This window comes from Sneathiella litorea, assembly GCF_009882915.1.
Lineage (GTDB): Bacteria > Pseudomonadota > Alphaproteobacteria > Sneathiellales > Sneathiellaceae > Sneathiella > Sneathiella litorea.
The window spans coordinates 528,840-586,510 of sequence record NZ_WTUW01000002.1; the positions used below are offsets into that span (position 1 = coordinate 528,840).

The following is a 57,671-nucleotide window of genomic DNA, read 5'->3' on the forward strand; positions in this document are numbered from 1 at the left end:
CGATAAGCAACATATTGGTGATCATCGCATTAGGAAAGCAACGATCATTATGGAACGCGAAATGTTTTCACCAGGTACAGTTGCTTCTGTCGCAGAACGATTGGGTCTCAGCGAACGACAAATGGAGCGGCTATTCCAAAAAACATTATCAATGACGCCGAAAGCATATTGGACTGCGATACGTATCAAATATGGCAAATGGTGTCTACTCAACACACAAAAAACGATCACTGAAATTGCACTTTTGACTGGATTTGCGGATTGCGCCCATTTCATAAAGCAATTTCGTAAAGTTTATGGTGAAACGCCTGGACATATGCGACGTTTACATGCGCAAAAAAGTGACTTAGCGCTGACCCGCCTAGAGTCAAATTCAGATAGATTTTAGCCACCGATGCTTTAAAATAAAAATTGCGCCAATAGGGAGGCAATCTCCTAACTGGTAATTTTCCTACTCAATCAACCCATATATTAAAGTCTTCTTAGAGCTTTAGTTCGTCATTTTTTCTTATTTAGGAATAAAGTTCCGAGGGTAGCCAAAGAGCGATATTAGGAAGAAATGTTATTAAAATTGCCGCTAGACACATAAGTAAGAAAAAAGGGAATGCACTTTTTGCAATTGTGAGAATATCAATTCCACTCATCCCATGAATGATAAAAAGGTTAAAACCGACCGGCGGAGTCATTTGCCCAAGCTCCACCATTATCACCAAAAATATCCCAAACCAAAGTGGATCAATGCCGGCCGCTAAGATCAATGGTAATGTAATCGGTAAGGTCATTACTGTGATTGAAATGCCATCAAGTAAAAGCCCCAACAACATATAGAAAAGAGAGAGAACAAAAATCAATCCAAGAGGGCTTAGATCTAAACTACCAATAAAGGTCGCAACATCTTGCGGGATATGAAGGAAACCCATTGTTGTAGACAAGAAACCCGCTGCTGCCAGTAATGTACAAATCATACAAGCCGTTGATACCGCTCCATACAAGGATTCTTTAATAAGGGAAAAAGATAGCTCCCCTCTAATAGTTATGAGAAAAAGCGCACCGGCAACCCCAATTGCAGCTGATTCCGAGGGGGTGGCATATCCGCTATAAATGGTTCCTAACACTAACACGATTAAAGCAAAAATCGGACCTAAATCCCAAATACCCGACAATAAGGTGGCTCCATCAGCCTCGGCGATAGGGGCTAGGTTTTTATCAACCGCGGAACAAACTGAAATATAGGCACTATAAAGTAATGCAATAAGAAGACCGGGAAAAATACCTGCCGCAAACAATTTAATGATAGAGACTTCAGCCAACAACCCATAAATAATCATAATGATCGAAGGGGGAATTAGCAGCCCAAGTGTGCCGGCTCCAGCAAGTGAACCAACAGCTAAGCGCTTGTCATATCCACGTTTATCAAGTTCACCTAGCATTATTTTGCCAATTGTCGCAGTGGTCGCGGCACTTGAACCTGAGACGGCCGCAAACATTGCACTTCCAACAACATTGGTATGAAGAAGCCCGCCTGGAAGGTGTCGCAAAAAAGGTATTAATCCTCTAAACAATTGATCAATCAATGACGACTTATAAACAATTTCTCCCATCCATAAGAATAACGGAATCGCCGACAATTCCCATGAACTAGATGCCCGAATCATAATGCGTGACATGGTGACGCCTATTCGGTGTAAATCAAAATCTAAGAAAATAGCCAAGCTAACGACACATACGCATAAAATCGAAATGAAAATGGTTGTGCCCGAAGCTAGAAAAGCGATTAAGATTAATAAAACTATAAAAGAAGCTGAGCCTGCATCCATGATACTAATACTCCTTCACTATGAGGAGGGAGATATTAATCCAGAGGGATTCAAAGACACGCAAAAGAAAGACAAAAACGCCAATTAAAAGTAAGCCTTCGGGAATAAACTGGGGAACTTCAGCCACAGATGAAGACACTGTACCGCGATAAAAATGATTAATAACGCTTCGCCCAATATAGTAAAATAAAATAGATCCAATAACGCTACAGGCGAGATTAGAGAATAGTTCAAAAAACAAACGGTTTCTTTTGGAAAAGTTGTCTTTTAGGATCGTAACTTCGATTAATGCTCTTTTATGAAAAGTTTCCCCTAGCGCAAGAAAAGCAAGAGAAGCAACAGCATATCCAACGAATTCATCAAGTACAAATGTTGAAGTATCAAAGGAATTGCGAAGAATAATTTCTAAAATAATATGTAAAAACATCCCGCATAACATAATGACAGCAAGGCTATTCGCTAATTTCGAGATGGAGTCTATTATCTTATGGGCATACATAATTTCATATTTTTCGCAATAAATTGGATACCAAGGTGATAATTCCCCTCTGGTATCCTAATTTTTATTAGTATGAACGACCTACTTTGTCACTATAGGCCTTAATGATCATTTCACCTCTTGGTCCAGCTGTTTCTTTCCAGTCACTAATGACTTTAGTTGCAGCTTTTGCTAAGTGCGCTTGAAGCTCAGGAGATATCTCTTCAACGATCGTAACGTTATTTTCCTTTAGAGTTTTATAGTTACCTTGCACTCGCTCCAACAAAGCAGCCCAGTTGCGTTCATCCGCTTGTTTTGCAGCTGCTAAAATTGCATCTTGTTTTTCTTTGCTCATATTATCAAAGGCGTCACCATTTATATGCACAAAATTCAGAGGCATTGCATAGTTGACCTCCGTGAAGTGACTTAAGTGCTCCCAGAATTTCGCATTCACGCCACCTTCAGCTGATGTCAAAACACCTTGTATTCCATTTGTTGCAAGTTGTGGCACCACATCAGCCCAAGAAAGTTGTATCGGTGAAGCTTCTGCCTCGATCAATGTGCGTGTACCATTTGCATCATAAGTACGCATCTTGAGGCCTTTAATTGCGTCGACCGTATCGACCGGATTTTTGGCCCAAAGTCCGGACGCGGGCCAAGGGGAGGCATACAACAAGCGTTGGCCATTTTTCTTGAAGAATTCTTCATATGCAGGGAGTGAAATTGTGTAGAGAGTACGAGCTTCCTCAGCATTTGCAGCTAAAAACGGCAGCGAACTCAAAAGAAAAATAGAGTCAGAACCCGCAAGAACGCCTCCAATTGTATCGGCAATAGGAACAGCACCATCACCAACTGCATCAAGATTATCTTTTGATTTAAAACCAAGACTGCCACCTAAATGCAAAGTGATTTCTACAGCGCCATTTGAGAGTTCCTTTACCTTATTTGCAAAGAACGTGTCGCCTTGACCGTGAATTGAATGCGCTTCATATTCATTTGTCATGTCGAGCTTCGTAACTGCTAAGGCTGGGGTTGCAAATACGCCAAAAGCTAATGCAACTGCTAAAACTGATCTTAAAGCCATTATAAAACCTCACCTATTTAATTTAATAAAGAAAGATGTTGAAACGCACTTATTACGCAGCCTCCATCTTGTTTCGGATTGATGATGTGGCAACAGTATCAATGGATAAGCGACTATCCTCTTCAACGATCACAACACCATAGTCTTTTTCCGCCCCAGAAATCGTGACTTTACTAAGCAAAATGTCATTTAAAACTTCTTGTTCTTCACGTTCATTTGCAGGGCCGTACCCACCTCCACTCGCCATGACATGGCTAAAAATGTCACCCTTGCGAAGTTGAATAGGTTCACTAAGTAGAACAGGAAGAACCCGTTCACCCTTAGAATTTTTGATAATATTCATGGAAGGCGCGCCGTTTGCACCACCGAATAGTCCATGAGGAGGGAAATCGCGCTTATCTGAACGTATATTCAAGGTCGCGACATCAGATAGAATTCTATACTCCCGTTTAATAGATAGCCCACCGCGCTTTTTACCGGCCCCACCGGAATTGTCTACAAACCCATATTCTTCGATACGAATAGGATATGCTGCCTCAATCATCTCAATGGGAATATTCGATTGGTTAGCTCCAATGTGTGGCACACCTTCTTGACCGTCACTGCCTTGACTTGCCCCCCAAACACCCATAGCAGTCTCACAGAAAATGAATGTTTTTCCGTTCTCCATGCCGGAAATTGTAGGTAATGTTGATCCGCCAGATCCGTCTGCAGTTACTCGATCTGGCACAGCCTTGGAGAGAGCTCCCATCAGGCAGTCAATCATACGATAACCAGTGATGCCCCGGGCGCCGGTGGCACCAGGAAGCACAGGGTTCAGAACTGATCCTAAAGGTGCCCGCACATCAATGACTTCGGTAAAACCATGACAGTTTGGAATGTCTGATTTCATTACAGAGCGAAGCGCTGCATAAGCACAGGCTTTGGTAAACGGAAAGGTGGAGTTCACCCCACCCGCGACTTGTCGGGAAGATCCTTCCCAGTCAACGATAATGCTCTTATCTTCAACCGTTAGTTTTGCTTGGAAAATAATCGGTTCCGGGTTGTCACCGATGCCGTCAATATGATCGGTAAACTCATATATGCCATTCGGAATTTCAGAAATTTCTTCCTGAGCCAAACGTTTGGCATATGCATTAATATCATCAATTGCCGTATCAATCACTTCTGGTCCATAGCGTTCATAAAGTTTCTGCAACCCTTTTGCGCCCGTGGTACAAGCGGCCATTTGTGCTTGGAGGTCCCCAAAAACTAGGTCAGGGGTCCGTACATTGATCGCTATCATTTTCCAAAGTGTTTCGTTTCGCACACCTTTATCAACTAATTTGAGAACAGGAATACGCAGACCCTCTTGCCACACCTCAGTCGCACCCAATGCATTCGAACCTGCAACGATGCCCCCCACATCAGAATGGTGCGCAAGTGTAGTTGACCATGCTTTTAGCTGGTCCTCATGAAATACAGGCTTCACCACATAGATATCAGGCAGATGTTGTCCCGCTGCTTCATAGGGGTCATTCATGATGTAATAATCATTTTCATGAATTTCGTTCCCGAGGACATGAATCATATTCGTTAACGCATCATGGAAGCTGCCAAGATGCATAGGTGTACACACACCTTGGGCAATAGCCCTGCCCTGCGCATCACATAACGCAGTTGAGAAATCAAGGGAGTCACGAACAATTTGTGAATACGCAGTACGGATAATTGTTAATGTGATCTCTTCTGCAACCGTGTCGAACGCGTTACGTAAAACTTCTAATAAAAAGGGATTTGTTTTCTGCTGATGTTCCATATGTCTTCACTCGTCAGTAATCAAGATTGATGACAAGATTATCAAGTTGGTCTCGATGAACGCTGGCGTCTGGTGGTACAATTGTCGTGCCTTCATATTCTTCGATAATCACTGGGCCTTTCCATTCAGTTCCCTGAATTTCAGAACGGTTTACGATAGGTGTCTTCATCAGACCAAATTCATCACCATAATAAACCATACGAGAGGATAATGGCGTGTAGCTGCCTTCCTGGCGTAGTCGTTGCGGAGAACGATCGACAGGATCAGTTGCACGGACTTTTAGCGAGACAATTTCTACATTATTGCCTTCATCAAATTTGTGACCAAAGCGACGTTCGTGCTCCTCATCAAAACCAATGCGAAGCTGTGCAGAAGCCTCTTCGTCAAAAAAGTCCTTTTTTAAAGGAACTGTAAGTTCGAAAGCTTGACCGACGTAGCGCATCTCGGCTTCAAGTTTATAAGCTGGAGTGTTTTCTTTAAGGTCAATCAGGGCATCTGCATCTTTTTTCAGCTTGTCAAACAAGGTATTCGCATTGTTCAGATCAAAAGAGGAAAGTTTAGCTGGAAAAGCGCCTGCAACAGTGACAGAACGCTTTGCAACCATCAAACCAACGGCGCTAAATACACCTGCGGCGAGAGGTACAATCACTTGCTTAACTTCAAGGCTTCTTGCAATACCTGCGCCATGGACGCCGCCGTTTCCACCAAAGGCGAAAATAGAAAAATCTCGTGGATCACGACCACGGTATGTGGTAACAGCCTTAATTGCACGTACCATGGTCGCATTGGCGACTTGGTGAACACCATAAGCCGCTTGATAGACATCCAGATTCAATGGTTTTGCAATTTTCTCTTCAATCGTTTTATAAGAAAGAGTGGCATCAATAGGTACACTCCCCCCTGCAAGAGCTTCTTGGCTCAAGAAACCGGTTACGACATTTGCATCTGTAACAGTTGGTTCTAAACCACCCGTACCATAACAAACTGGACCTGGGACTGAACCAGCGCTATCCGGGCCAACTTTAATGGAGCCCGCACGATCAATACGTATAATAGACCCTCCTCCGGCACCTACTTCAGAGATATCGATAACTGGAAGCTTAAGTGCATAACCAGCTCCCCCAGTAATTGAGCCCGCAGAACTCATTGAAGCACCAACTTCATAGTTCTCTGCGTAAATCAATTCGCCATCTTCGATGAGGGATCCTTTTGCCGTCGTTCCTCCCATATCAAAAGTAATTGCGCTTTTAATTCCAAGTTTTTCAGCAATATAAGCGGAGCCAACAACACCGGCAGCAGGACCACATTCGATAATCTGTGCTGGCTTCACCATCACAGATTTAGCACTAACCGTCCCTCCTGAAGATTGCATCATCATCATGGTTGCAGGGCAACCTGATGTGCGTAAATCCTTTTCCATTTCTTCAAGATACTTGTGAACTGGAGGGCCGACATAAGCATTGATTACAGTCGTGCTCGTTCTTTCGTACTCACGAATTTGAGGTAGGATATCGACAGAAAGTGAGATGAATAAATCTGGTGCCAATTCCCGCAAGATTTTACCAACACGTTTCTCATGATCAGAGTTCACATATGAATGAAGAAAGCAGACAGCGACCGCAGTAACATCCAGTTTTTTTATGTGTTTTACAATTTCACGAACTTCATTCTCATCAAGCTCTGTTATCACCTGACCCTTGCTATCCAGTCTCTCTGTCACTTCGAAACGTAAATTTCTGGGCGAAAGTGGCTGAGGCTTTACATAAAGCGGATCATATAACTTTGGAACACGGATACGTCTTAGCTCCAAAACATCGCGAAAACCTCTAGTCGTTATTAAAGCTGTTTTAGCACCCTTTCCCTCAAGAATGGCATTTGTTGCAATGGTACACCCATGCACCATCTCACTCATTTCTGAAATTGCTAATGATTGTTTCTTTGCAAGCAAATGAATTCCATTGACCACACCGCGACCATAATTCTCGGGTGTCGAGGGCACTTTACTTGTATGAAGCGTTCCATCCTTGTCAATATAAACAATGTCGGTAAATGTACCGCCAATGTCAGACCCAACAATCCAGTTCATAATAAATGCTGCCTCTAAACTCAATTTTGTTACGAGTTAGAGGCTAGCAAACGAAACTTGATTAAATCCAACTGAAATATTCTATGTAATTTAATAAATAATTTTTATAGAGTCTTGTTTTGGCATGTCTTTTAAATAAGACATGGATAGATCCCTGACCATTTCAGCAACACCCATATCCGGGCTCATGGGGTAGCTGACGGAAAATTTGAGTTCAGGTAATTCAAAACCTGTATCAAGCTTTATGAGGGAACCATTTTTTAACTGTTGTTCAATAACAACTTGGGGCACAGCTCCAGCCCCCAAACCCATTTCAACAAGCATTACAATGGTTTGCAAAGAGTTGACTGGATTTAAGCGAATTGAAGAATTAGCATTTACTTTAAGATATGGGCTCAATTCTTGATATGGTCTTGTCAGTCGCTCAAACGTAAAGAAATCAATCTCCCCCAAATCATCTTTTGTTAAGAGCCGCCCATGCAAACCCAACTCAGGCGCCGCAACAATAACCATTGGGCAAACACATAATGGTAAACTTGCAATGTCAGCATGGGCAATTGGCCCAATCATAAAGGCCAAATCAATTTCGCGCGAAATCAAATCTTCCCTTAAGCGATAAGATGGTCCGACATGTAGTTCGAAAACTGCGTTGGGATATCTTTTTCGCAAGATAGAAAAGAAACCGGGCAACCAAGAAATTGCCATAGTATCAGAAGCGCCGATACGTATAATACCCGTTAGTTCATCCTGTCCTCTGGTCATCTTAAGGACACTGGCCTGAAGCTCAAGGAACTTCTCTGCATAAGATAAAAATAAACGACCTTGAGGCGTTAGAACCACACGATGGCCCGAGCGATTAAATAGTGATGTTCGCAAATAATTTTCAAGGGCAACAATCCGCGCAGATATGGTGGGTTGAGTCGCATTCAACCGCTCAGCAGCTTGGCGATAAGTACCGAGCGTTGCCACCATATAAAAGCTTTGAATTTGATCAAAGGTCATAGCGTTTTTTAGCACTGCATCAGAGTGGTTTTGAAAGCACATTCATTAGAGGGGTCGACTCACCGCCTCGCAAATTGTCTACTGCCTCAATGATGTGCTCAATTTGTTCATTTGTTACCATCTTTTTCGCAAGGAGCCGAAATTTATCTCGCAAGTGACTTCGCTTTGTTGTCCCTCCCGCATCTCCCCAAGCTTCAACCACGGTTTTTTCATACACTCCGTCTGCTGTGATGACCTTTACTTTGGATGGCGTGCGTAACGGAAGATAACCATCCATCTCGACACTATGTGAAATTGTAATACGAGACGCCAAATCAATTGTTTCTTTATCACCTAAGCATGATTTATCCATAGGTGATAATGCTTCAACGCCCCGAGTAACTGAAACGGCAAGGCTATACGGAAGGCTATATTGCGCACCTTCGAGAGTATGAGGATCAGAGCTGTTATTCAAAGCAGCGGCTTGTTGAAATGTTTCAACTTCAATCCGCTCTATATCTGGCCCGCTTAGATTGTGTTCTGACACAATCATGCACAGTGCTTCTATTGAGGAGTGCGTCCAGCGACAGGTCGAAAATTGCTTAAAATAAACGCCAAGAATATCTTTCTCACCACCAAGCTTTTGTGTTGCAATTTTGGCATCAAAACGATTATCTAAGTCCAGCGCATCACGACTTCCGGTAAAGCCAACCTCCGCCAATTCACATGCTGAAATTCCGGCCACAACTGACCAGGGAATAGACTCCTTAACATTCGATCCCATTTCTTGGCTTTGGGTCAAATCGGTCAATCGAGGGCCGTGATAGGCGGCTACTGCCAAAGCATGAATAGTTTGATCCAAAGTCAGATTTTTCAGCTTTGCAGCTGTGATTGCTGCTCCAAAAACAGTCCAGTTACCTGTATGATAAGACTTCCTCATCTCAGCTTCACCTAAACGAACTGAAATTTCATAACCAGCAACAATGGCTTCATAAAGCTCCTTTGTACCAGCACCGACCTCATCAGCTATAGCTAGAGCCGTCGGAACCACGGCTGCGCCCGGGTGTCCCATTGCAAGCCGATGACCATCATCGATATCCAGAATTGAGACAGCGGCCGCATTAGAAAAGGCTGCCCCTGTTGAATTTAGAGATAAAGGAGTAAACCAAACCGGGCATTTACCGTTTTTATATTGCTTACTCGCTACTAACCTTGAATAGGAAGAACCCGACCCATTCAATCCTGCGATAGCACAGCCTATTGAATCTAAAATACAATCCTCAACGCGATCAAGAACTTCCTCTGAAAGGTCCTCATAACTTAAGGATATTGCCCAAGTAGCAAGCTTGCTAGCAGTGTATGTTTTATAAGGCATTCGTCTTGAACCCAAATTATGACCAATTTTCGACTATCATCATTGAGATATGAACTCGGGTCCAGTTAATTCTATTTTACAAGTTTGATAAATATTTTTTATTAATTTATGAATTGAATTGTGTGCTGTCAGACTAATGCGACCTCGTCTCCGTATGACGCAGAACAGCACAAACGCTCCGCTATTATACCGCACTAAGTTGCTGCCACTCGACAAGTGCGGTGGTTCTTTGAAGCTTGAAGGTTTCTCTGTTGTTTAGGTGGCGCTCATGGTTGAAGTGGTTATGGACTGATGAATGGATTGAGACAAATTTCTGCAAACTTCGCCGGCGCCTGAATTTTAGCATCGCCTGCTCTCGTCGCCGGAACGGGAGATGGGAGTTCTCACAGCCATTGTTTTTCCAACGGCCTGTTTCTTGCGATGCTTCATTTCCAACTACCCTCATCGCAGCACGATATGAACGTAATCTATCCGTTACAATCACTTGAGGTTGACCGTAGCGTTTCATTATTTTCTTCAGGAAAACCATTGCTGCCTTGCGGTCGCGTCGCTTGGAAACAAAGGCTTCCAGAACCTCACCCTCGTGGTCAACGGCATGCCATAAATAGTGTGTTTCTCCATTTATCTTCACAAAAACTTCGTCCAGGTGCCATCGCCAGTTGGAGTGATTCCGGGAAGAAGGATGAAGTCGTTTCTTTCGGATCTCGCGCGCAAACAGGGGGCCAAAATTTGTTCCACCAATAGCGGACTGTTTTTATGGCAGATATCGATGCCGCGTTCATGAAGAAGGTCTTCAACATTGCGAAGCGAAAGGGGAAACCTGACGTACATCATCACGGCAAGGCGGATGACCTCAGGAGAGGTTTTGAAATAGCGAAATGGATTATGCTCTGTCATTCAGAGTAAGAATCGATTGATTGAGGGACAAGCTATTTTCTTCTGACAATGCCCCTTATTTTTTGATATTCGCTAATTCTGCCGCCCTGTTGCGAAGGCGGCCAACAATGCCTTCCGGGAAATAGTAAACACTCACTACGAAAAGAATCCCCAACCAGAAAACCCATCGATCAGGATGTATGACTACGGAAACCACTGGTACCTCTGCTATCATGGGGGCTATGTAAGCAATCGCACCCTGCAAGTATGTCTCGGCAAACACAAAAACCCCGGCGCCAATTATTGCACCATACAGTGTCCCCATTCCGCCAATTACGACGATCAGCAAAACATCCAACATTACCTGCAAATCAAGTGTGACTTCCGGCCCAACAAATCTCAGCCATAGCGCATTCAAGGCACCTGCGACACAGGCAAGAACCGCAGCAATGCAACTTACAACAACTCGGTGACGGAGAACATTAAAACCAAGCGCCTCGGCCCTGAGTTCATTCTCACGGATGGCCTGCAACACCCGCCCAAATGGAGAGTTTACAATTCGCAGCATTAGAAGGAAGAGAAGGCCGCAAATTAGAAGTATTGCGTAATAGCTCAGCGTCGTTCCGTTAATCGGGACACCAAAGACATCTCTAGGGATTATTACAAAGGCCGGCTTCAGAACACGTGGTATCTGAAAAATCAAGCCATCATGCCCCCCTGTAATGGTGTAGAACTGGTTCACCAGAACAGCGAACGCATTTGCAACAGCGAGAGTGATCATCGCGAAAAAGATCGTTTTAGTTCGCATACTAAAGAGGCCGACCGCAACCGCAATCACAAATGAAAGAAAAGCCCCCGCCAGAAAACCAATCGCAATGGCTTCCCAGGAGGCTCCCATGGACTTCAAGGCAATGCCTGTACCATAGGCCCCGATTCCAAAATACATGGTATGGGCAAAAGAAATCATTCCTGTGTACCCGAGCAACAGATCAAATGATCCCACGAGAACCACAAAAATTGCGATTTTTACAAACACACTCATTATTGTCAGACCGCCAATTGCAACAGGGGCAGCCAGCATCGCCATTAAAAGGAGTATTAGTGTGAATGCAACAATGCGACTCCTCGGCAAATCTTCTGAAAGTAGAGAACTAATCATAGCAATACCAATTACCGTTTCGTCAGGGGAAATAATCCGCGAGGCCGCCAACTGATAACGGCCACAAGCAATATGATCGTAGAAGTCATCGCCATCTCCGGAACCAGAAATGCGACATAGTTGGCGACGACAGACACAAGAATTGCACTTATGAAGCACCCAGTAATCGACCCCAATCCACCCATAATAATGACAATAAAGGCCAAGATCATTAGTTCACCACCAATATCCGCCGTCAATGTTCCACGATAGAAAACCCACATCACGCCGCCAAACCCTGCGAGTCCGGAGCCCACTACAAACAAGCCCACAAAAAGCCTGCGAATGCGATAACCCAACGCTTGGATCATTTCGGCATCTTCAACACCCGCCCGTATTAGCAGGCCTATCCGCGTATGGGATAAGGAAAAATACATCGCCAGAAACAGCACTGACCCAAATACAACGACAAGCAATCTGTATTTTTCGACAACGGCATCACCCATGACAAACGCACCGCGCAAAGAGGTCGGCAATTGAATAAGTTGTTCCTGCGATCCCCATATCATCATGACAACCTGTTCGATCACGATCATGCCGCCCATAGTGATCAGTATTTGCTTTAGGTGATCCCCGTAAACCCGCCGAACAATTATCCGCTCGAATATCCAGCCGAGAAAACCCGCACCTACGGCGGCAACGATGACAACTGCTATCAGCGCGAGAACGTTCAACACCAAGTTGTCGGCGACTGTCAACCCGGTCATCATTGTCAGCACAGCGTAGGCGAGATATGCGCCAACAGTAACGAACGCACCATGACCAAAATTTAGAACATCCATAAGACCAAAAACGAGCGTCAGTCCTGAAGCGACGATAAATACCATCATCCCCATAGCCAAACCCGCCAGCGTTAAGGTCAACCAGATACTCGGCGAGCCGACAAAGACCAGCGCTATCAGTGCAGCGGCAATCACTATCACAATCGGGAGCCAGTCTCGCTTCAACAGACTTGTTGTAGAGCCGATGGAAATAACTGTTTCTGAGGTACCTTGTTTATTCATTGAGTGCGAGTCCCAGATATTGTTGCTGTAGGTCCGGGTTGCTGGAGAGCGTTTCCATAGCACCTCGATGAACCACTTGTCCGTCGTCTATCACGACAACATCATCACCAAGCGCTGCTGCAAACGCAAAATTCTGCTCAACTAAGAGAATAGTGGTCTGCATGCGTTTCAACTCGAGAAATGCATCGATCATGTCCTCAATGATTGCCGGGGCGATACCCTTGGTTGGTTCGTCAATGAGAAGTAAATCACTTGGTTCGATGATCGCGCGCGCGATTGCAAGCATTTGCTTTTGACCCCCAGACAGATTTCCTGCTGCGAGATTCCAGAATTTTTTTATCGGGGGGAACAGGCCAAATATCCATTCAAGGCGGTCCGTATCGAACTTTCCACGCCGAGCTGCAAGGATCATATTTTCGCGAACGGTAAGGTCGCCGAAAATGCCCATATTCTCCGGGACGTAGGCGACGCCCGCCCGAGCTATTTCAGAGGTTGTCTGGTCCTGAATTTCCTGCCCGCGTAATTTCACGGTTCCAGATTTAGCCTGCCATAATCCGATGATTGTCCGCAGCGTCGTTGTTTTCCCCGCTCCATTGCGGCCTACGATCACAGTGAACCCATTCTCGGCCACGTCAAATGTAATGCCCTGAAGAATGTGATACTGCTCAATATAGGTATGGACGTTTTCCAGCTGCAGAATTGGCTGCGTCATTTGGCGGTTCCTACTCTATCCTGCCTTGCCCGACCGAGATACGCTTCACGAACAATATCTGATGCCATAACCGTTGTCGGATCCCCATCTGCCACAACTTCACCGTTGTTCAAAACGACAATGCGATCAGCGAGTGAACGGATAACGTCGAGTTTATGTTCCACCAGCAGTATCGTTTTATTTCCCTCAGACTTTACGCGTTTTATTAAATCAAGAACGATTGGCACTTCATCAACACTCATTCCAGCAGTTGGTTCATCAAACATATAAACACGAGGCTCAAGAGCCATCAGTATGGCAACCTCCAGCTTACGCTGGTTTCCATGGCTTAAGGTTGAGGCATTCGCCTTTGCATACTGTTCAAGCCCAGCAAGTTCCAAAAAGTGATCTGCTTTCACGATTAAGTCTTTGTGGCTGCTCCAGAGTGTTAAAAAGCTATCCCGGGTCTTAGCCATAGACTGAACTGCCAGGCGGATATTCTCCTGGACACTTAGCTCCGGGAACAGGTTAGTCAGTTGAAACGCGCGTCCGATGCCGCATTGTGCCCGGCGTGCCACCGGGTATTGGGTAATTTCCTCACCGTTAAGAAAGACTTGTCCGGACGTAGATTTAAGCTGACCCGAAATAAGATTGAAATAAGTTGTTTTACCCGCACCATTCGGCCCAACAATGGCCGTCAATGTCCCTTCTTCGAAACAACAGGAAACATCGCTTACCGCTAAATGCCCACCAAAACTGACCGAAAGACCTTTGGTCTCAATTACTGGGTAATGGTCAGCAATGTTAGGTGCGGAATCCATAAAAGCCATCCTTTGTAACGACGAATGCTAACAACTAATCACAAAAAAAATTGCGCGCCGGAACATATAAGCACCCCAGCGCGCCGCTCACTATCTTTCATTACGGATAGGAATATCGAACTCTTCAGGCTCAATCTTGCGAACCAGTTGTGGCACCGCCCATGCAACACCTTCTTCATTAGCAAGCTTCACATGATACATTGGCATCATCGCCTGATGATCCTCAGCACGGAATGTTCTGGGACCGCGAACTGATGGGAATTCCATCCCCTCCATCGCAGCAATCAAATCCTCTGTTTCCGTCGAGTTCGCTTTCTTCAAGGCCGTCACGACAGCAGATGCGGCGGCAAAACCCTCCACAGTGAAGAAATCCGGTGGTGTACCGAACTGCTTTTTATGCTCGGCGACAAACCAGTCATTGATTTCATTTTTCGGCAGTCCGTAATAATAAAATGCTCCGCCTTCCATTCCCGGCACGACCTTAAACGTTTCCAGCGCCGGTAGCGTCAAGATAATTGACGTTGGCTCCAGATTATAGCGTTCCGGGCCCCAATTCATGATTTTGCCCATATAGTTTGGCAGAAATCCAAAATATGCGAAAAGAATTTTCCGGCCTTTCGCATTCTCCATTTTCTGGGCAATCCGCTCCAGAGCTGGCGTAAGATCAGCTGCATTTACTTCAACGAATTCTTCTGCCGCAACGGTTGCGCCATACTTTTTGACAGCTTCCTTCAAAGCGGCCGCACCATCCCGCACGAAGGCATAATCTTCACCGATAATGCCTATCGACGTGTTTTCATCGAGACGCATCGCAACTGCCTGGGCCTGCATATCAAAGGAGTTGTTTCGAGAAGATTTAAAAATAAAACGGTTCCAGTCCTCACCGGTGATGGAATCGGCGACAGCGGGTGCAACGAGGAGGATTTTTTCATAGTCCTGAGCCACTGGTAACATCGATTTCGTGATACCGGATGATGTTGAACCTACCACAAGAACAGAACCATCTTCATAAGCTTCTGCCAACAACGCTCTCGCCCGATCCGGCTTGATCGTTGTATCTTTTCGTATAACCTCGATATCACGGCCGAGAACTTTTCCCGTGCCTTCCGTTGCCCACTGAATACCCAAATCAAATCCACGATAGACCTGATTGGCATAAGATTCCAACACGGCACTACCAGTGACATCCTGAATGACGGTAATTTTGATGGAATCCTCTGCATATGCCTGCATCGTGGACCCGAACAGCATGATTGCTGCTGCTAGAATACGCTTCATCTACACCTCCTCCGATTTCTGCGATTGCCGCAGTTGACTGTTGACTGCAATGATAACATAATGATAAACATGACATCAGTTTTTGTTTTTTACAACTGTTAATTTTTCTAACAAAATTAATTTGTGGAAAAGTTATTCAGGTGGAGGTTCTTCATGCGACATTCATGTAATAACAACCACCTAACTCGCCTTTGGAATATTTCGTAAATAAAGCCGTTGCGTCTATTTAGTATAGATAAAAACTCAATGGACGCGCCACCATCAACGTTCTCTGGAAGTGGAATACAACAAAATGATCAGCGAAACAGATTACATTAATGCGGATGCCATTGGCCTCGGTGAACTTGTCAAAAACAAGGAAGTGACGCCTTCCGAACTGCTGGATGTTGCCCTTCGCCGTCTCGAACGCATCAATCCGGAAATTAACGCTGTCATTAACTTGTTTGAAGATTTAGCCCGCGATCAAATTGCCAATGGTGTTGGCGATGGACCATTTGAGGGCGTGCCATTTCTGCTGAAAGATCTTCGTGCATCATACAAAGGGACAGAAAATACGGCCGGCAACGCATTCATGGCCACTACGCCAGACTTCGACAGCGAAGTAACACTCCGATACAAAAAGGCCGGATTGGTCATGTTCGGGAAAACAAATGTCCCCGAAATGGGCCTCGCTGCGGATACTTATAATACGCTTTTCGGCGCCACATCGAACCCATGGTCTCCGAAACATACATCGGGTGGTTCCAGCGGTGGGTCGGCCGCTGCTGTTGCCGCGCGTATAGTTCCCGCTGCACATGGAAGTGATGGCATGGGATCCATTCGGATTCCTTCCTCCTGCTGCGGAGTGGTTGGGCTAAAACCGTCTAAAGGACGCGTAACCTATGGGCCGGATGTTGGCGATGAGTTAATAGGAATGAGTACGCAGCATGTCTGCACGCTGTCAGTTCGGGACAGCGCTGCCATGCTCGACGCTACAACAATGCCGGATTATGGTGATCCGTATTGGGCTCCCCCGGCGCCAGCCAGTTATCTCGAATTGACGAAGCGCGATCCCAAGCCATTGAGAATAGCACTTTGCATTCGTCCTCCCATCGACACGGATGTACACCCTGAATGCATCGCAGCGACAACCCAGGCCGCAAAATTATGCGAGTCGATGGGCCACATAGTTGAAGAGGCTGACCTTGGCATTCATTGGGAAGAAGATGGATTAGCATACGCAACTACCGTAATTCTTGGTGTTGGAATGTATGCGAATGTAAAATCCAAAGCCAAGCTTAAAGGCCTGCCGGATGTTCGTGAATCTGACTTCCTGCCTGCAATCTGGTCCTTTCTGGAGGCGGGCCGTGATGCGACTGGTGCCGATTTCTATCTCGCGTCACGAAAAACGCACGAGATTGGACGACGGCTTGCTTCGTTTCATGAAAAATACGATGTTATTTTATCGCCAACGCTGTCTCAGCCGCCCTTACCTCGCTCATCCTTCGATTACACAACGGGCGAAGGATATACAGACCATGTCTGGGATTTTTCAGCATATACCCCGCTTTATAATGTGACAGGGCAACCGGCAATAACATTGCCACTTCACTGGACAAGCGAAGGTCTTCCTGTAGGGGTTCAGTTTGCCGCACGATTTGGCGGCGAAGATATTCTCTTACAACTTGCCGGACAGATTGAACGTGCTCAACCTTGGCGAGGTCGCCTCCCAGTTCTTGCCAAAGCTTTGTAGCGCAAGATTTAAATCTGTCTTGTGATTAAGAGAAGATCCCCTATGCCTCTTTATCGAAAGATAAAAGTAGGCATAGGGGTAATTTATTATCCCTTACTTATCCAGCTTTCCCTCGACACGCGTCATTGCTTCTGGATCTAGGAAGCATTCGACAGTGGCGTTGGTTTCAAGGGCCATCGCCTCATTTATGGGGAGCTGGAAGCTCAGGTTCAGAACCTTTTTTACACTCTCCCGCGCAATTTTGGGAAGGGCCGCAATTTTGACGGCAAGTTCACGAGCTGCCTTTTCTAGATCGGCATCCGGGACAACGCGGCAGACGAGCCCCATGTCGAGCGCCTGCTGCGCCGTAATATGCTCTCCCAGCAAAATGAGCTCCTTTGCCTTTTGAAGCCCGACCTGGTTTGGCAATATCGAACTCACGCCCCCTGTAACGAACAGCCCAAGGTTAATTTCCGGAAAGAAGCATTTACAGCTTTCAGACATAATTGCCATGTCGCAGTTGATCACCCATTCCAGACCTCCACCGACGGCCCAACCATGTATCGCGCCAATGACAATTTTCTCGCCGTTCATTATCAAGTCGGTAATCACCTGAATATCTTCGATAAATCGGCGTGTCTCGTGTTCACCTGCCCGTTGTTGGCCAAACTCCTTTAAGTCATCACCAGCACAGAAGGCCCGGCCCTCGCCTCGTATCAAGATAACGCCAACCTTCGGGTCGGACTGCGCCGCCTTAAGCGCGTCGGCAAAACCATGAAGAAGATCGGGATTTATCGCGTTGAGGCGTTCCGGCCGATTAAGTCGAATGTCGGCCACGCCGCCCTCGACATGAAGTTTCACGGCGTTATTCATGCCAAATCCTCTCTTACTACTCGTTTTGTTTTCCCCGATGTCCGGGGAAGCCCGCCTGGATCAACCAGTGTCACCGATGCGGTCACACCAAGCTTCTCCTTAATCTGCCGTTCAACCTCGGCTGCCAGCTCTTCTCCGGATACCGCCTTGGAGGCCAGTTCCACTTCCAGGGGGAGCTGTGAAAAAGGTCCCGAGCCATTCAGGCGAATGCGGTATTCTCCCGATAGCCGGTTGTTTCCATTGATGACGGCGGCAACCATGGTCGGAAAGACATTGATGCCGCGAACGACAACCATATCGTCACTCCGTCCGATCACCCGAAAGCGGAAACCGGTGCGACCGCATTTGCAGGGATCGGTCGCAGTTATCTTCAACACATCCCCCGTCCTGAAACGAACCAGTGGCTGACAATCTCTTTCAAGGTGCGTAAGGACAAGTTCGCCACTTGCTCCAGCCTCGATTGGAATCACATCCGCTGTATCGGGATCAATTAGTTCAGGAAAAAGAACATCCCCACCAAGAAAATGCAGATCCGTGTCATGCTCACATTGGCTGGCAAAATTACAAAAGACATCCGATACGCCATAATTCGCGTTGCGAGGTTCCATTCCCCAGACCTCTTTCAGCCGACGACGTAAATCAGGGCTATCCAAACCGGCCTCACCGCCAAACAATCCAAGCTTCAACCCCAAATCACGCGGCGTTATATCGGGAAAATGTTCTGCAATCACCTGCTCCAAGACAGCCGGATAGGACGGCGTGCAGGAAATGGCTGTTATTTTGAGGTCAAGGATCGTCTGAATAAGGAGTTTGGTGCTACCGACACCAAACGGCACAACGAGGGCGCCCGTCTGCTCGAGTGTCATATGATCCGTGACCCCCCCCATCCACATCTGATAATTCAGGCAGTGAACGACGCGATGTCCGGGGCCGAGCCCCGCCGCACGTTGACTGCGCCCGCCGACAACCGCTGTGACATGGCTGTCCCGCGCAGACAGAGCCAGGTTCATCGCCTGCCCCGTTGTGCCGGATGTTCTGTGTAAGCGATTGACGTTTTCACCCGGAGCTGCAAGGTAGTCTCCAAAGGGAGGATGATTTGCCTGAGCGATCCGCAACATTCCCTTATCGCATAGTGGAAGCGCCGCAATGTCTTTTAAGGAACGAGGCGGTGGTCTCCCTTCCCATAGCTGCTGAAAAAAGGCAGAGTTTTTTGACACATACTCACTCTGCCTCTCCCACGCTTTCTGCCGAAGGGCCGAAAGCTCATCCAATTTGACAAATTCTGCGCCCTCAACTAACGCCATAATTTATTCCTTTTTGACCAAATCATTTGCTTGAAAATCAATTCAAACCAATCGCTAGGATTCTGATTGATATTGACATTTACAAAATATGACATCATATTTATTTATATTGCAAGCATCGCCATTTTTGCAAGTGCTGTTTCTTTCCGCGGTTCATTTTCCACAACAAAAGATATATACAGAAGGCGATGCATCAGGGAGCAACGAGAATATGCAACAATATATTCCCTTCAACAGGGTTTTGGAAATACAAACCAAGGACGACGGCTTAAAAAAAGGGGAGCGTACTAAGCTCAAGCTGATGATTGCCACAGCCAAGTTGCTTCAAGATACATTTTTCCACGATTTGCGTATAGTCGACATATGCAAGGAATCAGGCGTTTCTCAAGGGACCTTTTACCTCTATTTCGAAGATAAAATGGATATTGCCACCACGACGCTTTCGAAGTTCGTCCACCATATATATCAGGCTCTTAAAGAAGCGGGTAAAAACCGCAATAGTTTGTCCGAATCTGCATATTTTACGACACTGGCCTATGTGAAACAGTTCCATCTCAACAAAGGGCTATTGCGTTGCCTAATGCAAATGACGGAAGAGTCGACGAAGTTTGAGGAAATTTATCAAACTCTGAATGGAAATTGGAACAAGCGAACCGCAGAAGCTATTGCCCGTCGCACAGGAAAGAAGCTTTCAGAAAATCCAGAAGGCTTATTGGTTGTCTATGCTGCTGGCGGGATGGTTGATGAATATCTTGCCAGCCTCTATGTCCGAAGAGATCCAGTTCTCGTTGCACATTCCGGCACTCCAGAAGACGTCGCCGAACTGTTATCAAAACTCTGGCTGAGAGCTGTCTTTGGATCGAAGTTAGGCACAGAAATTCAACCCGCTGCTGCCAGTTCCTCCACATAGCGGAGAATTTGTTTCTTCGAAATCTGATTAGCGAACAACAAACCAAATTTACTCCACCAATAGCGAACCGTTTCGTGGCAAACATCTATGCCGCGCACAAGAGGTAAATCTTCGACAATACGAAGCGAGGTGCTGTCAGACGAATGCGACCACATCTCTGTTTGGCGTAAAATGGCGATAAGGTGCCCCCTACTATGCCGCACTAAGTTGCTGCCACTCGACCAGGGCGGCATCTCTCTGAAGCTTGACTTCTTCTCGGCTGGTCAGGAGGCGTTCATGGTTGAAATGGTTATGGACTGATGAGTGAATAGAAACGAATTTCTGTAAACTTCGCAGGCGCCTGAATTTCTGCATAGCCTGCTCTCTTCGCCGGAACGGGAGATGGGAGTTCTCACAGCGATTGTTTTTCCAACGGCCTGTTTCTTGTGATGACTCATTTCCAATCAAGTTCATTGCGGCACGATACGAACGTAATCTGTCTGTGACAATGACACGAGGTTTCCCATACCGTTTCATGATTTTCTTCAGGAAAACCATTGCTGTCTTGCAGTCGCGTCGCTTGGATACAAAGGCTTCCAGAACCTCACCCTCGTGGTCAACGGCACGCCACAGATAATATGTCTCGCCATTGATCTTCACAAATACTTCGTCCCGTTGGCATTTCCAGCTGGAATGATTCCGGGAAGAAGGATGAAGTCGTTTCTTACGGATCTCGCGCGCAAACAGGGGACCAAATCTATTCCACCAATAGCGGACTGTTTCATGGCAGATATCGATACCGCGTTCATGAAGAAGGTCTTCAACATTGCGAAGCGAAAGGGGAAATCGAACATACATCATCACCGCCAGGCGGATGATCTCAGGCGATATCTTGAAATACCGGAATGGATTATGATTTTTCATTCAAGGAGAGTAGAAAATGACAATTAGGACGACAAGTTAAGTTGTGTATCAGGATTGTTTACAAATATGAAGCTCGGACAATTGGTGATTTTTTTAGTTCTTCTGACGTGCCCGAAAAAGTTATTTTGCCAATATCCAGAACATATCCGGATTCAGCCGCATCAAGCGCCATGGCGGCGTTCTGCTCAACCAGAAGAACAGTTGTTCCGTCACCGGTAATTTGCTTTAAAATCCGGAATATCTCCTCAACAAATTTTGGCGCAAGACCCAGCGATGGCTCATCAAGCAACAAGACAGATGGCTTCGACATTAATGCCCTGGCAATTGCAAGCATTTGCTGCTCACCGCCCGAAAGAGCTCGGGCAGGTTGTTCAAGGCGAGATTTAAGGCTTGGAAAAATTTCCAGAAGATACTGCTGCTCTGCACCGATATCCAATGAATTTCGGCGTAGGTAGGCCCCCATTCGAAGGTTATCAGCAACACTCATCCCTAGAAACAATTCACGCTGTTCGGGAACTAGAGCTATACCACATTTCAAAGCTTGATCCGGAGTGGTGTTTTCAATTTTCCCACCATTCCATTCTATTACACCACTAGATGTAGGCACCAATCCAACAATGCTATTTAGCAAGGTAGATTTGCCCGCGCCATTTGCACCTAAAACCGTCACCACAGATCCGGTTGGCACATTTATATTTACATCACGGAGAACTTCTTTGCCGTCATACCCGGCATGGAGATTACGTACTGTAAGCATCTGCTGCCTTTTCTCCCAGATAGGCCTTGATTACTTCTGCTGATTCTCGAATTTCCTTCGGAGCCCCATCAGCGATTTTGTGGCCAAAATTTAGAACACTGATCCTGTCGGAAATTGCCATTACCAACGCCATAACATGATCAATAATCAATATCGTCAAACCCTGGTTGGTTTTGAGTTCCCGGAGTATGGCTATCAAATCCTCTACCTCCGCGGCTCTTAGCCCTGCGGCGGGCTCATCTAGCAATAGAAGCTTCGGGCGCGTGGCTAGTGCTCTTGCGATTTCCAAACGACGTTGCTTGCCAAATGGTAAAATCCCTGCAGAACTTGTTTCATCATCCCCCAAACCAACTAGTTTGAGAAGTTCCCTTGCGGCTTCATCAGCTTCGGCGTCAGATTTTTTCCATTGCTTCGTATGCAGGGCGCTGTTGATAACCCCGCAGGCATGGAACCGATCCAGTCCCACTTTCACATTTTCAAGTGCGGTCATTTCTTTGAATAGTTCAGTATTCTGAAAGGTCCTCGCAACTCCCTTGGCGTTGATTTCGTGACCTGCCAAGCCACTTAACCGCTCGCCTTCAAACGACACATCACCCTTCGTTGCGGAATAAATACCTGATATCACGTTGAGTAATGTACTTTTGCCGGCACCGTTGGGTCCGATCACAGCATGTATAGTACCCGGAGTTACTTCCAGTGACACATCACTGAGAGCAATGATGCCTCCGAATTGAACTGTTACATTGTTTACCCCTAATATGTTAGCTTCCAACGGACTCTCTCCTGCTTTTGAAAACAATCTTTTTCAAGTTTTCAATATCAATCAAGCTTGCCAATCCCTTTGGCCGAAGCACGATAAAGCCCAACAACATAATCCCGAATACCAGCCCCAGATAGGTTTGGAACGTCTGGAGAAACTCCGGGAGAAACACAAATACAGTTGTGCCGATTATTGCTCCGAAAGGAGACAAAAGTCCGCCAACAACGGCAATTGCCAAATAGTAAACCGTTTGCGTAATACCAAACTGTGCAGGATCAAGATAAGTAACCAAAATAGCAAGCAAACCGCCACCTATAGCGCCAAGAAAAGCGCTGGCTGCAAATGCAGAAGCCTTGTAAACAAGGATATTTACGCCCATGGCTTCTGCGGCAATTTCACTCTGGCGAATAGCTGCGAAAACACGCCCGGTTCGCGAATTATTCAAATTTATTACGACTATGAAAAGCAGAGCAGTAATCGGAACAATTAAATAATATAACTCAGCACCGGTTGAAAGTGACTTGCCGAACAACTCGAAAGACGGGACAGGCATACCTGCTGCCCCTCCCGTGACCGCATCCGCATGGACGAGAGCCAGCTGAACTATCGCAGTAAATGCCATTGTTGTCAGCGCGAGGTAGTGCCCTTCAACGCGTAAAGTCATCAGGCCAAGCAAGAAACCAACTGTTGCCACCAGTACGGCAACCAAAGGAATCCCAAGCCATAGTGGTACACCCCAATTTGTCGCCAGTATTGCTGCTCCGTACCCGCCCAATGCGACAAATGCTGATTGCCCTAATGAGATTTGCCCTGCAATACCGGTAACTATTACCAAGCCCAAGACGATGAGCGATGTAACCGCAATCAAACAAAATTGATATAGGTTATAATCAGCAAATAGTTTCGGAATTAGGAAAAACATTGCAATACCCAGTACCGAAAATATTATTCGTAAACGCATCTGATTACACCTTCTTCACCGAGAGTATTCCGAGCAACCCCTGAGGTCGAACCAGAACAACTAGGATTAATATTCCGTAGCTAATCATGTCTTTTAGAGCGCTGGATATATAGGCCCCGACAAGTGTTTCGATTACACCCAGCAGAATACCTCCGACGACGGCGCCGGTTAGGCTGTTAAATCCTCCCAGAATTGCCGCCACAAACCCTTTGATGCCGATCAGGCCCATTTCAGGAGATAAAGTTAGTACCGGCGCAACCAGAATCCCGGCAACTGTCGCAATGACCGAAGCGAGCATCCAAATCGAAGAGAAAACGCCCGAAACACTGACCCCGACTAGGCTTGCCCCAGTGCGGTTATCACAGGCCGCAATTATTGACTTACCGCGAAACGTCCTCTCAAATAAAAAGAAAAGTAGACAAAGGAGCGCAAGCGAAACACCAACAATCGCCAAGTTGGCGGGGACGAGTAAAATACCACCTAAATCAAATGAAGATGACGTCAAGAGGAACGGAAACGACCAGGCGTTTGGTCCCATATAAGCCCTCAGGAACTCTCTCATCACAGTTCCAAGTGCTAATGTTGCTATGATCTGGACAAGCAGCGGGGCATTTCGCAACGGTCGCATCAAGCCGTTATAAATTGCCCAACCAAGGAAAGCAGAAGCAAACAACGCGACAATTACCGCTGGCCAAAACGGCAGACCCGTTAGGAACTGAATGATAAGCACGAGGTATGCGCCGAAAGTTACCTGATCTCCATAGCCAAAATGCACGACACCTGTGCCTTTATGGATCAGTACGAAACCTAGCGCTACCAACGCATAAACGGCCCCTGCCGTAACTGAACTAGCTAATAATTGTCCGAGCATGTTAGTCTCTTAGGACTGCAAGTGCCTTAATTTCGATCAGAGCATCAGGCCGCACCAGACCTTTTACAACCACGCCTGTTGCTGCTGGCCAAGGAGGACCATTAAATATTTCTCTACGAAGGTCCGCAGTCTTGTTGTATTCTTCCAAAGACAAAACATAATCTGTTGTCTCAACAATATTTTCGATGCTCCCTCCAACCTGATTAAGGACCATTTCAAATTTTTTGAAGATTTGGCGTGTCTGCGCAACTATATCACCGGGACCAACTATTTTACCTTTTTCATCAGTCGCGGTCGTCCCGGACAGGAACACCATATTTCCTACTTTTACCCCTTGAGAGAACGTAAAAGCAGCAGGCCAGTTATCGGCACAAATTGGTTCATAAACTACCATTTATTTTTCTCCTGACATTGTTTGCCGAAGGGCAAATCTTTGAATTTTTCCAGTTTCTGTTTTTGGTAAGCTTTCAACGTATTCAATTTCTCTTGGGTATTGATGTTTGCCAACATTGTCCCTGACAAGCTGGACCAGCTTTTCATCTAATTCCGCACTACCACTAAAGCCAGGCTTTAGAACAACATAGGCCTTTACAATTTCGCCCCGCATCTGATCGGGCTTTCCGACCACCGCTGCTTCAGCAACGGCCGGATGTTTGAGCAACACGCTTTCGATCTCAAACGGACCAATCCTGTACCCAGAACTCTTAATGATGTCATCCGATCGCCCCTCAAACCAGAAGTAGCCGTCGTCGTCTTGATAGGCCAGATCTCCGGTCACTATCCAGCCGCGCTTCTTCAATCTGGAAGATGCTTCTGGATCGCGCCAGTAGCTCGTCCAGTAACGGCAATCCGGGTTAAACTTTTTTGCGAGCAATCCGACTTCGCCGCTCGGCAATTCAGCGCCATCCTTGTCAATAATGGCCATTTCATAACCTGGAGAGGGTAATCCCATGGAGCCCGGGCGGACGTCCATATCAATGGAATTATGATTACCAATTGGAAGTGCCAATTCAGTTGCGCCAAAGTGATCCATTGGCGTAACGCCCAATATTCTTTGAAAAGACTCGATAACCTTAGCATTCAATGGCTCGCCACAGCTCGAGATAGACCGTATTGTGTGAAGAGAATCACGTATATTCTGTTCTTCTAGGGTCAGGATTGTACGCAACAAAGTTGGTGTCGTGGCCACATTAGTAATTTTAAAACGCTCTACGACAGACATGAACATTTCTGCAGTCGGGTTTTGCTCGATCGTCACAACTGTCCTGCCTGCGGCAATGGCACCTAAATAGCATACGAAGCCATATCCCCATCCTGGGTCGCCAGTAGGCCAGAATACATCTCCTTCAGCTAAATCAAGCCCATAGTTAATATATGGATAGATAGCTGAAAGAAAATTGACAGCAATTACACCGCCCTTTGGCTGGCCTGTTGATCCTGATGTATAGATAATAGCTGCAGGATCTTCTCGGTTTCTGGTAACGTTCCTAAATTCTATACTCTGCTCTGAAACCGCTTCGTGATAATCAAGAACTGAAACTGGGAGTGGCTCATTACTATCTGTGACCACAATTAGTTTGCAGGAAATCGAAGACGGCAATTGATCCATAAAATTGCCGTGAGTAACAAGAACGGTAGCATCGGAATGAGATAGCCTAAATTCTACTGCCTCCTGCCCGAACCCTGTAAACACAGGGACATAAACAGCCCCCGCTTTGAGTGTGCCGATGATGGCAATTACAACCTCAATGCCTCTTGGCATAAAGCCTGCCACTCGATCTCCGGGATTAACACCCAACTTAAAAAGTAAATTTGCAAATTGATTGCTGGCTTTAGAAAGCTCACTAAAACTCAAACGATCAATTGAACCATCCTTTTTTATCGAGATCAGCGCCGCTGTGTCTTTATCTTCATGCCTGTCAATTATTGACAATCCTAAAGATACTTCACCCGCATCATCCCAGCCCAACGACTGACGAACTTGCCCCCAGTTAAAATCTTCTACGGCTTTATTGTAACTACTATATTTCATTATTGTTCACTATTATTTTTCTGACGTAGAATTTTTAAGTAAGTAGCAATGATGACCCTTAGCGACGACTTCATCATGCTGATTGATCTGTCGGATATTTAAACGGACAAACGCGGTTTCCCCATCACTTTTCTCAGTCACCTCGGCCACCTCAAAAATGCTTTTAAGAGTATCTCCAACAAACACGGGTTTTAGAAATTTTGAGCTCTGCTCCAGAAAAGCAACCATTGAATCCTCTAGCCTTTGGGACATGGGAGTAGCTCCTAGCGCTGACATCGATACGATCAACAATCCATGCGCGAGGCGTCTCCCATAACGAGAGGTAGCCGCATATTCATCATTATAATGAATAGGATGGTTATCCCCCGTTAAGTGAGCGAAGCCTTTAAACTTATCGTCTCCAATTTCGGTTGGGCATCCTTCAAAGGATTGCCCAACCACAAGATTATTGGCGAAAAGTTGACTTTCTTTGAAATTAGACATTGGCCAATCAACTTAGTCTGCCGACACGGTGACTGGTAGCAATATACGGGAAAGATCCGACTGGATTTCAATAATCCTTGCGGCTTCATTTCCTTCTCTATCTCCGGGACCAAAAGTCGTCGGAAGGATCATGTCGGATTCAAAGTTTTTAATTGTTTCCAAAGCTGCAATGAAGCCAGGCTGAGTCAAATCCTTACCGGCTCTCCGCAAGCCTTCGACGAACACTTGGGCGCCACCATATGCAAGCACATCCCCCAGATCCGGGCGACCTTGGCGAGCTAAGTCAGGGAAGCGAGCTTCAAAGATCTTCCGGAAATTTACAGCTGCAGGATCTTCACTTTCCGGCAAAACCTTCAACGTTACAATATTCTGCGCACCTGCCGCAGCTTCTCCGACAATTTCCGGATACTTGCGTCCACTTGCTGAATTTGACCCCATAATCGTAGCGCCCAAACCTAGCTGTTTAGCCTGCCGGGAGATTATTGCAGACGGATTTGGATAACCATAAATAACTAATACATCGGGGTTTTCCTGGATAATTCTGGAAAGCTGAGCAGTAAAGTCCGAGTCGGACAGATTAAACTGCTCATCACTTACCAAACTGCCGTTTCTCTCGCTCAAACGGTTAATGACCGCCTCACCGCCGCGTTTGCCATATTCATCAGATTGACGGATCAATGCTACCTTCTTGGCTCCCAACTCATCCAGCACATAGTCAGCAATTGCGCGGCCTTGTTGGTGATCATTCATTGGACCGGTCCTGAAAACATTTTCAATTGGAGGCTCGGTTACAGCTGGAGTTGAGAATACGGAAACAAAGGTCGGGGTCCCTTTTGCCTTGAAAGTAGGTATCAACGCCTGACCGATAGCACTTGAAGCTGGCCCGAAAACCGCAAAGACATTCTCTTTCTCTACAAGCCGCTTATAGGCAGCAATCCCTTTCGGCGGAGATGACTCATCATCCAGAGACACCCATTCAATCTTGCGGCCGTTTATACCACCAGCTTCATTGACTTCTTCAAATGCCAGCGTAGCCCCTGCTAGGTTACCGGTACCAAAGATAGCCAGAGGTCCTGTCAGACTTCCCAACACGCCAATTTTTAGGGTGTCGTCGGAAACTCCTGGCGCTTCGGCAACCGCCGTCCCGGCAGTTGACACGAGCAAAGCACACATTATCGCAGAAGCGAGAAGCTTGGCGCGCTTAATTCCTAGCTTTTTATAACGAAACTCAGAAACCATCCCTTTTCTCCTATTTCTCGATTATCGATATTTTATCTTGATTATCGAAAACTATGTATCTAGGTATGCCTCTTGTCAACCTATTAATGTATCTGTTACCTAGCTAAAAAATGAAGGAGACCACCTTTGGCCAAAGATCGTGCAGAGTTACCGTTAGAGCGGTATTTTAGTATTATTGAGAATATTGCGATTTCCGGATCAGAAATGAATACGTCTGCAATTGCGAAAATCTGCGATTATCCAGTTGGCACCACTCACAGACTGATACAAAATCTTCTCGAAACACAACTGCTTGAAAAGTCGGATAGTGGAGGTAAAAATTACCAGTTGGGGCAAAGGCTGTTACGGCTTTTGCATGCCGGATCGAATTCCGTGAAAATTGCGATAGCTGTGCAGCCCATTTTGGACGGCCTCGCGAACGAGCTGAATGATACCTGCTATCTAGCGCGCCTTGTCGGTCATAAGGTTGTATCTGTTGCCATGGCACATCCGATAGATGATGTTAGAGGTCACATAGTGCCGGGCAGAACACTTGCCCCTAATGTCGCTGCCTCAGCTAAAGCAATTCTCGCATTCCAATCAGAAGAGATAGTGGGTAAAGCTCTTACCGGCCCCCTTGAAAAGATCGCATCCGAAACAAAGACGGACCGTGAGGAAATCAAGCGTGAGTATTCCATCATTCGCGAGAGAAAATACGCAACTTGCTGGAACGAAATGGAAAATGGTTTGGGGGCGGTAGCGGTCCCTATTCCATTACCTATAGTCGGAACAATTTACAGTATTGGCGCCGCTGGCTTTATCGATCATTTAAAGAAAACTTCGGAAATAAAAATTGTGGAAGTCCTGAATTCAAAAGTACCACAGCTTGCCAAAGCCTTAACCGACATTGGTGTCAACAATGGAAGCTTTAATAGTTTCTAAGTTGCTGCCATTCGGCCAGTGCGGAACTTCATTGAAGTTTGAATGTTGGTCGGTTGTTTAGGTAGCGCTCATGATTGAAGTGATTATGGATTGAAGAGTAGATTGAGACGATTTTCTGCAAACTTCGCAGGCGCCTGAATTGTAGCATCGCCTGCACCCTTCGTCGAAATGGCAGGTGGGAGTTTTCACAACGATTGTTCTTCCAACGCCCAGTTACCTGGATATCTTTGTTTCCAATCAAAGTCATAGCGGCACGNGACGGTACGCCACAGGTAATGTGTTTCGTCAATGATTTTGACAAAGACTTCATCGAGATGCCATTTCCAGTTTGAATAATTTTGAGACGGATGGATCCTCATCTTACGGATTTCACTTGCGAACAACGGACCGAACCGGTTCCACCAATAGCGTACAGTCTCATGGCAAATGTCGATGCCGCGTTCATGAAGAAGGTCTTCGACATTTCGTAAAGAAAGCGGAAATCGTACATACATCATCACCGCAAGCCGGATGATTTCAGGTGAGGTTTTAAAATAGCGGAACGGGTTCTTGTTTTTCATGTTCGGAAGCTAGTCTACGACCATATGGCCATCAAACTTTTTTCTTCTGACAATACCATACAGTACAATACCCACCGTAATACTGACAATCGTAATTTTGCAAAGAATTCAGACTAACCTTGACTGAAATCAATGTTGCAATGCAAAAATCGTTGTTCTTCTTAAGGGTGATATTTAGCCTGATGATATTATCTATCAGAAGAGAGTTGTTATGAAATCGAAGGCCACTGATAAAGTAGTTAAAAGCCCGGTCAGATCGATTGACACGCCAACAAATCTGAACAAAGCCCCTCCCCCAGTTTCCGCCACAGCCTTTTCCCCTGCGACAAAACCTGCCGTGAATATCGGACCAGGCTTTTTCGAGCGGGATTCTTACATGTCGACGGCTCTTCCGGAAATTCTTGATCGCTCCGTCCATGCACTCACGGCGCACTTCACCCTAGGATTATCTCCGAGTTCATTGGCAAGCGCCTATTCCGATTGGGCACTACATTTGGCGAGCGCGCCTGGAAAGCAATTCCAGTTGATTGAAAAGGCGGCCACGAAAGCCGTACGGCTCGCGACATATTCTACCCATTGCGGTATCAGTCACGGAGATACTGCCCACTGCATCAATCCATTACCACAGGACAAACGGTTCACCGGAGCTGCTTGGCAGCAATGGCCTTACAATCTGATGTATCAATCCTTTTTGATGAACCAGCAATGGTGGCATAATGCAACGACAGGAATCCGCGGGGTAACCAAACAGCATGAGAGAGTGGTAGAATTTGCAGCGCGGCAAATGTTGGATATATTTTCTCCATCGAACTTTCTCGCTACCAATCCAGAGCTATTGCAGAAAACCATGAAGGAGAGCGGGCAAAACCTGGTTCGCGGCGCTCAAAATTTTGTTGAAGACTGGGAACGGTCAGTTAGTGGGAAAAAGCCCTCGGGGACAGAAGATTATAAAATCGGTGAAACGCTTGCGGTGACCCCGGGAAAGGTTATCTACAGTAACCAGTTAATAGAATTAATACAGTATTTTCCAACGACGGACAAAGTCCATCCGGAACCGATATTCATCGTTCCTGCCTGGATAATGAAATATTATATTCTTGATCTATCGTCTAAGAATTCATTTGTAAAATATTTAACTGAAATGGGTTTTACCGTTTTTATTATATCTTGGAAGAACCCTGGCCCGGAAGAACGAGACCTAGGCATGGACGACTATCGCACCTTGGGTATCACGAGTGCGCTTGATGCCATTGGAGCGATAACAGGCGCACCGCGGGTTCACGCAATCGGGTATTGCTTGGGCGGAACGCTGCTCTCCATTTCCGCCGCGGCCTTGGCGCGAGAGGGAAATGAGCGATACACAACCCTCACCTTTCTAGCTTCACAAGTTGACTTCAAGGAAGCAGGGGAACTGATGCTTTTTATCAATGAAAGCGAGGTCACGTTCCTCGAAGATATGATGTGGGAACAGGGGTATCTGGATACCAAGCAAATGGCTGGAGCATTTCAGCTTTTACGATCAAATGATCTGATTTGGTCGCGACTGATCCATGATTATCTGATGGGCGAACGACCGGCAATAAATGATCTTATGGCATGGAATGCCGATGCTACGCGCATGCCCTATAAAATGCACTCCGAGTATCTCCGACATTTATTCCTGAATAACGATCTGGCCGAGGGGCGTTACGTCGTAGATGGTCTACCAGTTACTGTATCCGATATTCGGGTGCCGATTTTCGCCGTCGGAACAGAATGGGATCATGTCGCGCCCTGGCGGTCAGTCTATAAGTACAATCTTCTCACTGATACGGATGTCACCTTTCTGCTAACCAGTGGCGGACATAACGCGGGAATTGTGTCCGAACCGGGCCGTGACAACCGCCACTACCGTCAGGCAACACGAAAAGCCGATGATAGTTATCGTGACCCAGATACCTGGCTGAACGAGACTGATGTGCAGTCTGGTTCCTGGTGGCCGTCCCTTGTGGAATGGCTAACAGAGCATTCTGGTGATTTGACCTCCCCTCCTCCTATGGGATCAAACGAATTGCCGTACAAGCCGCTCGCCAATGCACCCGGCACCTATGTATTACAAGAGTGAATCTTCACATGATACCTGATGAGCCTCATCGTCATGAACCCTGTTCCCTCTATGAGGATCTCATCAACGCCACCGCCGACCTGGCGCCAATCCGCATGGCTGTTGTTCATCCCTGTGATGTCCTTTCCTTAAGCGGTGCGTTGGAAGCAGAACGTAAAAAATTGATTGTCCCATTGCTCATCGGTCCGGCGGCAAAAATCAGAGCGGCTTCGATTGAGGCCGACGAAAGTATTGAAGGGATTGAAATCATCGATGTACCACATAGCCATGCCGCGGCACAGAAGGCCGTGGCATTAGTTCGCAGCGGTTTTGCCGATGCCCTGATGAAAGGCAAACTCCATACGGACGAACTGCTGGATGCGGTTATTGATCACAACCTGGGCCTAAGAACCGAGCGCCGCATTAGCCATATCTTCGCTATGGATGTTCCGCTTTATCCCAAACCACTGTTAATCACTGATGCAGCGATCAACATTTACCCGGACCTCAATGACAAACGGGATATAGTCCAGAACGCTATCGATCTTGCCCATGCCCTTGGTATCAATTTGCCAAAAGTGGCTATCCTGTCGGCAGTGGAAACCGTTAATCCTAAAATCAAATCTACTCTGGATGCCGCCGCGCTTTGTAAAATGGCGGACCGGGATCAGATAACCGGCGGCATGCTGGATGGGCCATTGGCCTTCGATAACGCCATTTCCAAATCAGCGGCGGAGGCAAAAGGAATTCGTTCCGAAGTTGCAGGAGATCCAGATATTCTAGTCGTCCCCGACCTTGAAGCAGGCAACATGGTTGCCAAGCAACTTACATATCTGGCTGGGGCGGAATCTGCGGGAATTGCTCTTGGTGCCCGTGTTCCTATCGTACTCACGAGTCGCGCTGACGGCATTCAGTCGCGGTTGACCTCCTGCGCTCTTGCTTTGCTTTATTTTCATCATCGGCGGATGCTTACAGTATGACCGATTTGATTTTGATCCTTAATGCCGGATCATCTAGCATAAAATTCGCCCTATACCCTTTGTCTCAAAGTGCATCAACGCCGATAATTAGCGGGAAAATTGCGGGCATAAAGAGAGCGCCTGTCTTTCAAGCGCGCGGCTCAACCGGCTGTGCCATCTCTCCGGGAGTTTTGGCAATCCTGAGCATTGAAGAAGACCAGACAGCTCTGACACGCCGTCTGCTATGCTGGATAAAAGAGCAAACCAAGGAACATACCATTGTTGCTGTCGGGCATCGAGTTGTGCATGGTGGACAGCAGTTTGGCGGGCCTGTTTTACTCAATGAGAAAATCATTGGTGAGTTGGAAAAACTACAATCGCTTGCCCCACTTCATCAACCCTATAATCTGTCTGTTATCGCTCTCGTTTCAAGCCTAATGCCGGATGTGCCGCAAACTGCCTGTTTCGATACTAGTTTCCATCGGACGCAACCACGCCTTGCTCAGCTTTTTCCAATCCCCCGCCACTTTACAGACGAAGGCATAATTCGATATGGATTTCATGGCCTCTCCTATGATTATATCGCCAGTGTTCTCCCGGATTATTTGAAAGGCAAATCTAAAGACCGGGTAATTGTAGCCCATCTCGGAAATGGTGCTAGCATGTGCGCCATGAAGAACCGGCGAAGTGTCGCCACAAGTATGGGATTTACAGCGCTTGACGGCCTGATGATGGGTAGTCGTCCAGGGTCGTTGGATGCGGGCGTTATATTGCATCTGATCCAGGAACAGAACATGAAACCGGCAGATATACAGGATCTGCTCTATATTAATTCCGGACTACTCGGTGTTTCAGGCATCAGCAATAATATGCAAACCTTGCTGGAAAGTCCGCACCCCCATGCCCAGGAAGCCATTGACTTATTCTGTTATCGCGCGGCGGCCGAACTTGGCGCTTTACTCCCCGCACTGGGCGGACTCGATGCAATTATCTTTACGGCAGGCATTGGCGAGAAAGCGCCATTGGTGCGAAAACAAATTTGTCACCATCTGACATGGTTAAACCTGCGTCTGGAAGAGAAAGCAAATGCTGCAAGCGCCACAGTCATCAGCGCTCCAAACTCGGCTATCGATGTCTTGGTGATTCCAACGAATGAAGAAGAGGTGATCGCGGCGGCGACATATCGATTGGTGGCTGAGAAAACTATCTAGTAAAGCCCCATGTCATCACTTGGATAATGATTGTCTCTATAGAACCAAGCGGCAAACACAACTACTGAATTGAATAATCAAAATATCGACAATAAAACACTTTGATCTTGCTCAATCTGTCAGAATTATTTCTGCGGAAATCTCTTTGACCACGATCAATGCATATCCAACGCCAACTTAGTATAAAAGTATTCAGAAATTTGCATACGAGGCGAAGTTAATTTCCTGCGTCATGAAGGGTCTAGTATGAAATGAAATTGAGAACCATCCTGACGATTGGTGGCTTCGTCGTTGCCGTTACGGTCGGGGGTTATTACTGGTGGCAACAGCAGCAAAACAACCTACCCGATGGATTTGTCCGCGCTAATGGACGGATCGAGGCAGAGAGAGTCGACGTTGCTCTTAAGTTTGGGGGACGGATTGCTGAAGTTTTGGCAGACGAAGGGCAAATGGTTGCGCCCGGTGATGTGGTCGCTCAAATTGATTCCACCGAATTGGAAGCAGAAATCCGTGCCGCCGAAGCGGCAACTCGCCAGGCCGAACAGGAATTAGCGCAGGCAAAGGCTCTAGTCGCTCAGCGTGAGGGCGAAGTAACCCTTGCGCAAGCTGAGTTAAAGCGCACAGAGGTCCTTAAATCGCGCGGATATGCAACCGGACAGACATTGGATCAGCGACGTTCACAAGAGATCACCGCAATTGCGGCACTAAACACCGCGCATGCACAAATTGCCTCAGCCCAGGCAGCAATAGAAGCGTCGGAGGCAAAAGTCGCGGCCCTGAAGGCAAATCTCGCTGACTATACTTTAACCGCCCCTAGAAACGGTCGTGTGCAATATCGCTTGGCCCAGCCAGGAGAGGTTCTTGCGGCGGGCGGAAAAGTAATCACCCTCCTTGATCTTACAGATGTTTATATGGATGTCTACCTGCCCACTGATGACGCGGGCCGGCTCCGCTTTGGGGCAGAAGCTCGACTGATCCTTGATGCCGCACCACAATATGTGATTCCGGCCTCTGTTAAGTTTGTCGCGTCGGAGGCGCAGTTTACTCCCAAATATGTAGAGACTGAGAGCGAACGCGCGAAGTTGACATTTCGAGTCAAATTGCAAGTGCCGTCGGAAGTTCTCATGAAGTATCAAGAGGTTGTGAAAACAGGCGTCCCGGGGGTTGCCATTGTTCGCGTCTCACCAGAAGCGGAATGGCCGGAAGCTCTGACAGTTAAACTGCCATGACGAAACCGGCTTCCGACATGGTCGCCGCCCTCACTGGTGTATCCCATCGCTACGGGGAAACTGCAGCGCTTGAGGATGTGTCTGTTACCATCCCCACAGGTCAAATGGTTGGCTTTATTGGACCCGACGGTGTCGGAAAATCCACCTTTCTCGGATTGGTTGCAGGCGTGCGTCGGCTACAAAACGGTAAGCTTGAAGTGCTCGGTGGCTCGATGAGTAACCGGCAACATCGTGATACACTTTGCAGGCGCATCGCCTACATGCCTCAAGGACTTGGGCGAAACCTTTATCCCTCTCTATCGGTTATTGAGAATATAGATTTTTTTGGTCGCCTATATGGTCAATCAGCGCAGGAACGCGCCACGCGCATCACCGATCTACTGAAAAGCACGGGTCTCGAGCCCTTCATGGGCCGACCGGCAGGCAAGCTTTCCGGGGGAATGAAGCAGAAGCTTTCGCTTTGTTGCGCACTTATCCACGACCCCGATTTACTGATCCTCGATGAACCGACAACCGGTGTCGACCCTCTATCACGTCAGCAGTTCTGGCAACTAATCGACCGTATTCGTGCGCGGCGCACCGGCATGAGCGTTATTACCGCAACGGCCTATATGTCGGAGGCCGAGAGATTTGAACATCTGATTGCCATGAATGCAGGCAGAATCCTTGCTATCGGAACGCCACAAGAACTGATGTCACAGGCTGGCACCGATACACTTGAAATGGCGTTTATCGCGCTATTGCCTGAGGAAGAGAGGCAGAATCATCAAACTATTACACTGCCTGCACGCAAAGTTCAGGATGGTTCCCTTGCTATCGAGGCTGACGATTTGACCATGCGTTTTGGCGACTTTACTGCCGTCGATCACGTAAGCTTCCGCATTGAGCCAGGCGAGATTTTTGGCTTTCTCGGGTCAAACGGCTGCGGTAAGACCACGACCATGAAGATCCTGACCGGACTTTTGACGGCGACCGAAGGCGATGCGAAGCTGTTCGGCAAACCCGTCGGCACCGATAGCTTGGCAATTCGGCGGCGTGTTGGGTACATGTCGCAATCCTTTTCTCTTTATTCGGAACTATCGGTAAGACGTAATCTGACACTGCATGCCGATTTATTTCACCTGCCCCGCGCAAGCCGCGACGCCCGTGTCGACGACCTGATTACACAATTTGATTTAAGCGAAGTGGCGGATACTATGCCTGAAAGCCTTCCACTGGGCGTGCGCCAGCGCCTCCAATTAGCTGTGGCGGTTTTGCACAAACCTGAGTTACTGATCCTTGACGAGCCAACCTCTGGCGTCGATCCAATAGCCCGAGATGCTTTCTGGGCTTTGTTGATCAAATTATCGCGTAAAGACGGTGTGACAATCTTCATCTCCACCCATTTCATGAATGAAGCCGAGCGGTGCGACCGTATCTCACTGATGCACGCCGGTAAAGTTCTGGCTCAAGGAACCCCTGACACATTGTGCCAGCAGCGTGATGCCGCGGCACTCGAAGAAGCATTTATCGCTTTTTTAAAGGAGGCTGGCGCCGAGGATAATACACCCAATGAAGAACTTGACCTTCCCACGACGACCGGTCAGCGCACCGCCAGAATAGGATGGGTGTCCCCTTCCCGTATCTGGGCATTCGCGCGGCGCGAGACCATGGAAATTCTGCGCGATCCAATTCGCCTGGCTTTCGCGTTGCTTGGCCCGATCGTTCTGATGTTGGCAATGGGATACGGAATTACTTTTGATGTCGAAAACTTATCCTATTCAACATTGGATCAAGACCAGTCCCGCGAAAGCCGGATGCTCCTCGATTCAATCTCGAGTTCGCGCTATTTTGATGAACGGCCCCCGACAAAGGATTTTACCGAACTGGATCGCCGCATGAAAGCCGGTGATATTTCTCTCGCGATAGTCATTCCCCCTAACTATGGTCGAGACCTCTTGGCGGGCCGAATACCAGAAATTGGTGCTTGGCTTGACGGGTCGAATACGACTCGTGCAGAAACGGGGCGCGGATATCTACAAGGTGCGCTGTATTCACACTTAGGTGATTTATCAATGCAGGAATCCGGTGAGATACCAAGCTACTACCCTGCGACTGTTGAACCCCGCTTCCGCTACAATCAGGCATTCCGTTCGCAATATGCGATACCGCCAGGCGTGCTAATGATGCTGTTAATCATGATCCCTGCCATGCTGACCGCACTCGGCGTGGTACGTGAAAAGGAAATGGGATCAATCGTCAATCTTTATGCAGCCCCAGTTCATAAAATCGAGTTTCTGCTAGGAAAGCAACTGCCCTATATCGGCGTTGCAATGGTTAGCTTCGCTAGCCTTGTTGTCCTGATGCTCACAGTATTTGGTATTGGAATGTCGGGAAGCTTTCTAGCATTGGTGTTCGGGGCGCTATTGTTCACGGCAGCCGCCACGGCATTCGGCCTCCTCGTATCGACATTTGTCCGCTCCCAAATCGCAGCAATTTTTGCGACAGCAATTATTGTCATGATCCCAACCGTCAATTTTTCGGGAATGATGTATCCGGTCTCCACTCTGGAAGGCGGCGCACGGCTCATCGGTCAGGCTTTTCCCGCACTTTACTTTCAGCAGATTAGCGCGGGAGTCTTCAACAAAGGTCTCGATTTCGCGATATTACTTCCCAATCATCTGATCCTCGCTGGATTTTGTATTCTCTTCTGGGCGGCCGCAACTTTATTCTTGCGTAAGCAGGAGAGTTGAGCCATGCGCTGGATTACCAACATATACCGGCTGGGCGTCAAAGAAATATTCAGTCTTCTGCGAGACCCGGTGCTGATGGGCCTGATCTTTTACACCTTCACATTTGCGATCTACACCGTCGCCCACGGAGTACAGACCGAGCTGCGCAATGCGTCCATCGCTGTTGTAGATGAGGATCGATCGGAACTGTCGGGACAGATCACCGGAGCGTTTCTGCCGCCGTACTTTAAAACGCCGTCGGAGATCGATTTAGGCGCGGTCGATCCGGGTATGGACGCTGGTCGATACACTTTTGTGCTGGATATCCCCCCTGATTTTGAGGCGGATGTGTTGGCCGGAAGAATTCCTGAAATCCAGTTGAACGTCGATGCGACCGCGATGACGATTGCCGGCAATGGGGCAACTTATATTTCCAGCATCGTAAACGCCGAACTGCTGAAATTTGTTAGTCGATCCAGTGGCTCTGTGGTCTTACCAGTCGAATTACGGGTGCGAGCAAAATACAATCCAAATCTTGATTCAACTTGGTTCATGGCTGTGATGCAACTCATCAACAACCTTACAATCCTCGCAATTATCCTGAGCGGCGCCGCCGTGATCCGCGAGCGAGAGCACGGAACCCTCGAGCATCTGCTGGTGATGCCAGTTACATCCAGCGAAATCATGCTGGCCAAGATCTGGGCAAATGGGTTGGTGATTGTGCTGGCGGCGGTGCTTTCACTGCAATTTATCGTACAGGGGCTACTCGGCATACCCATTGTCGGTTCAATTGCGCTCTTTACACTTGGGTCGGCTGTGTATTTGTTTGCCGTCACCGCTATGGGTATTACGTTATCGACGCTAGCGACGACGATGCCACAGTTCGGATTACTTTCTATCCCGGTTTTCGTCGTAATGAACCTGTTATCGGGAGGCATCACACCGTTGGAAAGCATGCCACAAGGGCTGCAGAATACAGTGCAGGTTTTGCCTTCCACGCATTTCATCAAGTTCGCGCAGGCCGTTCTATATCGTGGCGCGGGGATTGAGATTGTTTGGCCCCAACTGCTGGCGACCACGATAATTGGAGTTGCCTTTTTCGCTTTCGGCCTAGCTCGTTTTAGAGCGACATTAGCCTCGGCAAGATGAAGTTTGTCGTTAGGACTTAGACATTCACAAACACCTCATGGCAAATATCGATGCCCCGTTCATGAAGAAGGTCTTCAACATTGCGAAGCGAAAGGGGAAACCTGACATACATCATCACCGCCAGGCGGATGATCTCGGATGAGGTTTTGAAATACCGGAAGGGGTTCTGTTTTATCATGCTCGAAAGCTAATTGACGAGCAAACCCCCATCAAGCAGTTTTCTTCTGACAGCACCCTTACAGGCGATCTGGTAGCGTCAAATATCTTGCTGCTTCGCCCATGTTTTCAGCGCTCTTATTTATTTCCATTCGAGAAATCCCACGCAGATGAACCTCGTCCGGGCCATCAGCATATCTGAGAGCACGACCCCAAGTATAAATGTCAGCTAGCGGCGTGTCCGGACTCAAGCCCATTGCGCCAAATGTTTGCATCGCCCTGTCCGCAATCCGGCATTGCATAGCGGGTACTAGGGCTTTGATCATTGAAATTTCTTTCCGCGCAGAACGAGCGCCAACCGTATCAATCAAATATGCAGTTTTTAGAACGAGTAGGCGCGCCTGTTCAATTTCAATTCTGGAAAGGGCTATATTTTCGGCAACACTGCCGTGTTCGCTCAAATGTTTGCCAAATGCTCTCCGCTCTTGGGACCGTTCGCACATCAGTTCCAGTGCGACCTCGCATTGACCGATTGAGCGCATGCAGTGATGGATGCGTCCGGGGCCCAAGCGGGCCTGGGCCATCATAAAGCCATCGCCCTCCGACCCCAAAAGATTGCTCGCGGGAACTCGAACATCTCGGAACACAATTTCACAATGCCCCTCTGATGCATGATGATTCAACACAGTAATGTTTCGCACCAGATCAATACCCGGTGTATCTATGGGAACCAGGATCATGCTTTGCTGACTATGAGAATGTGCATCTGGATCAGTCTTGCCCATGACAATCAAAATTTTGCAATTTGGGTGCGCGGCGTTCGTAATAAACCACTTGCGACCATTGATGACATACTCATGCCCAACACGCCTTATCAGTGTCTGGATATTTGTCGCATCGGAAGAGGCTACATCGGGCTCGGTCATGGCAAACGCAGACCTAATATCACCATTAAGAAGCGGTTTTAGCCACTGATCATACTGCGCCGGAGTAGCAAACATATGCAGCAGCTCCATATTGCCGGTATCTGGGGCATTACAATTGAACACTTCCGCAGACCACATAACACGCCCCATTATTTCTGCTAGAGGAGCATAATCCAGATTACTGAGACCAGTCCCCGGTTCATCAGGACGCAAACTTGGCAAGAATAAATTCCACAGGCCTTCTTCTTTGGCCAGATTTTTAAGGTCTTCCATAAAGGATACAGGAAACTGGCCGTTTCCAACTTCTTTGTGCCAGTCACAATTACGAGGGAGAATATGTTGATCGATAAAATATCCCACACATTGACGCAACTCTTCACATTTGGAAGAATATTCAAATTCCATTGTACTTCTCCTGAATCGGATAATTTAAGAGGCAATTCCTATCTATATTGCCCAACATTACTCCCCAATAACGTTGAAAACAGGGAATACCGTTTCTGTTCATCACCCGGCAGCATTTAATATCAGAAATTTGCAATAGCCTGATAAAACGAACATTGTTTTCAATCAAAAGGAGGGCGAAGAAATTAATGTGATCATTCCGGATTACTGCAAACCCACTTGCCATCTAATCAAACAATACTGGTATTTCAGGAAGCGTCCATAAATGACAATAACTTACCAAGAGCCGTTACGATGGAACTGTCAGACGAATGCGACCTCGTCTCTGTATGGCGCAGAATGGCACGAAATTGTGTTAATTATGCCGCGCTAAGTTGCTGCCAATCAGCCAATGCGGCATTTCGTTGAAACCTGAATGTTTGTCGGCTATTTAAGTGACGGTCATGATTGAAGTGATTAAAGACGGATGCGTGAATAAATACGAATTTCTAAAAACTTCGCAAGTACCTGAATTTCAGCATCGCCTGCTCTCTTCGTCGAAATGTCAGTGTGAGTTTTCACAGCGATTTTTTTCCCACCGGCCAACCTCTTTAACGGCTTCAAAATGTTCTGACTTGGTGATTGATGCCGTTTTCGTTGTCTTAAGCTCAGAGCGTAATGGAAGTAAATTGACTACTTCACCTGCTTTTACATGTTGTAGCGCCATATTGTTTCCTTTTCTTACTAATAGCAACCGCACCTGTTTAAGCAGCTTTAAGTCGTGGCCAGTTTTTGATATTTTTTCCCCTGCACGAAGGCCCTAAACACAAACCACACGAAGACAAACACGCCTACACTAAACACGATATCTCCCGGCACTCTTGCCCAGACCAGCGCCTGCATAATCGGGCTTTGAATAAGGTCGGCTGAACGGGCATAGGAATAGCCGTGTTCGATGCTGATATATGTCTGGATCACGCCTTGTGGTAGCAGCGACAGAAGTGTCATCATGGCGAGGCCAAAGTTGAGCGACCAGAATGATATTTTCAGCAGCTTCTCATTCCACAGCGCCGTATTGGTAAGGCCGCGCAGGCAGTAGAGTGTTAGTCCCAACCCCAGCATTCCGTATACGCCGAAAAGTGATGCATGTGCATGATTGGCAGTCAAGTTAAGGCCCTGCATGTAATACAACGCAATCGGTGGATTGATCATGAAGCCGAACAGCCCTGCACCAATTAGATTCCAGAAAAGTACGGCGGCAAAGAACATGAACGGCCAGTGATAGTTACGCTCCCATTCCGCTTCATGTTCGACCTTGTATCTGGTATAGGCCTCAAAGCCTACGACCAGTAGCGGAACCACTTCAAGCGCTGAGATCATTGCACCAACGGCAATCACCGAAGTTGGCGTGCCACTGAAGTAGAGGTGGTGGAATGTGCCCAGGACCCCACCAAATAGGAAGATGATGGTTGCGAATAGCACCATCACCGTCGCGGTTGAAGTCCGCAATATACCCATACGCACGAAGAGCAAAGAGATAATCGCGGTGGCAAATACTTCGAAAATGCCTTCGACCCAGAGATGAACGACCCACCAGCGCCAATATTCCATGATTGCAATATGGGTATGCTGGCCCCACATCAGGCCGGCAGCATATAGAAGACCTATTGCGATGGCTGAGACCAGCACCAGATAGATTAGAGATTTACCACCCTTTTGCTGCAAAACGGGCCACAATCCCCTTAGCACCAGTGCAACCCAGAGAAACAATCCAATGGTCAGATAAATCTGCCAGAAACGACCGAGATCGACATATTCATAGCCTTGATGCCCGAACCAGAAGTTGGTCGTCAAATTATCAATGAACCGATGGACCGCGGCCCATTGTCCGGCAAAGGAACCTACGACGATGATCAGCAGACTGATAAACAGGAAATTAACCCCGAACCGCTGGAATTTCGGATCGCGGCCACCCATCATTGGCGCAACATAAAGGCCTGTAGCGAGCCATGCAGTGGCAATCCACATCACGGCAAGCTGCGTATGCCATGTCCGCGTAACGGTATAAGGAAAATACTCTGCAAATGGGAGGCCGTACAATCCCTGACCTTCGACCGCATAATGCGCGGTCAGAATGCCGAGCAAGACCTGACACAGAAACATTGCACAAACGATCCAGAAATACTTCGCTGTTGCCCGCATCGACGGGGTGATTACCGCGCTATCGAGTATGTCGGTTTTAGCGATGCCGTCTTCGGGCATTATTTCCTGCCGCCAGACATCAAATTGTTTAGCGTAATAAGCAATAAGCCCACCCGCCGCCGCCAGAAGTAAAATAACCGATGCAATGCTCCACATCAGAATTTCAGTGGTTGGTTTATTGCCTACCAGCGGCTCATGCGGCCAGTTGCTTGTATATGTTATTTCCTTTCCCGGGCGATTGGTGGTCGCACCCCAAGCGGTCCAGAAGTAAAAGGCAGACAACTGTTTCGCTTCCGCGTTGCGCAGCAAACCATGAACGGGGAAAGCATAAGCGCGACGCAGTGCAAGTGACTCAGGATCACTGCCTTCGTACAGGCTGATATAATGGTTCTCGACCCGTTTGACAGCCTGTGCCCGCAAGTCGCTAACCGTGATCGTGCCCGTTGCAGGATCATAGCTGTTCGTTCGCATCTCCTTTTGCAGCGCCTCTTTTTGCAACGCCAAAGCTTGTTCTTGGGAAAGACCGGCGATGGGAGTTTGCATACGCAGGGCAAGCAGCGTTTCCGCCTCCCGGTGGAGCCAGTCCGCGCTCCAGTCAGGCGCGATATAGCTACCATGTCCCCAGATCGATCCTTGTTCCATGCCGCCAATGGATTGCCAGACATTTTGTCCAGTTTCAATGTCGTTACGGGTGTAAAGGGTTTCGCCGGAGGTTGATTTGACGGCTTCTGGTATGGGCGGTGCCTTCTGATAAATTTCCGCGCCGAGCAGCAACAGAATACTGAACATGGCAACCATTCCTACGGTCAGAATTATCCATAACCGTTTAATACTGAACGTTTGCTTGTAGGTTTCCATGATCCCATCTCCTTATGCGTCAAGAAATTTCGTCTTTTTCACCGTAAGCAGGGCAATTTATGATAGTTCCAAAGGTCGGCAACACCACACTATTTTCGCGAAGTCCTGTGCTGGAGATATCAGTTTGTCATTCGGCGATAAAGCTCATTGATAGAAAGCACCTGCGTAAATATTATCCATACTGCAACCATAGCACGTATTCAGAGATAACGCTTAACAAAAAGCGACGCTGCATATTGGATCGTTGTATTATCCAGAAGCCTATTGCACCCGCGATCAGCTTCCAGCGGCGCGCCTGTCAGGTAATTCCACCGTTGATTTTCTCGCGGCAAAGTTAATATGACAGTATCGTTTAAGGGGAATTTTGAGTGTAAAACTAACGTGACGCTACCGTTATTTCACCCATATATCACTTCTTCAATGAGAGGCAGCCTTGAAACAAGTTTTTTACCTTCCGCTGCTGTCATCAGTGAAAGTACTGTTGAAGCCATATCCGCGTGGGTTGCGGACGGCGATATTACAGATGTGGAATAATTAGAAGCAGCATATCCTCCAGTTAGAGGATTGAGAAGATGGTTAGCGCTGGAAGTTGGGGAAAACGGGCTACCATAACCACCCGACGTCGCGAGCGCTTTGTTTGTCAAATTTACTGTGGATGAAATTGATTTTCCATCTTCCGGCGACAGGATGCCGACGCGCCACGGGCTTCCATCGGGCCTACGTCCCAACGCATAATTTTCACCAAGAGAAACCAGTACATTTTCAAAACCTGCCGACTTGAGTAATGCTGCGATGCGATCCGTAATATATCCTTGCGCAACACCGTTTAGCGTAATTGCCATTCCTGACTTTTCGAACTCTATCCGGCCTGTCATTAAATTGATCTTTGACGATCCCACGGTCTCAAGGACTGCCTGTATTTCAGAAGGTTTGGGGCCGGCTGGATCTGCATTTTCTCTTGAGAAATGATCGACGTATAATTTCCAGAGCGGCTGTACCGTCACATCAAACAATCCATGTGTTTGTTGTGAAAAGGACTTTGCCAGTGACAGGAGGTTTAAAAACTCGATATCGGGGTTATTTAGATAACCCTCCGCATTCAACCTGCAGATCGCAGAGTATGGCTTATATAGGCTGAAGATATTTTCCAACCGGGAGATTTCCCGCTGGCATCGATCCAGCTGTCCGCGCGCCCATTCAGGATCAAGATGGAATAACTGGATAGAGGCTTCCGCACCAAGTGCAGCGCCAGTCCAGTTTACTGCTTGCATCTCACCGTCCATCGCTAAGGCAGCGGCCGGCATTACCGGCAAAGCCCCCAGGGCGCTAGCCATGATTATAAAACGGCGGCGTGTGACTGTCGATTTTGAACGTTTCTGGGTCATTTCGGCAAACCTTCTCCTGGCCGTCTATCGGCAATATTGTCGCTGTTCTCACCTTCATCGGGCAACAGGGCGGTATTAGGAATTTCCTCGAATTTCATCACCTTTCCACCGTGTTTCACCGCAAAAGCCTGCGCGGCTTCGATCGTCCCGAAAGGGACGGTTTCCGGCATTCCCATGCCACCTCGCATCTCGCTGCCTACAACATAAAAGGCCGTCTCGGCTGCGATCCAAATACCATCTGGCTGCGGCTTTTCCCAACTTTCTGCGCGGGCCATGTCATGGACATAAATAGCGACGATACTTTGCCCCTCTCCCGGCAATCGCGTATAGGAAATCGCATCCCGAACCGCGGTGAACCAGAGCGGGGCATTGCGGCCTTTCTCGAAAACCTGTCCTTTCGGACCGTCATGTTCGGCGAGGATCATCCCGCAAAAAACACCAATTGCGTCATCGGTGAGCGCTTGTGGCGGCGGAACGACTTCCCCGTCGCTATCGCAGGCCCCGAGAAGAGCAATGCATATCACCGCGAGAGAAAATTTTTGGATCAACGTCATGACGACCTCCGTTGAAAAAGAACGCATGAAGCGGTCAATGGAATAAGGATCCAGGCGCAGAGAATGGTTATAAGGACGGGGGCAGGCACACCTTGATCTTCCCTCAGTCCAGCCATTCCCGAGAGGAGTGCCGTTTCCGCGTTGGTTGATAGATTAAACATACGATAGGCATCTGAGGGGCTTGCCAGCATAATCCATTTAACCGCATCGTCGCGGATTAAATCCACGGCGCTGGAGGAGAGAAATCCCAGCAGAGCCATATCGAACAATACAACGAATAGAAGCCAGAGCCCTATAGCCCCGGCGGCGGCTGTTCCGCGATCGCGCGTCATCGTGCTCAACAGTAATCCTAGTGCGAGAAAAACACCGCCCAGCAGGACTGAAGAAAACATAAGCTTCAAGAGAATGGGCCACGCTTGCTCCGCAAGGGGGATGTCTCCGTTTACAGCAATTGCCAAGGTAGCGCAGCCATATCCAACGATGATGGCAAAGGACAGAATAGATATTTGCCCGAGGAACTTGCCAAGCGCTATCGCCGGCTTAGAAATCGGATAGGCTAGTAGCAGGATAAGTGTCCCGCGCTCTTCTTCGCCGACAATGCTGTCATAGGACAGTAAAAGCGCAATGAGCGGAATGAAGAAAATGCCGAGAGAGGAAAGACTGACCACCGTCACTGCCATAGGACTGATATGAGTTGACCCGACGGGGGCGCTTCCCAGCAATGCAAGGATCAACGCAAAACCGGTCATGACAAGCGTCATAACTGCAATCCATTTATTCCGGTATCCGTCCCGGATTTCCTTTCCCGCGAGGACGAGAATATTATACATGGTTCCCACCCGAAGAAGGAGCGCTTGAGTAGGCATTAAAGATATGCTCCAGCGACGGATCGATCAGTTCAATGTCCGTGATAGTCGTCTCCATCGCCATCACTCTTCTCAATATTTCCTGCTTTTGTTCCGGCAGGCATCTCAATACGATTTCTTCCGTGGACGGATGCTCAACCGGCAATTCAGCCTCGAACATCGCGGCGATATTCCCACAGGTTCCCGGATCGGCATTGATTTTAAGATAGGAGCGCATGCCGATATGATGCCGCAGAAACGGGATCGACCCGTGAGCGACCATCCGGCCTTCACTAAGAATAGCAACGCGGTCGATCCGGTCATCCATTTCCGTCAACACATGAGACGAAATAAGGACGGCGGCGCCGTTTTTCTTTTCCTCATCAATAATTCTATAAATATTCTGCCGTGCAACAGGATCGAGGCCGGTGGTTGGTTCATCTAGTACCAGTAATTTCGGTTGACCCAGCAGCGCTTGCGCAATTCCGAGTCGCTGCCGCATGCCTTTTGAATAGGTGCCGACGCGCCGGTCTGCCGCGGCGCGCAAATCGATGCGATCAAAATATTCGTCGAGATTATTCGTCGGCAGTCCCTTTAGCCTCGCGTAGAAGGCAAGTGTCTCCCGACCCGTTAATGTCTTCTGGAATAGCACCTGCTCGGGCAGAAACCCTATACTGCAGCGGAGTTGATTAAAATTGCGGCTTGTAGGATCCTGATGTATAACCTTGATGGTCCCATGACTCGGCCTGAGAAGCCCGAGAATAATCTTTATGAGGGTTGTCTTGCCCGCGCCGTTGTGGCCGACAAGCGCCAGACACTGCCGGTTGGAAAGAGTCAGGGAAATATCCTCAAGGGCAATTTTATCGCGATATGATTTCCTCACTTGGAGTAAGTCAATTGCAGGGAAATTTTCCATTTTCATAACTTGCTCCCATCCGTCAGGCTTTTCGGGATAGCCATTAATGGTGCGCTGTCCACAACGCCGCCGGGATGGAGGGCCGGAAAATTGCCTTGTGCGTATTTCAGGATTTGCACAGCGGGGCTATTCAGGAGAAGCCGAGCGGAAGGGTACTGCCAGATAATGCGGTCAGTCAGGTCGTTGGGGCGGTATATACTGTCCGCCACCCCATTGCGGTCTAAATCCATAGCCACCTGATCGGACCAGTAGTTTCCGACGCCATCTCTGGACCATTCCAGCCATCTAGTACCAACGTACTTTACCTGATTCTGATTGTTTACGAAGGCATTTCGCGTCATTGTATTTTTCTCGGATCCCGCCGTAAAATGGATGCCGATGGCACAATCCGACAGCAGGTTTTCCTCAAAATAATTGTCATGGGAGTTATAGATGAAGATGCATTTCTCCGTTCCGCCACGGACAATATTCCGTTTCACAACTACCCGAACAGCGTAGTTGAACAACAGCCCTCTGTCCCGATCCTGCTCCGAGAGGTTATCTTCGACTACCAGATCGCTCGACGACATTATCGCGTAGCCGATATGGTTCCCATACGATCGGTTGCCGATGACCTCGCTGTTATTCGTGTACATATAGTGGATAGCGAACCGCAGATCGCGCATTGTGTTGTCTTTGAAAATATTCTGCTCGCTCGTCGTGACGAATATACCGTCGCGACCATAACGGATGTCATTCTTCTCAATGATCGCGCCCGGGGCGTTCCATATCTGAATACCGTTTCCTCTCTCGTTCATGCGCAAGTCCTGACGGCCGGAAATCTGGTTGCTAGTTACATGGACGTTTTGTGCGCCGGATACATAGATGCCGATCAGGTTATCCGTGACAACGTTATTTGCGACAATGGCGCCAGTAGCTTCCTTATCGAGAAAGATACCGCTATCCTGGGTTTCAAGGGAAAGGCCCGAGCCCGTTACGATCAGCCCGTCAAGACGTGTATCGGGCGCAGTGACATGAATAACGGAGCCTGAGGATATGCCGATAATCTTTGCCTTGCTATTGCCCAAAATAGTGAGGGGTTTAGTGATAACCAAAGGACCTTCATAGGTCCCCTCAGTCAGGACAAGCGTATCTCCTGGCGTTGCAGCGTCAATGGCTTGCTGAAGATTACCTGAAACGTGGACCTCGCGGGCCTCTGTAATAGATAATGGGAGGGAAGCGGTGGCAAACATGGCCACCGCAACCCAGATTTGCCAAAGAAAGTTTCTTTGGATGCACATTGTTTATGCCGGCTCTACAAACATGCGTCCGCGCATTTCCATATGCAATGCATGGCAGAACCACTGACAATAAAACCAGTGTACGCCCGGCATATCGGCCTTAAAAGTGACCGATGCCGTCTGTTGCGGACCGATTTCTATGGCAACTCCGTAGTTGGAGATCGTAAAGCCATGGGTAAGATCATCGACCTCATCAATGTTAGTAACGATGACCGTGACTTCATTGCCCTGTTTGACAGTGAATTTTTCCAGCGAGAATACCGGTGCGGTGGAATGCATATAGACCCGAACCTTGTTTCCATCTCGGATTACATCTTCCGCGTAGTCCAGATCCTCGATCCCATCGGCTTTCGCCTGCGCCTTGATGGCATCGAACATGGGATCTTCACGATTGTAAGTCTGGTCTGGATTGACGATGGAACGGTGTACAATGATACAGTCATGCGGTTCCGCAAATGTAGGGCCGTCATGGACAATTTTCATCTTTTTGCCCGAGATATCAATCAACTGATCGTTCTCCGGCTTCAGAGGACCGACATTGATGAACCTGTCCTTGGAGAATTTATTCAGGGAAACCAACCATTTGCCATCTGCCTGATTGGTTTCGCCCATGGACGTATGGTTATGGCCCGGTTGATATTGTACATCGAGTTTTTGGATAATCGGGTCGACTTTCTCGCCGGCGAACTTCCGAATGGCCTTGTCGATATTCCATTTGCAAATCTGGCTGTCGAGGAACAATGTCGTGTAGGCGTTACCTTTCCCGTCAAATGCAGTGTGAAGAGGGCCAAGGCCTAATTCAGGCTCCGCGACTACGACATCGCGAGGCTTGATCTTGTCCGCAAAGAGGTCGGGCAGCTTTGACATTTCGATGACAGATACGGTTGGTGACAGCTTGCCGTTGATCATCATATACTTGCCATCCGGCGAAGCATTCACACCATGCGGACTATTGGAAATCGGGATATAGCGGGTATACTTTGATCCTTTACGACCGTCCAATACGGGCACATCGCCTTCGTAGGTTTTAAAATCGCCAGCGGCAACACCCGCTTCAATGGCCTCTATATCGAAGACCACGGCCCAATCTTGTTCGTTCGCGGTCATCTCTGTTAGAGTGACACCTTCTTCAGAGTTGTAGCAACTGGAAATAGCGTATTTTCCCTGGTAATCCGCATCAACGTTGTCAAGGTTGCCGTTGACAATAACCTGCCAGGCGACCTCCATTTTCTCCCCGTCAATAGCCGAAAAAACGGCATGATATTTTGTCGGATCATCAAGTACTTTTCCATCATTCGGCAACGGCACACGATGTTCGTCATTTGCAAAGACATATTTGGTTTTTGGAAATCTTTGCGGGCGAAGACCATGGATACTCGCTGCATTGGGAACAGAAATTATCTTGTCCACTTTCATAATGTCGCAGCGGACGCGAGCCACGCGCGTGTTAGCCTTGTCATTCACCCAGATATACCGACCATCATAGGTCCCGTTCGTGAAGGACATATGGGGATGATGAGTGTCCCCGTTGCTTGGGAACCCACCCTTATCTTTCCAGAACTCTTTTTCTTTGGGAAGCATGTTTTCAGTGAGAATCTTGATGCTTTCATCCGTTTGTCCCCAACCCGTCGCACTACACCGATTGAAAACTGGAATTCGCATCAATTCCCGCATTGAAGGAACGCCCATGATACGAAGCTCGCCGGACTGTCCGCCGCTCCAGAAGCCATAATATTCATCCAGATCTCCCGGAGCGACTTCGCTCTTGGCGGTGGCAGCTTGCGCGGGTGAGAGAGGCATGAAAGTAGCCCCGCCCACGACGCCCAGACCAGCTGCGACAGCCGATCCTGTCATTAATGACCGGCGTGATACATTCGCGATTTTATCTGTGTTATCCGTCATTTTTCTCTTCCTTCTCCGGTTAAATTCCTTCGTGTTGGCGAGCGCCCCACGGATTCACTCATACTCCCTGGGTTGATTAAGCCGTCTTCCCCTGCGATAGGCAGGATCCTGATCGGCAACAGTGGTCTTGGCGGCAGGATCCGTCTTCCGGGCTTTGGCCAAGGCATGGATAACGACTGGGCAGACATCTTCGTCGTAGTAATTCACCTGACAATGCAGGCAGTAGAGACATTCATTTGGATTGATATTTCCGAGTGGATCAATGGCTTGGACCATGCATTCCTTGGCGCAGGTCTGACATGGATCTCCGCAGTTACGATAACGCTTTAACCAGTTGAACATGGCCAGCTTGCCGGGTATGGCGAGTGCCGCGCCGAGCGGGCAGAGATACCGACAGAAGAACCGCTCGATGAAAAGGCCCGCAAACAGCAGTGAAAAAACGAACAGCAAATATGGCCAGCCACGCATGAACCGGAGCACAATGGAGGTGCGGAAAGGTTCAATTTCTGAAAAGGTTTCCGCTAGATGCAAAGAGTAGATGGAAAGGCCTAGCAGCCCTAAGAAAATGATATATTTGATCGGCCATAGCCGTTCATGTAACCACCAGGGAACGGTAAACTGCTTGATGCCGACAAACCGCGCTATCTTATTGGTAAGCTCTTGCAGGGCGCCGAAGGGGCAGAGCCATCCGCAAAAAGCCCCGCGGCCCCAAAAAATCAGGGACACCGCAACGGAGCACCAAAGGATAAAAATCAAGGGTTCCATCAGGAAGAACTGCCATTGGAAATCTGTCAGCAGCGCGTTAACGAAAACGAACACATTAACGACGGACAGCTGCGCTTGGGCGTAGAAACCGATCCCGAACAATGTGAATGTCAGGAAGCCGATGCGGAACCAATCGATAACTTTCTTGCTGCGGACCACCTGATCCTGAACGAAGAAAAGAATAGTTAGAATCACAATCGCGGAAATAAGAATGATGATTTCGGGTATCTTCTGTTTCCAGATACGCTGCCACAAGGCGTTTGCGGCCGCTGTATCCTCGGCGTCCATTATTGCAGACTGCGTCATGGGCTGTGCAACAGCCACAACAGGCGCGGCCTCTGTATGAACAAAGATATCCGGAAGCTGGTAAATCAGTTCAAAGGCCACGAAAACTTTCTCAAGTGCACCAATGGCCCTTTGTACAAGAAGTTGAAGTTCCCAGGGGTCGGCGGGATTGAAAACGGCGCCCTTGGGAGTGCGGAATAAGGCCACCTCCTTGAAATCGGGCGCACCTTCAGCTTCAACGCGTCCAAGGTTCTTATACCCACGGTCCTTGAAGCGGAATGCCTCTTCGCCCTGAATGATCTGGATGCGGTCGAAGATACCGCCGCGAACATAGCCTGATCCGCGGAAAGAATAGCGCCCTGTCCCCATGACCAGAAATGCATTTTCTCCGGGTTTCAGCTTTTTCTTCAAGTTTTGATACTCGCGATCACCGAGGAGACTCTGGGCGATTGTCGGGATGGCGAGTGATGCGACGTAAAGGTCAATAAAGGTCTCATTGTCACCGCCGTTTTCCGGGCGTTCTATGGCCTTCGCGTTACCTTGAGCGACAAAGGCGTCATTAACATCCTTCAGGCTCAACCGCATCCGCCTTACGGAGCCATTCCCGACCAGCGTCTGCCAGTCGACTGTCGCCTCTTCGCCAATGATCAGTGATTTTTTTGGGGCCGCAACAGACACGTTATCCGCCAAACTACCAAGGCCGAGGGCTGCCGCCGCGCGGACCGCCGCTCTCTTGATACTGTCATCGATTACCATAATGGTGACGGTCGCGCCGGATACGATGTCGACGGGCGGCGGTTCGCCTCCTTTTTCCCTTGCAAGCTCCAAAATATCGGTGTTTTTGTAGCCCGCAATAAAATCGATAATCTTTTTCTCGGGGATGCCGGACAATATGATTGGTTCAGAATGATGCATCAGGCGGCCTGCGGCAATACGTCCCTCGGCCGTCATCGCAATCAAGATGTCGATAGGTTTTCCGGAATAGCCAACCGCACTCACAAAATCTGTATTTAGAAATGCGTAACCTGCAAGTTTTTTTCCCTGCAGGACTGGGACTATTGGCGTATTTTTGATGACATTGCCGTACCGTTCCGCGCCATCAAATAATTCTTCAGGCCGAATATCTATAAGATAGTTTGATAGCTTTCCAGCCTCGGCACCTATGGTAAGTTTTGCGCAAGGAAGCAGACTCAATATTCCGACGGCGGCTAATAAAAACACCGCTGAAAAACGTGGTAGTATTGAAACTAAATTTTTCATGCCGTCGTCAGTCCCAATAGCGTTATCCGGCGGAAAGCTAACTGTTCCGCCAACAGATGTAGTTTAGATACAATTCATATATACCCGTGGGGGCGTAACGGGTATTTGATCTAAAACAAGCTTCCGAGAGATTTTTTCACGTTTCGGCATGTATTTTGAGAAGATGCGGGCTGTATATCGCATCAGATTTGAAGATACACTGGTCTCAATTTGGCATAAAAAATGCTATAAACATTGTGATGTTTAATGCTTTTTTTTGATGTGGCTTAGTATAAATCACGAAGAAGTAATTCCAATCGGCAGATCCATCTGCGTTATATGTGAATAAGTGTTTCGGTAAATATCGAAAGGGATCTTTTTTTATGTCTTTGCTGGACGCTTCTCTAATAGCTGATGTCCCGCCTTTTCGCGGAATAAACCGGGAAAACCTCGTAGAACTGCTCTCGAAAGCAAAATCTGAACGATATGAAATTGGCAGGACAATATTTTGTCAGGGAGAGGAAGCGCACTCTTTTTTTCTGCTACTAGATGGGCATGTTCGTGTTATCAAGGTAACCCCAGAAGGTGACCAGGTTATCGCCCGGTATATTTCTAATGGCGAACTGTTTGGTATTGCTCACGCCTTGGGACTTGAACGCTATCCCGCCAATGCGGTGACTGCAGTTGATTGCGTGATGTTGTCTTGGCCCGGTAAATTGTGGGGAACTATTATTGAAAAATATCCGACATTTGCGACCAATACATACCAAACAGTGGGCTCCCGTCTTCAAGAGACACAGAACAAATTAGTGGAGATGGCTACCAAACGGGTTGAACAACGTGTCGCCAATGCCATTTTAAAACTCGCCAATCAGACCGGACGAAAGACCGACGAAGGTATATTGATTGATTTCCCGATTTCGCGTCAGAATATTTCTGAAATGACGGGTACGACGCTTCATACGGTTTCCAGGATTTTAAGCGCATGGGAAAATAAAGGAATAGTGAAGAGTGGCCGAAAGAAAATTACTGTGACTGAGGACCATCAGTTAGCGCTGTTAGCAGCAGGGGAACTATATAACTAGCGGTTAGAATGGTGCTGTCAGAAGAATGTGATCTCGTCTCTATTTGACGCAAATTGCCAGTAAGGCGTCCCTACTATGCCACGCTAAGTTACTGCCATTCGGCCAGTGCAGAATTTCCTTGAAGCTTGAATTCTTCTTGGTTCATAAGGTGACGTTGACTGTTGAAACGGTTATGGAATGATGATTGGACTGAGACGAATTTTTGTAAGCTTTGCATGCGCCTGAGTTTCAGCATCGTCTACTCTCGTCGCCGGAACGGGAATTGGGAGTTTTAACATCGATTATTCTACTAGTGGCTCCTTACAATCGCCAGCTCCCTACGGCCTCTCCTCCCACCAGTCCGGCCAGTTGACCTTCCACGGCGTCCGTGTTGCCTTAAGAACGATGCGCTGCTCCTCCCGGGTGAGGTGCCGCTCCCCGAGGCGTTCGAGGGCGGCCTCAACAATCCAGGGCTCCAACGCCATGCGGGCGGTGTCTCGATAGGCATCCAGCTTCCTGGCCATCCGCAAGGGTTCGAGGGCTGTGTTGACGCTCCCGGGCGAGACCAGATTTATAATCATCTCGGTGAGACCCGGATCATTAGCGGCCCGCAGCGCTTTCCCTTCCTCGATGACGGTCATGGCGGACTGGGCAGCCGATATATCCCTTTTTAGTCCGCGCTTGGCAAGCTGCAGCAGAAAGGCTTCCGCCGCCGTTACCTTTCGTTCGACCCCGTCCTCCCGGATCGTCACCAGCTGTCCCAGCACCGCCTCATAGGGAGCGTGCCTGTGACGCCCCCTCGGTCGCCCCTTTGGATTGCCGCTCTGACCCTTCTTAAATCGCGTCGCGACAGGCGGCTTCTTATACCCTGCCTTACTGTCGTCGCGACTTCCATCGTCAGTCACGCCTCCACTCCTTTCGGCCACCGCAGGCTATCCGGATCTCTTGTACAGCGCCGGATTTCCGAGATTTCGCTTTCAGTCAGCTTCTGACCCCCGCGACGCCGGCTCAACGCCGCCTGCACCGCCCAGGGCTCGAGCAACATTTGTGGCCGATCTGCCTTAATGTCCTGACGCCTGGGATCAAGAGCTGTAATTTCAAGCAGCAAAAGAGCCTCATCCGCATTGGCGGGATCTGTTGTTATCCTTTGCGTCACCGCTTGCGGAGATTTCCTCTGGTTTTCTGCCGCAAAGTATTTTTCACGTTTCGCAATCCATTTCAGCACCTCACGCTGCGCCGAACGGTTCCCCTCCAAGGCCAGTTGAAGCGTGTTTTGCTGCAGAGCTTCTTCCATGGTGATCTCACGCGGGTTCCCACCGCGCATAACCGTGAGGGTCTTGTCCAGGATCACTTCGACGGCAGACGTTTTGGAAGTGGTCGCCTTTGATTTCGGACGGCCCTTGAGGTTCCCGCTCTGGCCTTTCCTGAACCGTCCCGAGACGGGCGGATTACCTCTCGTTGGTTTATCCGTCATAGACCCTCTCTTTCTGCAAGGCGCGGCTCCCTGCCTGTAAGGGCGCACCACCGCTCGATGGCGACATCGACATAGGCCGGATCAATCTCGACACCGCGGAAGCGACGCCCTGCCCGTTCGGCGGCTATGAGGGTCGTGCCTGAGCCCAGAAAGATATCGAGGACGAGATCTCCATGACGGGTCACATCCTTGATCGCATCCGCCACCATTCCCGTCGGCTTGACCGTGGGATGCAGCGCCAGATCCTCGCGCCGGCTCCCCCGGAAGGAATTGACCGACGCATAATCCCAGACATTGGTTCGGTTGCGACCATGCTTGCCGAGCTCCACCATATTGAGATGCGCCGCCTCCCCGACCCGATAGACAAACACCAGTTCATGCTTCGAGCGGTAAAGCGAGCCCATGCCCGCATTGGACTTGTTCCAGATACAGAGATTGAGGAAGGCGCCATAGATATCATGGGCAACGGTTGTCACATCCTCCATATGCCGCCAGTCCATACAGACAAAGTGAACGGCGCCATCGCGGGAGACAATTTTGCAGGCGCCGAGTGTCTCTTTGAGGAAGGTGCGGAACTCTGTCTCACTCATCTCGCCCGACGCCATGGCGAACTCCCGATGCCGGTCGCTGGTATTGGCATGACCGCTGATCCGGACATTGTACGGTGGATCCAGAAAAGCCGCGTCGATCTGCGCCTCCTCCCCAACCACTCTTCTCAAGAAGGCGATATCCCGCCCGTCCCCGCAGCCGATACGGTGATCGCCCAGTATCCAGATATCCCCCACTTTGGTTCTGGGTGTTTCCGGAACGGCCGGGATGACTTCATCATCGGGATCCGCCGCCTCCTCCAGGATCACATCGATCTCGCCGGTCGAGAACCCGGTCAGCGTCACATCCAGATCGAGATCAATTGTAGTCAGCTCAGCAAGTTCCTGTTTCAGGATCTCGACATCCCAGCCGGCATTGAGCGCAATCTTGTTATCCGCCAGACGGAGGGCGCGTATCTGGACATCGCTGAGGCCTGTAAGCGTAATCACCGGCACCTCATTGAGACCCATCAGCTTCGCCGCGCGCAACCGCCCGTGTCCGGCAATCAGATTGCCTTGAGGATCAGCAAGGATCGGGTTGGTAAAACCGAACTCCTCGATCGAGGCTCTGATCTGCTCGATCTGCTTTTTTGAATGGGTGCGTGCATTCCGGGGATCCGGCACCAGGTCGCTTAACCGACGATAGGTCACGCTCAACGGGTTTTTATTGTCTGGCCCTTCATTCATCTCGTATATCCAACGACGTAATTACACCATATGTAGTATTTTATAGAAGAATCCAACGGCCGCCAACCTTTATAGCCCTCAACCGGGGAGAAAGACTGGACTTCGGTGCTGAAAGGAGCGTCACTGTTTCTATGCCCGTTTGCCGGGCTGTTGTCGGTAGGGACGGAATTTTTCTGCCCGATAACAGGAGGACAGACTTATGGCATCCCAAACGCCCAAGGCATCTACTAACACGCGTGAGAATGCAGACACTGCAGCGGCTCGCAAAGCCGCAGCATCTACACCCACCAAGCTTGATCGGATGATCACGCTTCTTCGCCAGAAGAAGGGCGCGTCTCTTGAGGAGCTTTGCACTGTTACCGGATGGCAGGCCCATTCGGTGCGGGGCGCGATTGCCGGCTCATTAAAGAAGAAAGGCCATGCGATAATATCGGAGAAGATCGACGGGGTCCGCCGCTACCGGATCGGAGAGGCGGAATGACGGGTGGTTCAGATCTTGAGAAAGAGATCAAATCACTGGAGACGCTTGGGTTACGCGAGCTGCGTAAATTGTGGGCCGTGCACTTCGGACCATCGCCCAAGCTGCGCTCCGAAGAGCTGCTCCGTCTGATGCTGGCCTGGCGTCTGCAGGCAGAAGCTTTGGGCGGGCTCACGCCTGAGACCCGCCGCCGTCTCTCCCGGCGCGGGGCCTTTGCGCCCGAAGGCCGCGCCCTCGGGGATGGGGCCATCCTGCGGCGCGACTGGCAGGGCCGGCAGATCGAGGTTGTGGTCAGGGCGGATGGCTTTCTCTGGGAGGGCAAGACATATCCGAGCCTCTCGGCAATCGCCCGCGCCGCGACCGGCACCCGCTGGAACGGACCGCGCTTTTTTGGATTGCGCGAGGGCGGACAATGAAGCCCCCTCCCCGACGCTGCGCCCTCTATACCCGCAAGAGCTCCGAGGAAGGACTTGATCAAAGTTTCAACAGCCTTGATGCCCAGCATGAGGCTTGTGAGGCCTATATCAAAAGCCAGGCAAATGAAGGCTGGCGGGCCCTACCCTGCCGCTA

General features: G+C 48.4%; 50 protein-coding genes and 4 pseudogenes (2 of these 54 cut by a window edge). 15 read left to right on the forward strand and 39 right to left on the reverse strand.

Annotated elements, in window-relative coordinates; genetic code table 11:
* Nucleotides 1–388: the 3' portion of a GlxA family transcriptional regulator gene (locus GQE98_RS08780; protein ID WP_161315280.1), read on the forward strand. The gene continues 632 nt to the left of window position 1, outside the view; the window shows 388 of its 1,020 coding nt (coding positions 633–1,020); the start codon falls outside the window, past its left edge; the stop codon is at nucleotides 386–388.
* Between the two features lie 124 nt (nucleotides 389–512).
* Here the strand turns inward: GQE98_RS08780 and GQE98_RS08785 are convergent, their stop codons facing one another.
* From GQE98_RS08785 to GQE98_RS08820, 8 genes and pseudogenes are all read right to left on the reverse strand, one after another.
* Nucleotides 513–1,817, reverse strand: coding sequence for a TRAP transporter large permease (locus GQE98_RS08785; protein ID WP_161315281.1), 1,305 nt, complete (start codon nucleotides 1,815–1,817; stop codon nucleotides 513–515).
* A 4-nt stretch (nucleotides 1,818–1,821) separates the two neighbouring features.
* Nucleotides 1,822–2,316 carry a TRAP transporter small permease gene (locus GQE98_RS08790; RefSeq protein ID WP_246157252.1) on the reverse strand — a complete coding sequence of 165 codons (495 nt, stop codon included), beginning with the start codon at nucleotides 2,314–2,316 and terminating at the stop codon, nucleotides 1,822–1,824.
* Between the two features lie 67 nt (nucleotides 2,317–2,383).
* The gene (locus GQE98_RS08795) at nucleotides 2,384–3,379 is read right to left on the reverse strand and encodes a TRAP transporter substrate-binding protein (RefSeq protein WP_161315283.1); all 996 of its coding nucleotides are present in this window, start codon (nucleotides 3,377–3,379) and stop codon (nucleotides 2,384–2,386) included.
* Between the two features lie 52 nt (nucleotides 3,380–3,431).
* Nucleotides 3,432–5,177, reverse strand: a complete 1,746-nt coding sequence (locus GQE98_RS08800; RefSeq protein ID WP_161315284.1) for a hydantoinase B/oxoprolinase family protein — start codon at nucleotides 5,175–5,177, stop codon at nucleotides 3,432–3,434.
* Nucleotides 5,178–5,190: 13 nt separating this feature from the next.
* The gene (locus tag GQE98_RS08805) at nucleotides 5,191–7,263 is read right to left on the reverse strand and encodes a hydantoinase/oxoprolinase family protein (RefSeq protein WP_161315285.1); all 2,073 of its coding nucleotides are present in this window, start codon (nucleotides 7,261–7,263) and stop codon (nucleotides 5,191–5,193) included.
* 90 nt (nucleotides 7,264–7,353) lie between these two features.
* Nucleotides 7,354–8,265 (reverse strand): LysR family transcriptional regulator, encoded by a 912-nt coding sequence (locus tag GQE98_RS08810; protein ID WP_161315286.1) that lies wholly within the window; start codon nucleotides 8,263–8,265, stop codon nucleotides 7,354–7,356.
* A 19-nt stretch (nucleotides 8,266–8,284) separates the two neighbouring features.
* Complete coding sequence (locus GQE98_RS08815; protein ID WP_161315287.1) at nucleotides 8,285–9,619, reverse strand: MmgE/PrpD family protein; 1,335 nt, start codon at nucleotides 9,617–9,619, stop codon at nucleotides 8,285–8,287.
* A 184-nt stretch (nucleotides 9,620–9,803) separates the two neighbouring features.
* Nucleotides 9,804–10,450 (reverse strand): annotated as a pseudogene (locus GQE98_RS08820) (IS6 family transposase).
* Here GQE98_RS08820 and GQE98_RS18000 point away from each other — a divergent pair.
* Nucleotides 10,376–10,525: a hypothetical protein gene (locus tag GQE98_RS18000; protein WP_202526178.1), complete on the forward strand. Its 150-nt coding sequence runs from the start codon at nucleotides 10,376–10,378 to the stop codon at nucleotides 10,523–10,525. The pseudogene GQE98_RS08820 and the gene GQE98_RS18000 overlap by 75 nt on opposite strands.
* Nucleotides 10,526–10,571: 46 nt before the next feature.
* Here GQE98_RS18000 and GQE98_RS08825 read toward each other — a convergent pair whose 3' ends face one another.
* The 5 genes from GQE98_RS08825 to GQE98_RS08845 all read right to left on the reverse strand — a co-directional run bounded on the left by GQE98_RS08825 (nucleotide 10,572) and on the right by GQE98_RS08845 (nucleotide 15,487).
* Nucleotides 10,572–11,654: a branched-chain amino acid ABC transporter permease gene (locus GQE98_RS08825; protein ID WP_161315288.1), complete on the reverse strand. Its 1,083-nt coding sequence runs from the start codon at nucleotides 11,652–11,654 to the stop codon at nucleotides 10,572–10,574.
* Between the two features lie 11 nt (nucleotides 11,655–11,665).
* On the reverse strand, nucleotides 11,666–12,697 hold the full coding sequence (locus tag GQE98_RS08830) for a branched-chain amino acid ABC transporter permease (protein ID WP_161315289.1): 1,032 nt from the start codon (nucleotides 12,695–12,697) through the stop codon (nucleotides 11,666–11,668).
* Complete coding sequence (locus GQE98_RS08835) at nucleotides 12,690–13,409, reverse strand: ABC transporter ATP-binding protein (RefSeq protein WP_161315290.1); 720 nt, start codon at nucleotides 13,407–13,409, stop codon at nucleotides 12,690–12,692. Before GQE98_RS08835 ends, GQE98_RS08830 begins: the two co-directional genes overlap by 8 nt.
* Nucleotides 13,406–14,209: an ABC transporter ATP-binding protein gene (locus GQE98_RS08840; protein ID WP_161315291.1), complete on the reverse strand. Its 804-nt coding sequence runs from the start codon at nucleotides 14,207–14,209 to the stop codon at nucleotides 13,406–13,408. Before GQE98_RS08840 ends, GQE98_RS08835 begins: the two co-directional genes overlap by 4 nt.
* Nucleotides 14,210–14,299: 90 nt before the next feature.
* Entirely contained in the window at nucleotides 14,300–15,487 is a 1,188-nt protein-coding gene (locus GQE98_RS08845) for a substrate-binding domain-containing protein (RefSeq protein ID WP_161315292.1), read from the reverse strand.
* Nucleotides 15,488–15,779: 292 nt separating this feature from the next.
* Between GQE98_RS08845 and GQE98_RS08850 the strand changes: the two genes are divergently transcribed.
* The gene (locus GQE98_RS08850) at nucleotides 15,780–17,219 is read left to right on the forward strand and encodes an amidase (RefSeq protein WP_161315293.1); all 1,440 of its coding nucleotides are present in this window, start codon (nucleotides 15,780–15,782) and stop codon (nucleotides 17,217–17,219) included.
* A gap of 93 nt (nucleotides 17,220–17,312) precedes the next feature.
* Here the strand turns inward: GQE98_RS08850 and GQE98_RS08855 are convergent, their stop codons facing one another.
* Both GQE98_RS08855 and GQE98_RS08860 read right to left on the reverse strand, forming a co-directional pair.
* Nucleotides 17,313–18,071, reverse strand: a complete 759-nt coding sequence (locus GQE98_RS08855; RefSeq protein ID WP_161315294.1) for an enoyl-CoA hydratase/isomerase family protein — start codon at nucleotides 18,069–18,071, stop codon at nucleotides 17,313–17,315.
* Nucleotides 18,068–19,375, reverse strand: a complete 1,308-nt coding sequence (locus tag GQE98_RS08860) for a phenylacetate--CoA ligase family protein (protein WP_161315295.1) — start codon at nucleotides 19,373–19,375, stop codon at nucleotides 18,068–18,070. Before GQE98_RS08860 ends, GQE98_RS08855 begins: the two co-directional genes overlap by 4 nt.
* Nucleotides 19,376–19,463: 88 nt before the next feature.
* Between GQE98_RS08860 and GQE98_RS08865 the strand changes: the two genes are divergently transcribed.
* A complete protein-coding gene (locus GQE98_RS08865) occupies nucleotides 19,464–20,285 on the forward strand; it encodes a TetR/AcrR family transcriptional regulator (RefSeq protein WP_161315296.1) in 822 nt (273 codons plus the stop codon).
* 5 nt (nucleotides 20,286–20,290) lie between these two features.
* Here GQE98_RS08865 and GQE98_RS18540 read toward each other — a convergent pair.
* The 10 genes and pseudogenes from GQE98_RS18540 to GQE98_RS08915 form a co-directional block, all read right to left on the reverse strand.
* Nucleotides 20,291–20,413, reverse strand: a pseudogene (locus GQE98_RS18540) (IS6 family transposase); the annotation flags it as partial.
* Nucleotides 20,414–20,477: 64 nt separating this feature from the next.
* Nucleotides 20,478–21,188, reverse strand: coding sequence for an IS6 family transposase (locus GQE98_RS08875; RefSeq protein ID WP_161315298.1), 711 nt, complete (start codon nucleotides 21,186–21,188; stop codon nucleotides 20,478–20,480).
* A 58-nt stretch (nucleotides 21,189–21,246) separates the two neighbouring features.
* Entirely contained in the window at nucleotides 21,247–21,945 is a 699-nt protein-coding gene (locus tag GQE98_RS08880; protein ID WP_161315299.1) for an ABC transporter ATP-binding protein, read from the reverse strand.
* Nucleotides 21,929–22,717, reverse strand: coding sequence for an ABC transporter ATP-binding protein (locus GQE98_RS08885; RefSeq protein WP_161315300.1), 789 nt, complete (start codon nucleotides 22,715–22,717; stop codon nucleotides 21,929–21,931). Before GQE98_RS08885 ends, GQE98_RS08880 begins: the two co-directional genes overlap by 17 nt.
* Nucleotides 22,707–23,666, reverse strand: a complete 960-nt coding sequence (locus tag GQE98_RS08890) for a branched-chain amino acid ABC transporter permease (RefSeq protein ID WP_161315301.1) — start codon at nucleotides 23,664–23,666, stop codon at nucleotides 22,707–22,709. Before GQE98_RS08890 ends, GQE98_RS08885 begins: the two co-directional genes overlap by 11 nt.
* A gap of 4 nt (nucleotides 23,667–23,670) precedes the next feature.
* On the reverse strand, nucleotides 23,671–24,537 hold the full coding sequence (locus GQE98_RS08895; RefSeq protein WP_161315302.1) for a branched-chain amino acid ABC transporter permease: 867 nt from the start codon (nucleotides 24,535–24,537) through the stop codon (nucleotides 23,671–23,673).
* Nucleotide 24,538: 1 nt separating this feature from the next.
* Nucleotides 24,539–24,931 carry a RidA family protein gene (locus GQE98_RS08900; protein ID WP_161315303.1) on the reverse strand — a complete coding sequence of 131 codons (393 nt, stop codon included), beginning with the start codon at nucleotides 24,929–24,931 and terminating at the stop codon, nucleotides 24,539–24,541.
* On the reverse strand, nucleotides 24,932–26,569 hold the full coding sequence (locus tag GQE98_RS08905; RefSeq protein ID WP_161315304.1) for an acetate--CoA ligase: 1,638 nt from the start codon (nucleotides 26,567–26,569) through the stop codon (nucleotides 24,932–24,934).
* A gap of 12 nt (nucleotides 26,570–26,581) precedes the next feature.
* Nucleotides 26,582–27,052: a MaoC family dehydratase gene (locus GQE98_RS08910; RefSeq protein WP_161315305.1), complete on the reverse strand. Its 471-nt coding sequence runs from the start codon at nucleotides 27,050–27,052 to the stop codon at nucleotides 26,582–26,584.
* 12 nt (nucleotides 27,053–27,064) lie between these two features.
* Complete coding sequence (locus GQE98_RS08915) at nucleotides 27,065–28,291, reverse strand: ABC transporter substrate-binding protein (protein WP_202526183.1); 1,227 nt, start codon at nucleotides 28,289–28,291, stop codon at nucleotides 27,065–27,067.
* Between the two features lie 126 nt (nucleotides 28,292–28,417).
* Between GQE98_RS08915 and GQE98_RS08920 the strand changes: the two genes are divergently transcribed.
* Nucleotides 28,418–29,212 carry an IclR family transcriptional regulator gene (locus GQE98_RS08920; protein WP_161315306.1) on the forward strand — a complete coding sequence of 265 codons (795 nt, stop codon included), beginning with the start codon at nucleotides 28,418–28,420 and terminating at the stop codon, nucleotides 29,210–29,212.
* Nucleotides 29,213–29,240: 28 nt separating this feature from the next.
* Here the strand turns inward: GQE98_RS08920 and GQE98_RS08925 are convergent.
* A pseudogene (locus GQE98_RS08925) lies at nucleotides 29,241–29,772 on the reverse strand (IS6 family transposase).
* 211 nt (nucleotides 29,773–29,983) lie between these two features.
* On the opposite strand from GQE98_RS08925, the gene GQE98_RS08930 reads away from it, so the two are divergent.
* From GQE98_RS08930 to GQE98_RS08955, 6 genes are all read left to right on the forward strand, one after another.
* Complete coding sequence (locus tag GQE98_RS08930; protein WP_161315307.1) at nucleotides 29,984–31,876, forward strand: PHA/PHB synthase family protein; 1,893 nt, start codon at nucleotides 29,984–29,986, stop codon at nucleotides 31,874–31,876.
* 8 nt (nucleotides 31,877–31,884) lie between these two features.
* The gene (locus GQE98_RS08935) at nucleotides 31,885–32,835 is read left to right on the forward strand and encodes a bifunctional enoyl-CoA hydratase/phosphate acetyltransferase (protein ID WP_161315308.1); all 951 of its coding nucleotides are present in this window, start codon (nucleotides 31,885–31,887) and stop codon (nucleotides 32,833–32,835) included.
* The gene (locus tag GQE98_RS08940; protein WP_161315309.1) at nucleotides 32,832–34,025 is read left to right on the forward strand and encodes an acetate/propionate family kinase; all 1,194 of its coding nucleotides are present in this window, start codon (nucleotides 32,832–32,834) and stop codon (nucleotides 34,023–34,025) included. The genes GQE98_RS08935 and GQE98_RS08940 overlap by 4 nt, the downstream gene beginning before the upstream one ends.
* A 251-nt stretch (nucleotides 34,026–34,276) precedes the next feature.
* Nucleotides 34,277–35,254 carry an HlyD family secretion protein gene (locus GQE98_RS08945; protein ID WP_161315310.1) on the forward strand — a complete coding sequence of 326 codons (978 nt, stop codon included), beginning with the start codon at nucleotides 34,277–34,279 and terminating at the stop codon, nucleotides 35,252–35,254.
* Entirely contained in the window at nucleotides 35,251–37,986 is a 2,736-nt protein-coding gene (gene rbbA / locus GQE98_RS08950; protein ID WP_161315311.1) for a ribosome-associated ATPase/putative transporter RbbA, read from the forward strand. The genes GQE98_RS08945 and rbbA overlap by 4 nt, the downstream gene beginning before the upstream one ends.
* Before the next feature lie 3 nt (nucleotides 37,987–37,989).
* Nucleotides 37,990–39,114, forward strand: coding sequence for an ABC transporter permease (locus tag GQE98_RS08955; RefSeq protein WP_161315312.1), 1,125 nt, complete (start codon nucleotides 37,990–37,992; stop codon nucleotides 39,112–39,114).
* A gap of 34 nt (nucleotides 39,115–39,148) precedes the next feature.
* On the opposite strand, the pseudogene GQE98_RS08960 reads toward GQE98_RS08955, so the two are convergent.
* From GQE98_RS08960 to GQE98_RS09005, 10 genes and pseudogenes are all read right to left on the reverse strand, one after another.
* Nucleotides 39,149–39,292: pseudogene (locus GQE98_RS08960) on the reverse strand (IS6 family transposase); the annotation flags it as partial.
* Nucleotides 39,293–39,350: 58 nt separating this feature from the next.
* On the reverse strand, nucleotides 39,351–40,601 hold the full coding sequence (locus GQE98_RS08965; protein WP_161315313.1) for an acyl-CoA dehydrogenase family protein: 1,251 nt from the start codon (nucleotides 40,599–40,601) through the stop codon (nucleotides 39,351–39,353).
* A gap of 753 nt (nucleotides 40,602–41,354) precedes the next feature.
* Nucleotides 41,355–43,640, reverse strand: coding sequence for a nitric-oxide reductase large subunit (locus GQE98_RS08970; protein WP_161315314.1), 2,286 nt, complete (start codon nucleotides 43,638–43,640; stop codon nucleotides 41,355–41,357).
* Between the two features lie 398 nt (nucleotides 43,641–44,038).
* Nucleotides 44,039–45,025, reverse strand: a complete 987-nt coding sequence (locus GQE98_RS08975; protein ID WP_161315315.1) for an FAD:protein FMN transferase — start codon at nucleotides 45,023–45,025, stop codon at nucleotides 44,039–44,041.
* Entirely contained in the window at nucleotides 45,022–45,579 is a 558-nt protein-coding gene (locus tag GQE98_RS08980; protein WP_161315316.1) for a nitrous oxide reductase accessory protein NosL, read from the reverse strand. The genes GQE98_RS08975 and GQE98_RS08980 overlap by 4 nt, the downstream gene beginning before the upstream one ends.
* A complete protein-coding gene (locus GQE98_RS08985; protein ID WP_161315317.1) occupies nucleotides 45,576–46,409 on the reverse strand; it encodes an ABC transporter permease subunit in 834 nt (277 codons plus the stop codon). The genes GQE98_RS08980 and GQE98_RS08985 overlap by 4 nt, the downstream gene beginning before the upstream one ends.
* Nucleotides 46,402–47,346 carry an ABC transporter ATP-binding protein gene (locus GQE98_RS08990; protein ID WP_161315318.1) on the reverse strand — a complete coding sequence of 315 codons (945 nt, stop codon included), beginning with the start codon at nucleotides 47,344–47,346 and terminating at the stop codon, nucleotides 46,402–46,404. The genes GQE98_RS08985 and GQE98_RS08990 overlap by 8 nt, the downstream gene beginning before the upstream one ends.
* On the reverse strand, nucleotides 47,343–48,620 hold the full coding sequence (locus GQE98_RS08995) for a nitrous oxide reductase family maturation protein NosD (protein ID WP_202526186.1): 1,278 nt from the start codon (nucleotides 48,618–48,620) through the stop codon (nucleotides 47,343–47,345). The genes GQE98_RS08990 and GQE98_RS08995 overlap by 4 nt, the downstream gene beginning before the upstream one ends.
* Nucleotides 48,621–48,623: 3 nt before the next feature.
* Nucleotides 48,624–50,522 carry a TAT-dependent nitrous-oxide reductase gene (gene nosZ / locus GQE98_RS09000; RefSeq protein WP_161315319.1) on the reverse strand — a complete coding sequence of 633 codons (1,899 nt, stop codon included), beginning with the start codon at nucleotides 50,520–50,522 and terminating at the stop codon, nucleotides 48,624–48,626.
* Nucleotides 50,523–50,576: 54 nt separating this feature from the next.
* A complete protein-coding gene (locus GQE98_RS09005; RefSeq protein ID WP_161315320.1) occupies nucleotides 50,577–52,832 on the reverse strand; it encodes a NosR/NirI family protein in 2,256 nt (751 codons plus the stop codon).
* A gap of 362 nt (nucleotides 52,833–53,194) precedes the next feature.
* Between GQE98_RS09005 and GQE98_RS09010 the strand changes: the two genes are divergently transcribed.
* On the forward strand, nucleotides 53,195–53,896 hold the full coding sequence (locus GQE98_RS09010) for a Crp/Fnr family transcriptional regulator (protein WP_161315321.1): 702 nt from the start codon (nucleotides 53,195–53,197) through the stop codon (nucleotides 53,894–53,896).
* A 317-nt stretch (nucleotides 53,897–54,213) separates the two neighbouring features.
* On the opposite strand, the gene GQE98_RS09015 is transcribed toward GQE98_RS09010, so the two are convergent.
* Genes GQE98_RS09015 through GQE98_RS09025 form a run of 3 tightly spaced genes read right to left on the reverse strand, consistent with a single transcriptional unit; the run spans nucleotide 54,214 to nucleotide 56,623 of the window.
* Nucleotides 54,214–54,780, reverse strand: coding sequence for a DUF5681 domain-containing protein (locus GQE98_RS09015; RefSeq protein WP_161315322.1), 567 nt, complete (start codon nucleotides 54,778–54,780; stop codon nucleotides 54,214–54,216).
* Nucleotides 54,777–55,349, reverse strand: a complete 573-nt coding sequence (locus GQE98_RS09020; RefSeq protein ID WP_161315323.1) for a DUF5681 domain-containing protein — start codon at nucleotides 55,347–55,349, stop codon at nucleotides 54,777–54,779. The genes GQE98_RS09015 and GQE98_RS09020 overlap by 4 nt, the downstream gene beginning before the upstream one ends.
* Nucleotides 55,346–56,623, reverse strand: a complete 1,278-nt coding sequence (locus GQE98_RS09025) for a site-specific DNA-methyltransferase (RefSeq protein ID WP_161315324.1) — start codon at nucleotides 56,621–56,623, stop codon at nucleotides 55,346–55,348. Before GQE98_RS09025 ends, GQE98_RS09020 begins: the two co-directional genes overlap by 4 nt.
* 199 nt (nucleotides 56,624–56,822) lie before the next feature.
* On the opposite strand from GQE98_RS09025, the gene GQE98_RS09030 reads away from it, so the two are divergent.
* The 3 genes in view from GQE98_RS09030 to GQE98_RS09040 are tightly spaced (each overlapping or abutting the next) and all read left to right on the forward strand, a layout consistent with a single transcriptional unit that may run on beyond the window.
* On the forward strand, nucleotides 56,823–57,104 hold the full coding sequence (locus tag GQE98_RS09030; RefSeq protein ID WP_161315325.1) for a DUF3489 domain-containing protein: 282 nt from the start codon (nucleotides 56,823–56,825) through the stop codon (nucleotides 57,102–57,104).
* On the forward strand, nucleotides 57,101–57,517 hold the full coding sequence (locus tag GQE98_RS09035) for a DUF2924 domain-containing protein (protein WP_246157284.1): 417 nt from the start codon (nucleotides 57,101–57,103) through the stop codon (nucleotides 57,515–57,517). Before GQE98_RS09030 ends, GQE98_RS09035 begins: the two co-directional genes overlap by 4 nt.
* Nucleotides 57,514–57,671: the beginning of a recombinase family protein gene (locus GQE98_RS09040; RefSeq protein ID WP_161315327.1), read on the forward strand. 1,435 nt of this gene lie beyond the right edge of the window; the window shows 158 of its 1,593 coding nt (coding positions 1–158); its start codon is at nucleotides 57,514–57,516; its stop codon lies beyond the right edge, outside the window. Before GQE98_RS09035 ends, GQE98_RS09040 begins: the two co-directional genes overlap by 4 nt.

Bases quoted from the DNA above. Each gene is read 5' to 3' on its own strand.
- GQE98_RS08785 (WP_161315281.1), bottom strand. From the start codon at position 1,817: ATGGATGCAGGCTCAGCTTCTTTTATAGTTTTATTAATCTTAATCGCT.
- GQE98_RS08790 (WP_246157252.1), bottom strand. From the start codon at position 2,316: ATGTATGCCCATAAGATAATAGACTCCATCTCGAAATTAGCGAATAGC.
- GQE98_RS08795 (WP_161315283.1), bottom strand. From the start codon at position 3,379: ATGGCTTTAAGATCAGTTTTAGCAGTTGCATTAGCTTTTGGCGTATTT.
- GQE98_RS08800 (WP_161315284.1), bottom strand. From the start codon at position 5,177: ATGGAACATCAGCAGAAAACAAATCCCTTTTTATTAGAAGTTTTACGT.
- GQE98_RS08805 (WP_161315285.1), bottom strand. From the start codon at position 7,263: ATGAACTGGATTGTTGGGTCTGACATTGGCGGTACATTTACCGACATT.
- GQE98_RS08810 (WP_161315286.1), bottom strand. From the start codon at position 8,265: ATGACCTTTGATCAAATTCAAAGCTTTTATATGGTGGCAACGCTCGGT.
- GQE98_RS08815 (WP_161315287.1), bottom strand. From the start codon at position 9,619: ATGCCTTATAAAACATACACTGCTAGCAAGCTTGCTACTTGGGCAATA.
- GQE98_RS18000 (WP_202526178.1), top strand. From the start codon at position 10,376: ATGGCAGATATCGATGCCGCGTTCATGAAGAAGGTCTTCAACATTGCG.
- GQE98_RS08825 (WP_161315288.1), bottom strand. From the start codon at position 11,654: ATGATTAGTTCTCTACTTTCAGAAGATTTGCCGAGGAGTCGCATTGTT.
- GQE98_RS08830 (WP_161315289.1), bottom strand. From the start codon at position 12,697: ATGAATAAACAAGGTACCTCAGAAACAGTTATTTCCATCGGCTCTACA.
- GQE98_RS08835 (WP_161315290.1), bottom strand. From the start codon at position 13,409: ATGACGCAGCCAATTCTGCAGCTGGAAAACGTCCATACCTATATTGAG.
- GQE98_RS08840 (WP_161315291.1), bottom strand. From the start codon at position 14,209: ATGGATTCCGCACCTAACATTGCTGACCATTACCCAGTAATTGAGACC.
- GQE98_RS08845 (WP_161315292.1), bottom strand. From the start codon at position 15,487: ATGAAGCGTATTCTAGCAGCAGCAATCATGCTGTTCGGGTCCACGATG.
- GQE98_RS08850 (WP_161315293.1), top strand. From the start codon at position 15,780: ATGATCAGCGAAACAGATTACATTAATGCGGATGCCATTGGCCTCGGT.
- GQE98_RS08855 (WP_161315294.1), bottom strand. From the start codon at position 18,071: ATGAATAACGCCGTGAAACTTCATGTCGAGGGCGGCGTGGCCGACATT.
- GQE98_RS08860 (WP_161315295.1), bottom strand. From the start codon at position 19,375: ATGGCGTTAGTTGAGGGCGCAGAATTTGTCAAATTGGATGAGCTTTCG.
- GQE98_RS08865 (WP_161315296.1), top strand. From the start codon at position 19,464: ATGACATCATATTTATTTATATTGCAAGCATCGCCATTTTTGCAAGTG.
- GQE98_RS08875 (WP_161315298.1), bottom strand. From the start codon at position 21,188: ATGAAAAATCATAATCCATTCCGGTATTTCAAGATATCGCCTGAGATC.
- GQE98_RS08880 (WP_161315299.1), bottom strand. From the start codon at position 21,945: ATGCTTACAGTACGTAATCTCCATGCCGGGTATGACGGCAAAGAAGTT.
- GQE98_RS08890 (WP_161315301.1), bottom strand. From the start codon at position 23,666: ATGCGTTTACGAATAATATTTTCGGTACTGGGTATTGCAATGTTTTTC.
- GQE98_RS08895 (WP_161315302.1), bottom strand. From the start codon at position 24,537: ATGCTCGGACAATTATTAGCTAGTTCAGTTACGGCAGGGGCCGTTTAT.
- GQE98_RS08900 (WP_161315303.1), bottom strand. From the start codon at position 24,931: ATGGTAGTTTATGAACCAATTTGTGCCGATAACTGGCCTGCTGCTTTT.
- GQE98_RS08905 (WP_161315304.1), bottom strand. From the start codon at position 26,569: ATGAAATATAGTAGTTACAATAAAGCCGTAGAAGATTTTAACTGGGGG.
- GQE98_RS08910 (WP_161315305.1), bottom strand. From the start codon at position 27,052: ATGTCTAATTTCAAAGAAAGTCAACTTTTCGCCAATAATCTTGTGGTT.
- GQE98_RS08915 (WP_202526183.1), bottom strand. From the start codon at position 28,291: ATGGTTTCTGAGTTTCGTTATAAAAAGCTAGGAATTAAGCGCGCCAAG.
- GQE98_RS08930 (WP_161315307.1), top strand. From the start codon at position 29,984: ATGAAATCGAAGGCCACTGATAAAGTAGTTAAAAGCCCGGTCAGATCG.
- GQE98_RS08935 (WP_161315308.1), top strand. From the start codon at position 31,885: ATGATACCTGATGAGCCTCATCGTCATGAACCCTGTTCCCTCTATGAG.
- GQE98_RS08940 (WP_161315309.1), top strand. From the start codon at position 32,832: ATGACCGATTTGATTTTGATCCTTAATGCCGGATCATCTAGCATAAAA.
- GQE98_RS08945 (WP_161315310.1), top strand. From the start codon at position 34,277: ATGAAATTGAGAACCATCCTGACGATTGGTGGCTTCGTCGTTGCCGTT.
- rbbA (WP_161315311.1), top strand. From the start codon at position 35,251: ATGACGAAACCGGCTTCCGACATGGTCGCCGCCCTCACTGGTGTATCC.
- GQE98_RS08955 (WP_161315312.1), top strand. From the start codon at position 37,990: ATGCGCTGGATTACCAACATATACCGGCTGGGCGTCAAAGAAATATTC.
- GQE98_RS08965 (WP_161315313.1), bottom strand. From the start codon at position 40,601: ATGGAATTTGAATATTCTTCCAAATGTGAAGAGTTGCGTCAATGTGTG.
- GQE98_RS08970 (WP_161315314.1), bottom strand. From the start codon at position 43,640: ATGGAAACCTACAAGCAAACGTTCAGTATTAAACGGTTATGGATAATT.
- GQE98_RS08975 (WP_161315315.1), bottom strand. From the start codon at position 45,025: ATGACCCAGAAACGTTCAAAATCGACAGTCACACGCCGCCGTTTTATA.
- GQE98_RS08980 (WP_161315316.1), bottom strand. From the start codon at position 45,579: ATGACGTTGATCCAAAAATTTTCTCTCGCGGTGATATGCATTGCTCTT.
- GQE98_RS08985 (WP_161315317.1), bottom strand. From the start codon at position 46,409: ATGTATAATATTCTCGTCCTCGCGGGAAAGGAAATCCGGGACGGATAC.
- GQE98_RS08990 (WP_161315318.1), bottom strand. From the start codon at position 47,346: ATGAAAATGGAAAATTTCCCTGCAATTGACTTACTCCAAGTGAGGAAA.
- GQE98_RS08995 (WP_202526186.1), bottom strand. From the start codon at position 48,620: ATGTGCATCCAAAGAAACTTTCTTTGGCAAATCTGGGTTGCGGTGGCC.
- nosZ (WP_161315319.1), bottom strand. From the start codon at position 50,522: ATGACGGATAACACAGATAAAATCGCGAATGTATCACGCCGGTCATTA.
- GQE98_RS09005 (WP_161315320.1), bottom strand. From the start codon at position 52,832: ATGAAAAATTTAGTTTCAATACTACCACGTTTTTCAGCGGTGTTTTTA.
- GQE98_RS09010 (WP_161315321.1), top strand. From the start codon at position 53,195: ATGTCTTTGCTGGACGCTTCTCTAATAGCTGATGTCCCGCCTTTTCGC.
- GQE98_RS09020 (WP_161315323.1), bottom strand. From the start codon at position 55,349: ATGACGGATAAACCAACGAGAGGTAATCCGCCCGTCTCGGGACGGTTC.
- GQE98_RS09025 (WP_161315324.1), bottom strand. From the start codon at position 56,623: ATGAATGAAGGGCCAGACAATAAAAACCCGTTGAGCGTGACCTATCGT.
- GQE98_RS09030 (WP_161315325.1), top strand. From the start codon at position 56,823: ATGGCATCCCAAACGCCCAAGGCATCTACTAACACGCGTGAGAATGCA.
- GQE98_RS09035 (WP_246157284.1), top strand. From the start codon at position 57,101: ATGACGGGTGGTTCAGATCTTGAGAAAGAGATCAAATCACTGGAGACG.